At 73.2% G+C, this 54,574-nt stretch carries 58 protein-coding genes and 1 riboswitch (2 of these 59 running past the window's edge); of the genes, 31 read left to right on the top strand and 27 right to left on the bottom strand.

Annotation, left to right across the window (positions count from 1 at the left end; genetic code table 11):
* From GGE06_RS24660 to GGE06_RS24635, 6 genes are all read right to left on the bottom strand, one after another.
* Positions 1-1,218: the 5' portion of an NtaA/DmoA family FMN-dependent monooxygenase gene (locus GGE06_RS24660; RefSeq protein ID WP_184931735.1), read on the bottom strand. Its footprint begins 147 nt before the window's first position; only the first 1,218 of its 1,365 coding nucleotides appear in the window; the start codon lies at positions 1,216-1,218; the stop codon falls past the left edge of the window.
* Positions 1,215-2,336 (bottom strand): LLM class flavin-dependent oxidoreductase, encoded by a 1,122-nt coding sequence (locus GGE06_RS24655; RefSeq protein ID WP_184931734.1) that lies wholly within the window; start codon positions 2,334-2,336, stop codon positions 1,215-1,217. Before GGE06_RS24655 ends, GGE06_RS24660 begins: the two co-directional genes overlap by 4 nt.
* Positions 2,337-2,822: 486 nt before the next feature.
* Positions 2,823-3,410, bottom strand: coding sequence for a nucleosidase (locus GGE06_RS24650; RefSeq protein ID WP_181924785.1), 588 nt, complete (start codon positions 3,408-3,410; stop codon positions 2,823-2,825).
* Between the two features lie 49 nt (positions 3,411-3,459).
* On the bottom strand, positions 3,460-3,669 hold the full coding sequence (locus tag GGE06_RS24645) for a helix-hairpin-helix domain-containing protein (protein WP_116164339.1): 210 nt from the start codon (positions 3,667-3,669) through the stop codon (positions 3,460-3,462).
* 128 nt (positions 3,670-3,797) lie between these two features.
* Entirely contained in the window at positions 3,798-5,147 is a 1,350-nt protein-coding gene (locus GGE06_RS24640) for a VWA domain-containing protein (RefSeq protein ID WP_184931946.1), read from the bottom strand.
* 89 nt (positions 5,148-5,236) lie between these two features.
* Positions 5,237-6,106, bottom strand: a complete 870-nt coding sequence (locus GGE06_RS24635; RefSeq protein ID WP_116164341.1) for an AAA family ATPase — start codon at positions 6,104-6,106, stop codon at positions 5,237-5,239.
* Positions 6,107-6,287: 181 nt separating this feature from the next.
* Between GGE06_RS24635 and GGE06_RS24630 the strand changes: the two genes are divergently transcribed.
* Positions 6,288-7,493: a PP2C family protein-serine/threonine phosphatase gene (locus GGE06_RS24630; RefSeq protein WP_312883275.1), complete on the top strand. Its 1,206-nt coding sequence runs from the start codon at positions 6,288-6,290 to the stop codon at positions 7,491-7,493.
* Between the two features lie 136 nt (positions 7,494-7,629).
* Complete coding sequence (locus GGE06_RS24625; RefSeq protein WP_220378561.1) at positions 7,630-7,995, top strand: luciferase domain-containing protein; 366 nt, start codon at positions 7,630-7,632, stop codon at positions 7,993-7,995.
* Between the two features lie 7 nt (positions 7,996-8,002).
* Here the strand turns inward: GGE06_RS24625 and GGE06_RS24620 are convergent, their stop codons facing one another.
* The gene (locus GGE06_RS24620; RefSeq protein WP_184931732.1) at positions 8,003-8,494 is read right to left on the bottom strand and encodes a PaaI family thioesterase; all 492 of its coding nucleotides are present in this window, start codon (positions 8,492-8,494) and stop codon (positions 8,003-8,005) included.
* Between the two features lie 98 nt (positions 8,495-8,592).
* Here GGE06_RS24620 and GGE06_RS24615 point away from each other — a divergent pair, with 98 nt between their 5' ends.
* Positions 8,593-9,069, top strand: coding sequence for a winged helix-turn-helix transcriptional regulator (locus GGE06_RS24615; RefSeq protein WP_184931731.1), 477 nt, complete (start codon positions 8,593-8,595; stop codon positions 9,067-9,069).
* Between the two features lie 142 nt (positions 9,070-9,211).
* The gene (locus GGE06_RS24610) at positions 9,212-10,069 is read left to right on the top strand and encodes a YhjD/YihY/BrkB family envelope integrity protein (RefSeq protein ID WP_116164351.1); all 858 of its coding nucleotides are present in this window, start codon (positions 9,212-9,214) and stop codon (positions 10,067-10,069) included.
* Positions 10,070-10,072: 3 nt separating this feature from the next.
* Here the strand turns inward: GGE06_RS24610 and GGE06_RS24605 are convergent, their stop codons facing one another.
* Together GGE06_RS24605 and GGE06_RS24600 are read right to left on the bottom strand one after the other, a co-directional pair.
* Positions 10,073-10,915, bottom strand: a complete 843-nt coding sequence (locus tag GGE06_RS24605; RefSeq protein ID WP_116164353.1) for an ABC transporter permease — start codon at positions 10,913-10,915, stop codon at positions 10,073-10,075.
* A complete protein-coding gene (locus GGE06_RS24600; RefSeq protein WP_116164355.1) occupies positions 10,912-11,820 on the bottom strand; it encodes an ABC transporter ATP-binding protein in 909 nt (302 codons plus the stop codon). Before GGE06_RS24600 ends, GGE06_RS24605 begins: the two co-directional genes overlap by 4 nt.
* A gap of 134 nt (positions 11,821-11,954) precedes the next feature.
* Between GGE06_RS24600 and GGE06_RS24595 the strand changes: the two genes are divergently transcribed.
* The 3 genes from GGE06_RS24595 to GGE06_RS24585 all read left to right on the top strand — a co-directional run bounded on the left by GGE06_RS24595 (position 11,955) and on the right by GGE06_RS24585 (position 14,525).
* Positions 11,955-13,232: a sensor histidine kinase gene (locus tag GGE06_RS24595; protein WP_184931730.1), complete on the top strand. Its 1,278-nt coding sequence runs from the start codon at positions 11,955-11,957 to the stop codon at positions 13,230-13,232.
* The gene (locus GGE06_RS24590; protein WP_116164359.1) at positions 13,229-13,909 is read left to right on the top strand and encodes a response regulator; all 681 of its coding nucleotides are present in this window, start codon (positions 13,229-13,231) and stop codon (positions 13,907-13,909) included. Before GGE06_RS24595 ends, GGE06_RS24590 begins: the two co-directional genes overlap by 4 nt.
* 112 nt (positions 13,910-14,021) lie before the next feature.
* Positions 14,022-14,525 carry an NUDIX domain-containing protein gene (locus tag GGE06_RS24585; RefSeq protein WP_184931729.1) on the top strand — a complete coding sequence of 168 codons (504 nt, stop codon included), beginning with the start codon at positions 14,022-14,024 and terminating at the stop codon, positions 14,523-14,525.
* A gap of 42 nt (positions 14,526-14,567) precedes the next feature.
* Here GGE06_RS24585 and GGE06_RS24580 read toward each other — a convergent pair whose 3' ends face one another.
* Entirely contained in the window at positions 14,568-15,092 is a 525-nt protein-coding gene (locus tag GGE06_RS24580; protein WP_184931728.1) for an AMIN-like domain-containing (lipo)protein, read from the bottom strand.
* Between the two features lie 109 nt (positions 15,093-15,201).
* Between GGE06_RS24580 and GGE06_RS24575 the strand changes: the two genes are divergently transcribed.
* The 3 genes from GGE06_RS24575 to GGE06_RS24565 all read left to right on the top strand — a co-directional run bounded on the left by GGE06_RS24575 (position 15,202) and on the right by GGE06_RS24565 (position 16,718).
* On the top strand, positions 15,202-15,849 hold the full coding sequence (locus GGE06_RS24575) for a DUF6629 family protein (RefSeq protein ID WP_184931727.1): 648 nt from the start codon (positions 15,202-15,204) through the stop codon (positions 15,847-15,849).
* A gap of 30 nt (positions 15,850-15,879) precedes the next feature.
* On the top strand, positions 15,880-16,092 hold the full coding sequence (locus GGE06_RS24570; protein WP_246532723.1) for a hypothetical protein: 213 nt from the start codon (positions 15,880-15,882) through the stop codon (positions 16,090-16,092).
* Between the two features lie 125 nt (positions 16,093-16,217).
* Positions 16,218-16,718, top strand: coding sequence for a peptidylprolyl isomerase (locus GGE06_RS24565; RefSeq protein WP_116164365.1), 501 nt, complete (start codon positions 16,218-16,220; stop codon positions 16,716-16,718).
* Between the two features lie 132 nt (positions 16,719-16,850).
* Here the strand turns inward: GGE06_RS24565 and GGE06_RS24560 are convergent, their stop codons facing one another.
* The 3 genes from GGE06_RS24560 to GGE06_RS24550 form a co-directional block, all read right to left on the bottom strand.
* Positions 16,851-17,687, bottom strand: coding sequence for an SDR family oxidoreductase (locus GGE06_RS24560; protein WP_184931726.1), 837 nt, complete (start codon positions 17,685-17,687; stop codon positions 16,851-16,853).
* Positions 17,688-17,807: 120 nt separating this feature from the next.
* Positions 17,808-18,056 (bottom strand): type B 50S ribosomal protein L31, encoded by a 249-nt coding sequence (locus GGE06_RS24555; protein ID WP_116164369.1) that lies wholly within the window; start codon positions 18,054-18,056, stop codon positions 17,808-17,810.
* A 132-nt stretch (positions 18,057-18,188) separates the two neighbouring features.
* A complete protein-coding gene (locus GGE06_RS24550) occupies positions 18,189-20,723 on the bottom strand; it encodes a SpoIIE family protein phosphatase (RefSeq protein ID WP_312883274.1) in 2,535 nt (844 codons plus the stop codon).
* 252 nt (positions 20,724-20,975) lie between these two features.
* Here GGE06_RS24550 and GGE06_RS24545 point away from each other — a divergent pair, with 252 nt between their 5' ends.
* From GGE06_RS24545 to GGE06_RS24535, 3 genes are all read left to right on the top strand, one after another.
* Entirely contained in the window at positions 20,976-21,740 is a 765-nt protein-coding gene (locus GGE06_RS24545; protein ID WP_184931725.1) for an alpha/beta fold hydrolase, read from the top strand.
* A 185-nt stretch (positions 21,741-21,925) separates the two neighbouring features.
* Positions 21,926-22,519, top strand: a complete 594-nt coding sequence (locus GGE06_RS24540) for an LURP-one-related family protein (RefSeq protein WP_116164375.1) — start codon at positions 21,926-21,928, stop codon at positions 22,517-22,519.
* A gap of 208 nt (positions 22,520-22,727) precedes the next feature.
* Entirely contained in the window at positions 22,728-24,032 is a 1,305-nt protein-coding gene (locus GGE06_RS24535) for a phosphoribosyltransferase family protein (RefSeq protein WP_184931724.1), read from the top strand.
* Here GGE06_RS24535 and GGE06_RS24530 read toward each other — a convergent pair.
* Positions 24,016-24,852, bottom strand: a complete 837-nt coding sequence (locus tag GGE06_RS24530; RefSeq protein WP_184931723.1) for a LysM peptidoglycan-binding domain-containing protein — start codon at positions 24,850-24,852, stop codon at positions 24,016-24,018. The two genes, GGE06_RS24535 and GGE06_RS24530, sit on opposite strands and share 17 nt — an antisense overlap.
* A gap of 2 nt (positions 24,853-24,854) precedes the next feature.
* A riboswitch (cyclic di-AMP (ydaO/yuaA leader) is annotated at positions 24,855-25,013 on the bottom strand.
* 403 nt (positions 25,014-25,416) lie between these two features.
* Between GGE06_RS24530 and GGE06_RS24525 the strand changes: the two genes are divergently transcribed.
* Positions 25,417-26,019, top strand: a complete 603-nt coding sequence (locus GGE06_RS24525; RefSeq protein ID WP_116164381.1) for a DUF6197 family protein — start codon at positions 25,417-25,419, stop codon at positions 26,017-26,019.
* Positions 26,020-26,079: 60 nt separating this feature from the next.
* Here the strand turns inward: GGE06_RS24525 and GGE06_RS24520 are convergent, their stop codons facing one another.
* Together GGE06_RS24520 and GGE06_RS24515 are read right to left on the bottom strand one after the other, a co-directional pair.
* Complete coding sequence (locus tag GGE06_RS24520) at positions 26,080-28,104, bottom strand: phosphocholine-specific phospholipase C (RefSeq protein WP_116164383.1); 2,025 nt, start codon at positions 28,102-28,104, stop codon at positions 26,080-26,082.
* A gap of 157 nt (positions 28,105-28,261) precedes the next feature.
* Complete coding sequence (locus tag GGE06_RS24515; RefSeq protein WP_184931722.1) at positions 28,262-29,068, bottom strand: DeoR/GlpR family DNA-binding transcription regulator; 807 nt, start codon at positions 29,066-29,068, stop codon at positions 28,262-28,264.
* Between the two features lie 175 nt (positions 29,069-29,243).
* Here GGE06_RS24515 and GGE06_RS24510 point away from each other — a divergent pair, with 175 nt between their 5' ends.
* Complete coding sequence (locus tag GGE06_RS24510) at positions 29,244-30,167, top strand: SIS domain-containing protein (protein ID WP_116164387.1); 924 nt, start codon at positions 29,244-29,246, stop codon at positions 30,165-30,167.
* Positions 30,168-30,206: 39 nt separating this feature from the next.
* A complete protein-coding gene (locus GGE06_RS24505) occupies positions 30,207-31,040 on the top strand; it encodes a class II fructose-bisphosphate aldolase (protein ID WP_116164389.1) in 834 nt (277 codons plus the stop codon).
* A 20-nt stretch (positions 31,041-31,060) separates the two neighbouring features.
* Here GGE06_RS24505 and GGE06_RS24500 read toward each other — a convergent pair whose 3' ends face one another.
* Positions 31,061-31,798, bottom strand: a complete 738-nt coding sequence (locus GGE06_RS24500) for an SDR family oxidoreductase (protein WP_116164391.1) — start codon at positions 31,796-31,798, stop codon at positions 31,061-31,063.
* Between the two features lie 105 nt (positions 31,799-31,903).
* The gene (locus GGE06_RS24495) at positions 31,904-32,350 is read right to left on the bottom strand and encodes a nitroreductase family deazaflavin-dependent oxidoreductase (RefSeq protein WP_184931721.1); all 447 of its coding nucleotides are present in this window, start codon (positions 32,348-32,350) and stop codon (positions 31,904-31,906) included.
* 375 nt (positions 32,351-32,725) lie between these two features.
* On the opposite strand from GGE06_RS24495, the gene GGE06_RS24490 reads away from it, so the two are divergent.
* Positions 32,726-33,940 carry a S8 family peptidase gene (locus tag GGE06_RS24490; RefSeq protein ID WP_184931720.1) on the top strand — a complete coding sequence of 405 codons (1,215 nt, stop codon included), beginning with the start codon at positions 32,726-32,728 and terminating at the stop codon, positions 33,938-33,940.
* A 91-nt stretch (positions 33,941-34,031) separates the two neighbouring features.
* On the opposite strand, the gene GGE06_RS24485 is transcribed toward GGE06_RS24490, so the two are convergent.
* Positions 34,032-35,459, bottom strand: coding sequence for a tetratricopeptide repeat protein (locus tag GGE06_RS24485; protein WP_184931719.1), 1,428 nt, complete (start codon positions 35,457-35,459; stop codon positions 34,032-34,034).
* A gap of 226 nt (positions 35,460-35,685) precedes the next feature.
* Between GGE06_RS24485 and GGE06_RS24480 the strand changes: the two genes are divergently transcribed.
* Positions 35,686-36,663 (top strand): serine/threonine dehydratase, encoded by a 978-nt coding sequence (locus tag GGE06_RS24480; RefSeq protein WP_221518516.1) that lies wholly within the window; start codon positions 35,686-35,688, stop codon positions 36,661-36,663.
* On the opposite strand, the gene GGE06_RS24475 is transcribed toward GGE06_RS24480, so the two are convergent.
* A complete protein-coding gene (locus GGE06_RS24475; protein WP_116164401.1) occupies positions 36,660-37,121 on the bottom strand; it encodes an Lrp/AsnC family transcriptional regulator in 462 nt (153 codons plus the stop codon). The genes GGE06_RS24480 and GGE06_RS24475 overlap by 4 nt on opposite strands.
* A 94-nt stretch (positions 37,122-37,215) precedes the next feature.
* Here GGE06_RS24475 and GGE06_RS24470 point away from each other — a divergent pair, with 94 nt between their 5' ends.
* The 7 genes from GGE06_RS24470 (at position 37,216) to ligA (ending at position 44,942) form a co-directional block, all read left to right on the top strand.
* On the top strand, positions 37,216-38,067 hold the full coding sequence (locus GGE06_RS24470; RefSeq protein ID WP_116164403.1) for a TIGR03619 family F420-dependent LLM class oxidoreductase: 852 nt from the start codon (positions 37,216-37,218) through the stop codon (positions 38,065-38,067).
* Positions 38,064-38,492, top strand: coding sequence for a nucleoside deaminase (locus GGE06_RS24465; protein WP_116164405.1), 429 nt, complete (start codon positions 38,064-38,066; stop codon positions 38,490-38,492). Before GGE06_RS24470 ends, GGE06_RS24465 begins: the two co-directional genes overlap by 4 nt.
* A 41-nt stretch (positions 38,493-38,533) precedes the next feature.
* Positions 38,534-39,067, top strand: a complete 534-nt coding sequence (locus GGE06_RS24460) for a GNAT family N-acetyltransferase (protein ID WP_116164407.1) — start codon at positions 38,534-38,536, stop codon at positions 39,065-39,067.
* Between the two features lie 193 nt (positions 39,068-39,260).
* Positions 39,261-40,529: an FAD-dependent monooxygenase family protein gene (locus GGE06_RS24455; protein WP_312883272.1), complete on the top strand. Its 1,269-nt coding sequence runs from the start codon at positions 39,261-39,263 to the stop codon at positions 40,527-40,529.
* 80 nt (positions 40,530-40,609) lie between these two features.
* A complete protein-coding gene (locus tag GGE06_RS24450; RefSeq protein WP_116165771.1) occupies positions 40,610-41,566 on the top strand; it encodes a GlxA family transcriptional regulator in 957 nt (318 codons plus the stop codon).
* 152 nt (positions 41,567-41,718) lie between these two features.
* Entirely contained in the window at positions 41,719-42,717 is a 999-nt protein-coding gene (gap, locus tag GGE06_RS24445; RefSeq protein ID WP_116164411.1) for a type I glyceraldehyde-3-phosphate dehydrogenase, read from the top strand.
* Between the two features lie 158 nt (positions 42,718-42,875).
* Entirely contained in the window at positions 42,876-44,942 is a 2,067-nt protein-coding gene (gene ligA / locus GGE06_RS24440) for an NAD-dependent DNA ligase LigA (RefSeq protein WP_184931717.1), read from the top strand.
* Here ligA and GGE06_RS24435 read toward each other — a convergent pair.
* Entirely contained in the window at positions 44,930-45,355 is a 426-nt protein-coding gene (locus tag GGE06_RS24435) for a nuclear transport factor 2 family protein (RefSeq protein ID WP_116164415.1), read from the bottom strand. The genes ligA and GGE06_RS24435 overlap by 13 nt on opposite strands.
* An 88-nt stretch (positions 45,356-45,443) precedes the next feature.
* On the bottom strand, positions 45,444-46,139 hold the full coding sequence (locus GGE06_RS24430) for a type 1 glutamine amidotransferase domain-containing protein (RefSeq protein WP_184931716.1): 696 nt from the start codon (positions 46,137-46,139) through the stop codon (positions 45,444-45,446).
* Between the two features lie 174 nt (positions 46,140-46,313).
* Between GGE06_RS24430 and GGE06_RS24425 the strand changes: the two genes are divergently transcribed.
* The gene (locus GGE06_RS24425) at positions 46,314-46,841 is read left to right on the top strand and encodes a GNAT family N-acetyltransferase (protein ID WP_116164419.1); all 528 of its coding nucleotides are present in this window, start codon (positions 46,314-46,316) and stop codon (positions 46,839-46,841) included.
* A gap of 153 nt (positions 46,842-46,994) precedes the next feature.
* Here the strand turns inward: GGE06_RS24425 and GGE06_RS24420 are convergent, their stop codons facing one another.
* The 3 genes from GGE06_RS24420 to GGE06_RS24410 form a co-directional block, all read right to left on the bottom strand.
* Complete coding sequence (locus GGE06_RS24420) at positions 46,995-47,204, bottom strand: ferredoxin (protein ID WP_116165772.1); 210 nt, start codon at positions 47,202-47,204, stop codon at positions 46,995-46,997.
* Positions 47,205-47,242: 38 nt separating this feature from the next.
* A complete protein-coding gene (locus GGE06_RS24415) occupies positions 47,243-48,433 on the bottom strand; it encodes a cytochrome P450 (RefSeq protein ID WP_376773585.1) in 1,191 nt (396 codons plus the stop codon).
* Between the two features lie 143 nt (positions 48,434-48,576).
* Positions 48,577-49,737: a sensor histidine kinase gene (locus GGE06_RS24410; RefSeq protein WP_184931944.1), complete on the bottom strand. Its 1,161-nt coding sequence runs from the start codon at positions 49,735-49,737 to the stop codon at positions 48,577-48,579.
* 341 nt (positions 49,738-50,078) lie between these two features.
* On the opposite strand from GGE06_RS24410, the gene GGE06_RS24405 reads away from it, so the two are divergent.
* The 3 genes from GGE06_RS24405 to GGE06_RS24395 all read left to right on the top strand — a co-directional run bounded on the left by GGE06_RS24405 (position 50,079) and on the right by GGE06_RS24395 (position 51,761).
* Complete coding sequence (locus tag GGE06_RS24405) at positions 50,079-50,633, top strand: GlcG/HbpS family heme-binding protein (protein ID WP_184931943.1); 555 nt, start codon at positions 50,079-50,081, stop codon at positions 50,631-50,633.
* A gap of 64 nt (positions 50,634-50,697) precedes the next feature.
* A complete protein-coding gene (locus tag GGE06_RS24400) occupies positions 50,698-51,312 on the top strand; it encodes an ankyrin repeat domain-containing protein (RefSeq protein WP_184931942.1) in 615 nt (204 codons plus the stop codon).
* A gap of 11 nt (positions 51,313-51,323) precedes the next feature.
* Complete coding sequence (locus GGE06_RS24395; protein WP_116164423.1) at positions 51,324-51,761, top strand: glutaredoxin domain-containing protein; 438 nt, start codon at positions 51,324-51,326, stop codon at positions 51,759-51,761.
* Here the strand turns inward: GGE06_RS24395 and sigJ are convergent.
* Positions 51,712-52,710: an RNA polymerase sigma factor SigJ gene (sigJ, locus tag GGE06_RS24390; RefSeq protein ID WP_184931715.1), complete on the bottom strand. Its 999-nt coding sequence runs from the start codon at positions 52,708-52,710 to the stop codon at positions 51,712-51,714. The two genes, GGE06_RS24395 and sigJ, sit on opposite strands and share 50 nt — an antisense overlap.
* A 148-nt stretch (positions 52,711-52,858) precedes the next feature.
* Between sigJ and GGE06_RS24385 the strand changes: the two genes are divergently transcribed.
* Positions 52,859-53,275: a hypothetical protein gene (locus tag GGE06_RS24385; RefSeq protein WP_184931714.1), complete on the top strand. Its 417-nt coding sequence runs from the start codon at positions 52,859-52,861 to the stop codon at positions 53,273-53,275.
* Positions 53,276-53,278: 3 nt separating this feature from the next.
* Here the strand turns inward: GGE06_RS24385 and GGE06_RS24380 are convergent, their stop codons facing one another.
* A complete protein-coding gene (locus GGE06_RS24380) occupies positions 53,279-54,289 on the bottom strand; it encodes an MBL fold metallo-hydrolase (RefSeq protein WP_116164429.1) in 1,011 nt (336 codons plus the stop codon).
* Between the two features lie 145 nt (positions 54,290-54,434).
* On the opposite strand from GGE06_RS24380, the gene GGE06_RS24375 reads away from it, so the two are divergent.
* Positions 54,435-54,574: the 5' portion of a GNAT family N-acetyltransferase gene (locus GGE06_RS24375; protein WP_116164431.1), read on the top strand. The gene runs 415 nt beyond the window's last position; only the first 140 of its 555 coding nucleotides appear in the window; it begins with the start codon at positions 54,435-54,437; its stop codon lies beyond the right edge, outside the window.

Below are 54,574 nucleotides of genomic sequence, written 5' to 3'. Positions count from 1 at the left end.
GCCGTCGACGGCGCCGTGCCGGGCGAACCGGGCGAACTCCTCCGCGAGTCCGGCCGGGGTGCCGACGTGACCGCGCTGCGGACCGAGCTCGATGACCGTCTCGCGCAGGGACCAGCCGTTGGCGTCGGCCTTCGCCCGCCACTCGGCCACGGTGTCCAGGGTCTCGCCCAGCTGACGGGTGCCGAACTTCCCGTCGTACTCGGCGACCACCGGGTCCTCGGCCGGCAGCGGCCCGTCCGCGTCCCGCCCGGACAGGTCGAAGCCCCACAGCCGGCTCGCGATGCCCAGCGCGACGGCGGGCGTGACCTGCTCCAGGCGGACCCAGCGGGCCTTCTCCTCCGCCTCCTTCTCGGTGGCCCCGATGACGATCTCCGTGCCCGGCAGGATCCGCAGGGCGTCCTCCGGCCGCCCGGCCGCCCGCAGCCGGCCCCGGACGTCCTCGGCGAAGGCCAGCGCGTCGTCGAAGTCCGTACCGTGCGCGGAGAAGATCACGTCCGCGTTGCGGGCCGCGAAGTCCCGGCCCTCGCCGGAGTCGCCCGCCTGGAAGATCACCGGATGCCCCTGTGCGCTGCGCGGCAGGGTCGGCGCCAGATCGACGTCGAAGTGGTCGGTCCGCGACCGTACGCGTCCCACCGCACCCGGCACCGACCAGGAACGGGCGTCGGCGGAAGCGGCGACGGCGCCCTCCGCCCAGCCGTTCCACACGGCCCGCGCGACCGTGAGGAACTCCTCGGCGCGCCGGTACCGGTCGGCGTGGTCGAGGAAGCCGCCGCGGCGGAAGTTCTCGCCGGTCCAGGCGTTGTGCGTGGTCACCACGTTCCAGCCGGCGCGGCCGCCGGAGAGCAGGTCGAGACCCGCGAGCCGCCGGGCGAGGTCGCCGGGCTCGTTGAAGGTCGTGTTGGACGTCGAGACGAGACCGATCCGCTCGGTCGCGGCGGCGAGCGCGGAGAGCTGGGTGATCGAGTCCGGCCGGCCGGCGACGTCCAGCTCGTGGATGCCGCCCTCCGACTCGCGCAGCCGCAGGCCGTCCCCGAGGAAGAACGCGTCGAAGAGCCCGCGCTCGGCGGTCCTCGCCACCTTCAGGAAGGTCGCCGGATCGATCTGGGAGCCGCTGGAGGGGTCCGACCAGATCGTCCAGTGGTTGACGCCCTGGAAGAACACCCCGAAGTGCAGCCGGGCGTCCGGGCGGGGAACGTCGTTCGCGTCGGTTCGGGTCATCGGGTCTCCTCCCGGACGGGCGTGGCGGCGCCGTCGGTCGTGAAGCGGCTGAGGGGCCGGGGGAGGCCCAGGGAGGTACGCAGGGTGGTGCCCGGCAGCGGGCGGGCGGCGAGGCGGCGGACGAACAGCTCGGGCAGCACGAGACGGGACAGCACCGCCAGGTCCTCGTCGAGGACGAGCGGTCGTAGCCGCACGCCGTCGACCTGTCCGGCGAGCTCCGCCAGGAGGTCCACCAGACCCGCCGCGGGGCCGGTGTACCGCAGCCGGTTCGGGCCGGGCTGCCAGGGGGAGTACCGCTCCAGGTCGGCGATCCGCTCCCGGGCCGACTCACCGGGGGTGTCGAGGGCGACCTCGACCTCGGCGAACGCGAGCGGCGCGCCGGCCGCCCTCGCGGCCTCTCCCGCCTCGGCGGGCGTCGCCCCGCCGACCAGCGCCACGTCGGCGAGACCGGCCGGGACGAGCCCCGGGCGGGCGAGGACCACGGGACGGCCCTGCGGCGGACGCGGCACGATCGACGGGCCCTTCACGGAGTACGTCTCCCCGACGAAGTCGACCGCGTGGAGCCGCGACCGGTCCAGATAGCGACTCGTGGCCACCGACCGGATCACCGCGTCGTCCTCCCACGAGTCCCACAGGTCCCGTACGACACGGAGGCCGTCACGGGCCTCACGGGCGAGCGCGTCCGCGCCCTCGACGACCGGCCGTCCCCAGGCGCGCGCGGCGGCTGGATCCTCCTCGGCCCCCACCACCCAGCCGGCCCGGCCGGCCGAGACGTGGTCGAGCGAGGCGAGCTGCGAGGAGACGTGGAACGGCTCGGCGTACGTGGTCGCCACGACCGGCGCCACGCCGAGGACGCTCGTCGACGCGGCCACGAACGCGGCCCGTTCCACGGCGCCGATCCGTCCCACGGGACCGGAGCCGCCGTCGGCCCCGGGCGGGAGGATCGAGTCCTCCAGGGTGACCAGGGTGAACCCGGCGTTCTCGGCGACGGCCGCCACCCGGGCGAGCCGACGCGGGGTCAGCAGTTCGCCGGGGGAGTGGGCGGCACGGCGCCACGCGGCCGGATGGGCACCGTCGCCGTCGATCTCGACGGCCAGGTGCAGGGCAGGGCGGGGCATGGGAGTCCTTCCGAACGACAGGGACGCGCGACGGCACGGCAGCGGTGCGGGGCACGGCTGCAGGGGGCCGGGCGACGGGACGTCACGGGACGCGCGGACCCACGCGGGGCGGGGTCAGGCGCGAGGGGAAGGACAGATGGCCGAGGAGGTGCGGCAGAAGTCGACGTGCCGGCGGCAGACCAGGCGGGCACGCGAACGGGCGGGGGCGTGCGCGGTGGTGATCACTGCGAGCACGTGAGCCTCCCCCCGGTTCCGGTCCCGTCCGGATGCGGGACGGGGACGCCTCACCTTAGGCAGGCGGCATTCCACGCTGTCAAGGCCGTTCCGGGCGGCGGGACGGCAGGACGGGGGAGGGGAGTCGGGGCGGAGGCCTGCCGAGGACGGTTCGTCCATCGGTGCCGGGCCGGGCCGGGCCGGGCCGGATCGTTTCGGTGTCCCGGCCCGGCGCACGTGAACCCGGGGTCCGCGTTCCGTCTCGCGGAGGGCTCAGGAGCGGTAGTGCGGGGTGTTCGCCTCCGCCCAGTCGGCCAGCGCCCGCGCGCACTCGGCGACCGATTCGCGCCAGGTGCGCGCCGCGCCGTCACCGGCCTCGTCGCTGACGTGCTTCACGATGCGCAGCGGCACCCCGGCGAGCTCGGCCGCCGTGGCCAGCGCGTACCCCTCCATGTCGACGAGCGGCGCGCGCACCGCGAGCCGGGCGCGGGCCGCCTCGTCCGAGACGAACGTGTCCCCGGTGGCCAGGACCACGTCACCGCCGTCGGGCAGCGTCAGCGGGGCCCCGTACGTCTCGCCGGTCAGCGTGGCGAGCAGCTCGCCGTCCAGGTCGTGCTGGACCACGGTGCCGACGACGTGCGTCCCGGTCCAGCCCGGCCGCAGGGCCCCGGCCGTCCCGAGGTTCACGATCCCGGACGGCTTCGGGCCCCGGCCGAGGACGCTCGCCAGGGCGGTCGCCGCGTTGACCTTGCCCATGCCGGTGAGCAGGACGGGCAGCTCCGTGTCGAGGAACTGCGCCTCCTCCTTGACGGCGAGGACGAACAGCGGGCGGTCGGCCGTGATCTCTCCCAAGAGTTCCATGGAGGCCACGCTAGTTCGAGGGCCCGCCCCTCGTACAACCGGCCGGTGCTCAGCCCAGCGAAAGACCCTGCTCCGCGAGCGCCTCGCCGAGCACCCGAAGGGCCTTCGGGCCCACTCCGTGCAGGGCCGCGAGCTCGGCGGCGGGCACGTCGGCGAGCTGGGCGAGTGTGGTGTACCCGGCGGCGACGAGCGCGCGCGTCGCGGGCGCGCCGATCCCGCGCGGGAGGTCGGTCTCGGGTAGGTCGGATCCGTTGGCCATGGACCGATCGTGCCACGCTGGGGAGCCGGGAGCCGGGAGCCGGGAGCCGGGAGCCGGGAGCCGGTCTCCGGTCTCCGGTCGATGGTCAACGGTCGACGGGATGGGGCGGGGGAGCGGAGCCCCGGTGCTCACACCGGGAGCAGCCGGCCGATCAGCGCCCCCAGCTGGCGGGCGTTCCGGCACGGGCGCATCTCCACGAGATCGGCGTACGCCGGCGCCACCGAGTCGCCGGTGCCCCAGAGCGAGGGCTGCTCGGGGTTGAGCCAGTGGACCCGGCGGGCACGGTCCGCGATGAGACGCAGCGCCGAGAGGTTCGGGTCGGCACCGTTCGTACGGGCGTCGCCGAGGACGAAGACCACCGTGCGCGGGCCGACCGCCTCCGCGTACCGCTCGGCGAACTCCCCGAGCGCCGTCCCGTAGTCGCTCTGCCCGTGCCACCCGGTGAGCTCCGCCTCCGCGAGGATGCGGTCGCCCAGCCCCGCGGGGTCCGCCGCGCCCCGCGCGATCAGCCCGGTCACCTCGTCCACCCGGTTGACGAACGCGAAGACCCGTACCCGGCTGAACTGGTCGTGCAAGGCCTGCACGAGCAGCATCGTGAACTGCGCGAAGCCCGCCACCGACCCCGACACGTCGCACAGCAGGACCAGTTCGGGACGGCGGGGGCGACGTCGTCGCAGGACCGGCCGCACCGGCACGCCCCCGGTCGACAGCGAGCCGCGCAGGGTCCGCCGCAGATCGATCTCCCCGCGCGCCGCCCGGCGCCGCCGCGCCGCGAGCCGGGTGGCCAGTTTCCGCGCCAGCGGCCGTACCGTACGCCGCAGCTCGTCCAGCTGCGCCCGCCCGGCCAGCAGGAAGTCCACGCCGTCCGCCGTCCCCGCGACCGCCCGCCGCGCGACCCGGTCACGGCCCTGCCGCTCGGCGACGCGCCGCCGGGCCTCGGTCCGCACCCGTTCGCGGAAGGCCTCGATACGCCGCCGGATCTCGTCGTCGAGGAGCCGCTCGGTGAACTCGGGGTCCTCGGCCGTGGCCGCCGCCCGCAGCCGGTCGCGCACCCGGGCGAGCAGCGTCTCGGGCCGCAGCCGGGAGAGCGTCTGGTACGAGGACCAGCCGTCCGACTCCGGACCGGAGCCGTAGCCGCCGAACCCGCCCACCGCCTCGGCGGCAAGCCGGTCGAGCGCGGCGCCGTCCCCGGCGGTGAGGGCCTCCGCCAGCCGGTCCCGGAGCGCGGCGAGGTCCGTGGCGGTGTTCTCGTACGCCTCGGCCGACTCCGGAGCGGCGCCGAGCGGGAAGTACAGGTCGAAGACCTGGTCGAACACCGTTCGCTGGCCCTCTCCGTGGAGCAGCGTCGCCGCCAGCGCCTCCCGGACGCGCTCCCGGTCGGCGAAGCCGACGGCTTCGAGGGCCAGCCCCGCGTCCACGGTCTCACCGGTCCCGATCCCGAACCCGTGCGCACGCAGCGCCGCGACGAGCCCGGTGATCCGCGCGACGGCCCCGGAGGTGCCGGCCGCGTCCGCCGGGCTTCCCGCAGCCCCGGCCGTACCCACCGGGCCCGCGCCGTCCGCCCGGCTCACACCGCGTCCAGGTCGAGCTTGGCCGCCGCCTTCACGATGTCCTCCCGGTGCTTGAGGAGGACGCCGAGGGTCTCCCGTACGACCCGCTCGTCCAGCCGGTCCGCGCCGAGCGCGAGCAGCGTGCGGGCCCAGTCGATCGTCTCCGACACGGACGGCACCTTCCGCAGGTCCATCGCCCGCAGCGCCCCCACGACCCGGACGACGGACGCGGCGAGGGCGGCGTCGAGGCCGGGGACCTTGAGGGTCACGATCCGGCGTTCCAGCTCCTCCTCGGGGAAGCCGATGTGCAGGAAGAGACAGCGCCGGCGCAGCGCCTCGGACAGCTCGCGGCTCGCGTTCGAGGTGAGCACGGTGAACGGCCGTCGCGTCGCGGTGATCGTGCCGAGTTCGGGCACGGTCACCTGGAAGTCGCCGAGGACCTCCAGGAGCAGCCCCTCCACCTCGACGTCGGCCTTGTCGGTCTCGTCGATGAGCAGCACCGTCGGCTCCTCGGACCGGATGGCGGTGAGCAGCGGCCGGGGGAGCAGGAACTCCTCGCCGAAGATGTCCGTCCGGGTCTCGTCCCAGGTCTCGCCCCGCCCTGCCGTGATGCGCAGCAGCTGCTTGGCGTGGTTCCACTCGTACAGCGCGCGGGACTCGTCGACGCCCTCGTAGCACTGCAGCCGGACCAGGCGCGCGCCCGTGACCGCGGTGACGGCCTTGGCGAGCTCCGTCTTGCCGACGCCGGCCGGGCCCTCGACGAGCAGCGGCTTGCCCAGCCGGTCGGCGAGGAACACGGTGGTGGCCACGGCCGGCGACGCCAGGTAGCCGGTCGTGGCGAGCCGTTCGGCGACGTCGTCGACGGAGGTGAAGAATCCGGTCGTCATGGCTGTCCCCCCGGGAAGCGAAAACTCTTACTGGCCAGTAGCCTCAGGTGTACTTGATCAGATCGGCCACCGGCGCACAACCGTCCCGCGAGAGCCCCGTGCCGCGCGTGTGACGCCGGGCGCTGGTGCAATGGGGGGACCGGGTGTGGCACCCGGATGCCCGCACGGCGGTGGAGGTGTCGTGACGGAACGGGACGAGGCCCTCCTGACCAGGGCACGCGCCCTTGAGCAGGCGATCGGCGAGATCGGCACGACGCTCGACGAGACGACCACGTGCCGCGAACTCGCGTCCCTGCTCGCCCGCCACCTGCACGGCTCCGTCACGGTCGACCTCCTCGACGAACCGGGAGGCCCGATCCGCCGGGTGGCGTTGGCGGGAGCGGCCGGCGCCGGGATCGGCAGCACGGCGCCGACGGCCGCCACCGGCGGCGGCAGGGCCGCCACGCGCAGCGACAAGGCCACCGGCGGCAGCAGGCCTCTCGCACCCGGCGCCGGCGCCGACACGGCCCCCAGCCTCGCCGTACCCCTCGCCGTCCCCGGTGGGCGACCCATGGGCACCGTCATCGTCAGACGGGGCGGGCCCGGGTTCTCCGCCGACGAGGTCGCGGTGCTCCAGCACGTGGCCCGGCTCGCCGCCCGGCACCTCGGTCACGCCCGCCGGCTCGCCGCCACCGAGGACACCGCCCTCCACCTCCAGCGCGCCCTCGTCGCCGAACCGGGCCGGCCGCACCCCAACCTGGAGGTCGCGGGCAGCTACCTTCCGGCAGGCCCGCGCGCGCTCGTCGGCGGCGACTGGTTCGAGACCGTACGCCTTCACTACGGCCGCAGCCTCCTCGTCGTGGGCGACGTGATGGGCCACGGCCTCGACGCGGCCGTCGACATGAACGCCTACCGCGCCGCGCTCCGCGAGGTCGCCTCGACCGATCTGCCGCCGCACCGGGTGCTGCGCCACCTCGACTCGGTGGTCGCCGAGGACGACGCCCGCCGCCCCGCCACCTGTCTGCTCGTCCAGGTCGATCCGTCCCGCGGCACCGCGACCTTCGCCAACGCCGGGCACCTGCCGCCCGCCGTGTTCGGCGCGGACGGCTCCGCGGAGCTCGTCGACCTCCCGGTGGGACCGCCGCTGGGCACCGGCGTCGGAGGCTACGAACCCACCACGCGCCCGCTCACCCCCGACGAGACCCTGCTGATCTTCACCGACGGCCTCGTCGAACGCCGCGGGGAGGACATCGACGTGTCGCTCGCCCGTCTCGCCGCCCTCCGGCTCCCCGGGGACTGCGGCCCCGAGCGGGTCGTCGAGGAGGTGCTCCGGCGCCTCGACGCGCACCACGCGGAGGACGACGTCGCCGTCCTCGCGGCCCGCGTCCGTGCCCGCCCCGGACCGTGACACCGAGTCACATCCTTCCCGCGCGCTGCCGTGACGCACGGTCACACCACCCCCGCCGACGACCTGTTTTGCGCCGCGGCGGGATTGTTGCGGCAGGACGCTTGTGCACGGCCCCCGCGCCCGGCACGCTCCTCGTATGAACACGGCCAGGCATGCCAGTGAACGTCTGATGAGCTGGCCCTCGCTGACCCCCGGCCGCGCCCATTGCGGCGCCGAGCTCGGACTGGGCACCGGGACGCAGGAGATCGTCCACTTCCACGGCGAGCACGAGGCGGACGTCCACCTCACCCGCGCCATGGTCGCGAAGCTGCGCCCGGCGCTCCTCGGGTCGAGCGCGGTCCGGCTGCGGGCCGGATCCGGCTGGGTGACGGTCCGTCTGGACATGGGCTCGGACATCGACCTGCTCGCCACCTTGGTGAGTGCCGCCCTCCAGGCCAGCGGTGTCCCGGATGTGGCTCCGGACGGCTGCACCCGCACCCGCCCGGCCCCCGGCAGCCGCTGAAAGACGGCTACGAAGGAACCGGGAAGAGCATGCAGGTGCTCGTCGCGTGAGCGAGGAGCCGGTCCTCCGCGTCGTACAGGCCCGCCTCCGCGAGGGCCGTGCGGCGCCCCTGTGAGAGGACCGTGCCCACGGCCCGGATCTTGCCCGTGTCCATCGTGACCGGGCGGAGGAACCGGGTCGACAGGTCGAGCGAGGTGTACGCCATGCCGCGCGGGAGCGTGCTGTGCACCGCGCAGCCGGCGGCCGAGTCGAGCAGCGTCGCGTAGACCCCGCCGTGCACGCTCCCGATCGGGTTGTAGTGCTCCTCGCCCGGTTCCATCGCGAACACGGCGCGCCCCGGCTCGACCTCCTCCAGGGTGAAGCCGAGCAGGGCGGCTATCGGCGGCCCGGGCAGCCGTCCCGCCACCATCTCCCGCAGGAAGTCGATGCCCTCCATCGACATCGCGGCCCGCGCGGTGGCCCCGGCGTCCTCCCACTCGACCGTGCGTGACCGCCCCATCACCACTCCACTCCGCTCACCAGCTGACTCTGTACAGCGAAGCTAGCTTCCGTGTCGGCTGACTGTCAACGGCAGAGCCAGGTGGCTACAGTGGGCGGATGAACTGGCTGGAGACGGATACGGAGAACTGCCCGGTCCGCCGCGCACTGGACGTCGTGGGCGAGAAATGGAGCCTGCTCATCCTGCGCGAGGCCTTCAACGGCGTCCGCCGGTACGACGAGTTCCGCCAGCACCTCGGCCTCTCGGAGGCCGTCCTCGCCGACCGGCTCCGCAAACTCGTCGCCGCCGGCGTCCTGCGCAGCGAGCCCTACCGCGAACCCGGCGCCCGCACCCGCCACGAGTACCGGCTCACCCGCAAGGGCGTCGACCTCTGGCCCGTGCTCCTCGCCCTCAAGCAGTGGGGCGACACCCACGCCGCCGAGCCCGAGGGCCCGGTCCTCGACATCCGGCACACCGACTGCGGCGCCCCCGTCCGCGTCGTCGTCCAGTGCGAGGGCGAGGAGCGGGCCGTCCTCTCACCCCGCGACGTCACCGTCCGCCCGGGCCCGGCCGCCCGCCCGCGCCACGCCGGCTGACGGTCCACCACACACCCACCCGCGCCGGCCGACGCCCCACCACAGACCCGCCCGCTCCCCTCCCATCGCCGCGCCTGCTCACGTCATCCGTTCGGCCGCATCCCTGCGATGCGCCGGCGCCCGGCCGGGTACTTCACCAGGCATGCCCTCCACACCCGGTCCGCCGCGCGACGGTGCCCCCGACGAACACGGCCACTGGTTCGCGCGGCTCCACGCGCGCGTGCTCGCCTCCTCCGTCGGCCTCGCCTGGAGCCGCGGCCGGGCCATGGAACTCATGCACCGCGCCATGGGCTTCGCGGCGCTCAGCCTGCTCACCCTCGTCCCGCTGCTCATCGTCGTCGCCGCGGCCGACCTCGCCAGCGGCAAGGGCTTCGCCCGCTGGCTCGTGCAGGGCCTCGGCGTGTCCGACGTCTCCGAGGAGCAGGTCGAGCGGCTCTTCGGCCAGCCGGGACAGGCCCTGCAACGCACCACCGCCTTCGGCCTCGCCGCCCTCGCCGCCTTCGGCGTCACCTTCGGATCCGCCGTACAGACCGGGTACGAGCGGGTCTGGGACCTCCCCACCGCCCGCTGGCACACCATGTGGCGGCACGTCGTCTGGCTCGCGGTCCTCGTCGCGGCCCTGCTGCTCTTCGTCGCCTTCCCCGCACCCGACCGGGCGCCCGCCGGCGTCACCGTCGTCGTCGCCCTCGGCGACGTCCTCGGCACCTTCGTCTTCTTCTGGTGGTCGCAGCGCTTCCTGCTCTGCGGCCGCATCCGCTGGCGCGCCCTCGCCCCCGGCGCCGTCCTCACCGCGCTCGGCCTGCTCGGGCTGCGGATCTTCTCGCAGCTCGTCTTCTCCCCGCTGATCGCCTCGAACGCCGTGACGTACGGCCAGTTCGGCACGGTCCTCGTCCTGCAGTCCTGGCTCGTCGGCGTCGGCTTCGTCGTGTACGGAGGCGCCCTCGCCGGGCGCCTCGTCCACGAGCACCTCGTCCGCCGCCGGCTGCGGCGCTCCCTGTGACCGCTACTGGTCCCGGCGCCGCACCGCGAGGACCGTCACCACGGCCCCGCCCAGCGCCCACAGCGCGAACACCAGCCACGCGCCGCCCGTCGACCACGGGAACGGCTCCTGGACGGCCGGTCCCGCGTCCCCGAGCCGCTGCCAGGCGTGCAGCGGTGTCGCGTGCGCGAGGACCGCGCTCAGATGACGCCGTTCCGTGAGCACCGCGGGCAGCAGCAGGAGCAGGACGAACGCGCCGACGATCGAGACCGCGCTCTTGCGCAGCAGAGCGCCGACCGCCATCCCCGCCACGGCGCACACCGGGGCGAGAAGGGCCGAGGCCACGACGATGCGCAGCGCGCCCGGGTGGGTGATCGGCAGCCCGATGTCCCGGGCCGACAGCATCGCCTGCGTCGACCAGAACGACGCGCCCGAGGCCACCGCCCCGAAGAGGGTCTGCACCACCGTCACGACCAGCACCTTCGCGGCCATGAGCGAGCCCCGGTCCGGTACCGCCGTGAACGTCGTGCGGATCAGTCCGCTGCCGTACTCGCCGACGACCGCGACCGCCCCCATGGCGGCCGAGGCGAGGATCAGGACCAGCGCCGCGTTGTACGTGAAGGCGTCCCACAGCGCCATGCCGTTCGCCACGAACCCGGCCCGGCTCGCCTCGTCGTACTGGAGCCAGTAGCGGTAGTGGTCCCAGGCGGTGCCGAAGTTGAAGGCGACCACGGCGAGCGCGCCGAGCAGCAGCGACCAGCCCGTCGAGCGCAGCGACCACAGCTTCAGCCACTCCGACCCCACCAGGTCACGGAAACGGGCACGGGGCTCCACCACGGAGGCCACGCGAACATCGAGGGTCGTCATCGGGCGTCTCCTGCCAGGTACTCGACGCTGTCGGCGGTCAGTTCCATGAACGCCTCCTCCAGGGAGGCCGTACGGGTGGTGAGCTGGTCGAGCAGCACCCGGTGCTCCAGGGCCAGTTCGCCGATGCGGGCCGCCGGAAGACCGGTCACCGTCAGCAGACCGGCCTCCTCCTCGACCTCCGCGCCCTCCCCGAGCAGCAGCGCCGTCAGGCGCGCCCGGTCCGGAGTGCCGACCGTCACGCTCAGGCGCCTGCCCCGCGCGGCGAACTCGGACAGGCTCTCCGCCGCGATGAGCGCGCCCCGGCCGATGACCACCAGCTCGTCCGCCGTGTGCTCCATCTCCGTCATCAGATGACTCGACACGAAGACGGTGCGGCCCTCTGAGGCCAGCCGCCGGAAGAGTCCCCGTACCCACTTCACGCCCTCCGGATCGAGGCCGTTCAGCGGCTCGTCGAACAGCAGCACCGGCGGGTCGCCCAGCAGCGCGCCGGCGATGCCGAGCCGCTGCCGCATGCCCAGCGAGTACCCGCCGATCCGGCGCCTGGCCGCCGCCACGAGCCCGACCTCCTCCAGGACCTCGTCGACCCGGGAGAGCGGGATGCGGTTGCTGCGGGCCAGGACCGCCAGATGGGACCGTGCGGTCCGGCCCCCGTGCACGTCCCCGGCGTCGAGGAGCGCGCCGACGTGCCGCAGGCCGCGCGGCCTGTCCGTGAACGGCCGGCCGTCGACCGTCACCGAACCGCTGGTCGGCGCGTGCAGGCCCAGGATCATCCGCAACGTGGTGCTCTTGCCCGAGCCGTTGGGGCCGAGGAATCCGGTGACCCGGCCCGGTCGGACGGTGAAGGTGAGCGCGTCGACGGCGGTCGTGGCGCCGTAGCGCTTGGTGAGTTCCCTGACTTCGATCATGGGAACCACCGTGCCGCCCGGGACCCGCGCCGGGCATCGGACCAGCACGGACAATCGCCCGGGGGTCCTGTCACCCCAGGTCGTACACCCCCGGTCCGATGTCCGGGCCGGTGACCGCCCTCTACGATCACCGCATGTCCGCCACCCCGTCAGCACAGTTCTTCAAAAGGGTCACGCCGGGCGGGTGGGCCGCCGTCGCCTGGGGTGCGGGCATCGCCTTCACCGCCCTCCTCCGGATCCGCGTGCCCGGCCAGGACGAGCCGGACGTCTTCCCCGGCTTCATCATCCTGCGCTGGGACGGCCTCACCATGCTGGCCGTCGCCACCCTTGTCACCCTGCGCGGCGGCGCACTCCTCGCCCGGCGTCCGACCGCCGCCCTCAACCACTTCCTCGTCGCCTCGGTCATCGCCGCCACCCCCCTCGGCGTCGACGCCATCCCCTTCGCCCAGTACCTCGCGGTCGACGTCGCGCTGTACGCCATCGCCGCCGCCCGCCCCCGCGGCGAAGCCTGGCGGGCGCTCCTGCTCGCTCAAGGCCTGCTGGTCGTCTACGTGGCCGTCCGTCTGCTCGCCGGCTGGGAAGCCGGCACCACGAGCACCCTGGCCGTCGCCCTGACCGCCCTCGTGGCCTGGCTCCTCGGCCGCTCGGAAGGGCAGGCCCGGGAGTACGCGGAACGGAGCCGCGCACAGGCCACAGAGCAGGCCGTCACCAGCGAACGCCTCCGGATAGCCCGAGAGATGCACGACACGGTCGCCCACAGCATCGGCATCGTCGCCCTCCAGGCCGGCGCCGCCCGGCGCGTGATCGCGACGCAGCCCGAGGCGGCCCGCCAGGCCCTCACCGAGATCGAGACGGCGAGCCGCGAGACCCTCGCCGGCCTGCGCCGCCTGGTCGGCGCCCTGCGCACGGCGGACCCGGAGACGGTGGCCGGACCAGAGCCGGATCCGGCGGCCGTCGGCTGCCCCGCGGCTCCCGTCGAACTGCCAGGACTGCCCGAGATGCCCGGTCTCGCCGCCCTCGACCGGCTCGTCGAACTCACCGGCAACGCCGGCGTCCGGGTCGCCGTCCGCAGGGCCGGCGCCCCGTGCCCGATCCCCCCGGACATCGACCTCTCCGCCTTCCGGATCGTCCAGGAGTCCGTCACCAACGTCGTACGGCACTCGGGTGCCGACTCCTGCACCGTCACCGTGGACCAGCGCGACCCCGAGACCCTCGCCGTCACCGTCGAGGACCGCGGCCCCGTCCCCGGCCACGCGCGCGTGAGCCCCGGAACCGGCTCCGGGTACGGACTGACCGGGATGCGGGAGCGCGTCGCCGTGCTGCACGGAGAGTTCAGCGCGGAACCCCGCCCCGGCGGCGGCTTCCGCGTCACCGCCCGCCTTCCCCTGCCCACAGGAGTCACCCCCCGATGAGCCAGACCACCGCCGAGCAGCCGGTCCGCGTCGTCCTCGCCGACGACCAGCCCCTGGTGCGCACCGCGCTCCGGATGGTCATCACCGACACGACGGACCTCGTCGTGGTCGGCGAGGCCGCGAACGGCGCCGAGGCCGTCCGTCTCGTCGAGGAGACCGGCGCCGACGTCGCCGTCATGGACCTGAGGATGCCCGGCACGGACGGCATCGAGGCCACCCGCGTCATCACCGAGGGCCCCACCGGCGCCCGCGTCGTCGTCCTCACCACCTTCGACGACGACGACCACGTGTACGCGGCGCTCCACGCGGGCGCGTCCGGATTCCTCGTCAAGGACATGGCCCTGGACGACATCCTGGCCGCCGTCCGCGTCGTCGCCTCCGGCGACGCCCTCATCGCGCCCAGTGTCACGCGGCGCCTCATCAAGCAGTTCACCGACCGCCCCAGGACCGCGCCCGCCGCACCGCGCCGCCGCGCCGAGGGCATCACCGACCGCGAGCGCGAGGTCCTCACCCTCGTCGGGCGCGGCCTCTCCAACACCGAGATCGCCGGCACGCTCCACATCAGCATCGCCACCGCGAAGACCTACGTGACCAGGCTGCTCGCCAAGCTGGACGCCCGCGACCGCGTACAGCTCGTGATCATCGCGTACGAGGCGGGACTGGTCTCCGCCGTCTGACCGTCCGGCGGCTCTCACACGATCCGGTGATCCACTCGCGAGCCGCCGGCCGGCCCGCTCAGGACCGCTTGGATGGAAGCGACCCATCCGGTCCGTCGAGAGAGAGCCGCCCATGGCGAACACCTGGCTGCCGCCCGCCGAGTACGTCGACACGCTGCCGAGAGCGACGGCGTACGCCTGCCTCTACTTCACCGACACCGCCGGCCGCCCCTTCCAGCTGCGGGCCACCTACACGATGGAGTCGTGGCAGTGGCCCGGCGGCAACATGGACCCGGGGGAGACCCCTTGGGAGACCGCCGTGCGCGAGTGCCACGAGGAGACCGGGCTCGTCTTCACCGGCGAGCCGCGCCTCCTCGCCGCCGACTTCGTCACGCACCGGGGCGAGGACTGGCCGGCCAACCACATCGGCTTCATCTTCGACGGGGGCGAGCTGACGGACGAGCAGATCGCCTCCGTCGTCCTCGACCCGGAGGAGCACAGCGAGTACCGCCTGCGGACCCTGGACGAATGGGAGCGGGAGATGCACCCGCGCGAGTTCGCCCGCCTCGTCGAGATCGACCGGGCGCGAAGGACCGGCTCCACCGTGTACGTGGAGAGCGGCCCCACCGGAACGTGACGGTGGGGCCCGTCCACCGGGACGGGCCCCACCCGTGCGCGCTCAGGCGCCGCAGCCCGCCATCGGGTGGGCGATGTCGACGACGAAGCGCTCCGGCGAGTGCAGCCGGAAGGTCTTGAAGTCGGGCTTGGTGTCGAAGGCGGCTCCGATGGTGACCACGCCCTCGAAGTCGCCGGTCAGAGCGACCCCCTTGAGCGCGGGCAGAGAGATCTTCAGCAGCCGGGGGCCGTGATAGACGGACCGGCCGGCATCGTCGTGGGCGGTCGCGGGGGAGAGCTTGATCTCCAGGAAGTGCTTCCCCGCGAGCGGGACCCTGTTTCCCGATCCGTCGTAGTGCAGCGAGCGGACCTGATGGACGGTGACCGGGGGCAAGGCCCCCCGGACGTCGATCACGAGCCGGTCGAAGGTGGCGTGGCCGCCCCAGCGGACGTTGACGACCTGGGCCGTGGCCGGGGTCGAGGCGTTCAGGGCAGGGGCATCGGCGGCGCCTGCCGGGATCGTGGCGCCGATCCCGGCGGTCAGCAGGATTCCCGCGGCGACGGCCGCGAGGGTGTGGCGGTGAAGCATGACGTCCCCCAATTTCTGCTGCTCCGGGGACAGTGGTGTCACTGGAAGAGACAACCACCACCACGATACGGTTCCACCCGTTCTGCGGTATATAGGGTAAAAAGTTCCCATGTGCTGGAGTGCGACCGCCGACCTCTGGGCGGGCCTCGGGATCGCCGCCGTCGGCGTCGCCTCCCTCGCCTCCGTACGCCGCCCCGGGGACGCACCGCTCGCCGCCCTGCCCCTCCTCCTCGGCGCCCACCAGGTCGTGGAGGCCGCCGTCTGGCACGCGGGCGGCGGCACCGGACCCGCCACCCTCGCCTGGGCCGCGATCGCGCTTCCCCTGCTGCCCCTCTGGGTGCCGCTGGGCGTCCTGACCGCCGCCCGCCCCGCCGACCGTCCCCGCCTGCTCGTACCGCTCGCCGCCGGCCTCGTGACCGCCGTCGTCCTCGCGTACCGCCTCGCCGTCCATCCCGTCGCGGCCGAGATCCGCGGCCGCACCCTCGGCTACGCCGTCGACCTGCCGTACGCCCCGCTCGTCCTCGCCGGATACCTGCTCGCGACCGTCGGAGCGCTGCTCCTCGCCCGCGACCGGCTCCTACGGATTCTGGGACTCGTCACCGGCGTCGGAGCGGTCGTCTGCGCCCTCCTATGGCGCACCGCGTTCGTCTCGACCTGGTGCGCGCTCGCTGCGGCCGCCTCGCTGCTGCTGTTCGCCTGGGTGCGCGGGCGGCGGCCGGTGGCGGCCGCGTACGGATCCGAGGCCGGCCGGCCGTAACCCGACGGCCTCTCAGTAGTTGACCAGGGCATGAAGAAGCGCAGCATGCTCGCCATCGCCTCCCTCGCCGCAGGCGTCGTCACCGCCATCATCACGCCGCCGCCGCAGGCCAGCGCCACGGAGAGCCCCCTGGCCGGCACCACGGGCCTCCTCCAGGACGACCAGACCGCGACCGTCCTCCACGAGACCGTCCAGGGCGCCGAGGGCGCCCTCCAGAACCAGCAGGCCGGCGGGCTGCTCTGACCTCGCGTCCCAGGTGGCGGCCGGTGCCCCGCGCTCCCGGGCGGAACGCGGGGCACCGGCACGCCATGCCCCGGGAGGAGGCGGCCCGTGCGCGCGCCGTACGTGAGTAATGACAGGATGTCCCCATGAGCAACGAGAACGTTTACTTCGACATCACCATCAACGACGAGCCCGCGGGCCGCATCACCTTCAAGCTGTTCGACGACGTCGTCCCGAAGACGGCCAAGAACTTCCGCGAGCTCTGCACCGGTGAGCACGGCTTCGGCTACGCCGGTTCCCCGTTCCACCGCGTCATCCCGGCGTTCATGCTGCAGGGCGGCGACTTCACCCGCGGCAACGGCACCGGCGGCAAGAGCATCTACGGCGAGAAGTTCGCCGACGAGAACTTCACGCTGAAGCACGACCGCCCGTTCCTGCTCTCGATGGCCAACGCCGGCAAGAACACCAACGGCTCGCAGTTCTTCATCACCACGATCGTCACCGACTGGCTCGACGGCAAGCACGTCGTCTTCGGCGAGGTCGTCGAGGGCCAGGACCTGGTCAAGAAGATCGAGTCCCTCGGCTCCGCCTCCGGCGCCACCAAGGCCTCCATCAAGGTCGCCGAGTCCGGCATCGTGAAGGTCTGATCGCCTTCCTGAGCTGAGCGGAGGGCCCGGAGCCCCTTGCTCGCACCCGGACGGGGCGGGGAACGCGGTCCACCGGACGCGCGTCCCCGCCTCGGCGGTGAACTCCCGCCCGGTCCCGAGGCCCTCGGGGCTTCAGGCGAAGGCCGGCGCGTTGCGTTCCGCCCACGCCGAGAAGGGCCGGGGCGCCCGCCCGAGCACCCGCTCCACGTCGGGACTCACCCGCTGCTCGTCCGCGCGGGGCTCGCCCATCACCGACAGCATCCCGTCGACGGCCTCCTCCGGCAGGAACCGCACCAGCTGCGCCCGGGCCTCGCTCGCGCTCTGCGCCACGAACTCCACCGGAGCGCCCAGCGCCTCGGCCAGCGCCCGCACCTGATCACGCGGCGAGACCGCGGCCGGCCCGGTCAGGACGTACGTACGGCCGGAATGCACCGGGTCGCGCAGCGCGGCGGCCGCGACCCCCGCGATGTCCGCCGGGTCCACCACCGGCAGCGCCACATCGGCGAACGGAGCCGCGACGGTACGGGCCGAGCGCACCTGCTCGGCCCAGAGGAAGGCGTTGGACGTGAAGCCGCCGGGCCGCAGCACCGTCCACTCGACGCCCGACTCCCGTACCGCCGTCTCGAACGCGCGCAGGATCTCGTGCGACACCGAATCGGTCCGCGTCCCCACCAGTTGCGAGGACTGGAACACGATCCGCCGCACTCCGCAGGCCACCGCCGCCGCCACGATCTCGCGCGGACGCAGCTCGTCCCCGAGACCCGCGACGAGCAGATAGACGGCCTCGGCACCCTCGAACACCCCCTTGAGGCCGTCGACATCGGCCAGGTCGCCCTGCCGGTGCGTCACACCGGCGGGCAGGTCCCCGGCCGGACGGCGGCTCACCGCCGTGACCTCCTCGCCGGCCGCGGCCAGCATCTCCACCAGCGGTCGTCCGACGTTTCCGGTCGCTCCGGTCACCACGATCACAGCTGTTCCCCTCCAGGGAGTCCGTGGCGGAGCGCGAGCGCCCCGCCGTCTTCGTGACCTCATCCTGGAAGGCGAACTGGCCATCTCCTGGCCAGTTTCACGGACGGATTTCGGGAGACCTCACTCCTTCTCGCCGAACCGGCGCTCGAACTTGGCGATCCGGCCCTCGGAGTCCACGGTCCGCGCCGTGCCCGTGTAGAACGGGTGGCTCTCGGAGGAGATCTCGACGTCGATCACGGGGTACGTGTTGCCGTCGTCCCACTCGATGGTCCGGTCGCTGGTCGCGGTGGACCGGGTCAGAAACGCGTACCCCGCCGAGCGGTCACGGAACACCACGGGGCCGTACTCGGGCTGCTTGTCCTGCTGCACGTGTCCTCCTCGGGCTGCCGCCCTGACTCGTCCGGCCTGATCGGCACGGCACTCCCAGCCTCCCCGGGCAGGCGCCCCCCGACCAGCGCCACGGGCCCGACCGGGTGAAACCCTCCGGTCCGCGGGGAGGGCTCAGCCGCCGTCCGCCCACCGCGCCGCGAGCAGCAGCGCGATGTCGTCCGGCCGGGACGTGGCCGCCCGGGCCTCCCGGATCAGCCGGTCGGCCGTGTCCGCGAGCGCCAGCGAACCCGTCGCGGCGAAGGCCCGGCTCAGCCGCCCGATCCCCTCGTCGATGTCCTGGCCCGGCCGCTCCACCAGACCGTCCGTGAACAGCGCGAGGACCGCCCCCGGAGCCAGCCGTAGCCGTGTCACCGGGTACGAGGCCCGGACGTCGACCCCGAGGACCATCCCGCCCGCCAGCTCCACCTGCTCCGTCGTCCCGTCCGGCCGCCGCAGCAACGGCTGCGGATGTCCCGCCCGTACCGCCCGCGCGTCACCCGTCTCGGGGTCGAGGAGCACGTAGCAGCAGCTCGCGAACTGCCCCGGGTCCAGATCGATCAGGAGCCGGTTGGTGCCGCGCATCACGTCCTGCGGCCGATGGCCCCCCAGCGCGAACGCCCGGACGGCGCTGCGCAGCTGCCCCATGGTGGCCGCGGCCGCCACACCGTGCCCCTGCACGTCGCCGATCACCAGGGCGAGCCGCCCGTGGCCGGTCTCGATCACGTCGTACCAGTCGCCGCCCACGTCCATGCCCTGGGTGCCCGGCAGATAGCGGCCCACCGTCTCCACCCCCTCCCGCACCGGCAGCCGGTGCGGGAGCAGCGCGTCCTGCAGCCCGCGCGCGACCGCGGACTCCGTGTCGTACCGCTGCGCCCGCTCCAGGGCCTGTGCGATCAGCCCCGCGAGCGCCGTGAGGACGGTCCGTTCCTCCGGACTGAACCCGCGCGGCGAGTCGAAGCCGAGGATGCAGGAGCCCACCGGCCGGCCGGAGGCGATCAGGGGAAGGAAGGCCCGCGCGCCCGAGTGCGCGTCCATCGGGAGGTCCGGATACGCCCGCCCCAGCTGCTCCATGGACTCGAAGAAGAGCGGCCTGCCGGTCGTCAGGGTCTCCACGCCCGGCACCTGGGCGTCCAGGGCCACCCCGTCGAACGGTTCGAGGAACCCGGGCGGGAAGCCCGTCTCCCAGGCCAGATAGAGCCGCCGGTCGCTCAGCAGGTAGATCGCCAGCTGCCGGCCGCCGAACGCGGGCAGCAGCTCCTCCGTCACCACCGCCGACACCTGGCGCGCCGTCACCGCCTCGGAGAGCGCGATCGCCAGGGCCACCGGCCGGTACAGCGCCGCCGCCCGGTCGCCGGGCTCCGTCAGGACGTCGTCCGTCCGCCGGCGGCCGCGCGCGGCTCCGCGGGCGACCGGCACCGGTTCCTCCTCCGGGACCATCACCATCGTCACGCCGTCCCGGCCCGGGTAGAGCGAGACCGACAGCCACCGGCCACGCTCCGGGCGGGCGAGGAAGCGCACCGGTTCACCGGAGAGCAGCGCGGCGCGCAGCTGCTCCTCGTGGAAGGGGTGACCGAACCAGGGCAGCGCGTCCCACAGCGGCCGCCCCGCCAGCGCCCGGCGCGGCCGGCCCAGCAGGTGCTCCGTCTGCTCGTTGACGTAGGTGACGCGGGCCAGCCGGTCGGTGGCCAGAATGGCCCGCGGCAGCCGGTCCGTGGCGTCCGAGCCGACCAGACCCGTACCGAGGTCCACGAGCGTGCCCTCCAGCCGGCCGCCGCCCGCGGGCCCCGTCCCCGGTGCGGCCCGGCGTGCCCGCGTGGACACCTCGAGGAGGTGGAGGCCGCCGTCCGGCCCTCGCAGACGGATCCTGCGGACCGACGGCCGTCCGTCCGCCCCGGTCGCCTGCCGGGCCGCCGCCCACAGCGCGTACCCGTCCTCGGGGTCGAGGAGCGACGTCAGCGCCTCGATCGAGCAGGGCGAGGAGACCTCCGCCCCCAGGATGGCCAGGAGCCCGTCGTCCAGCGTGACCGTGCCCGTCTCCAGGTCCCAGGCGAACGAGCCGAAGCGGACCGCCGGACCCGAGCCGGTCGGCAGCTGTACGCAGACCGGGTCCCCGGGCCACTCGACCTCCGTCCCCTGCCGTGCCAGATCGGCCAGGGTCTCCCCGAGGCGGAGCGCGCCCCGGGTCATCCGGTTCCGGTCCCGCGCGTCGACCGGAACCCCTGGGGTCGGCGCCCGCAGCGCCACGAGCACGCCGAAGCGCTCACGGCCCGCGACCACCGGGGCGTACAGCGAGGCGAAGGGGAACGGCAGGCTCGCCACCAGCTGGGGGAACCGCCGCATGGCCTCCTCGACGTTGGCGAGGTGGACGGACTGCCCGGAGCGGTGCACCTCCGCGACGGGGAACGGCCGGTTCGCGTGCATCCGCCACCACGGACGGAACAGCGGCCCCGGCAGTCCCACCAGGACCGCGAGCCGCAGCAGCCCCGGGGTGCCGGAGCGCAGGTAGATCCCGCCCGCGTAACCGCCGACCTCCTCCACCGCCGCGAGGGCCGCCTCCGCGAGTGCCCAGGTCAGCGCGCCGGATACAGGCCCGATGGCGGCTTCGCTCCCGGGCGGAATCCCGGTGCCGCCCACCGGGTCGGGGCCGGGCGCGCCGTGCGAGGTCACACAGCCAGGATGCCCCCGAGGCGAAAGCACCCGCATCCCGGGCCGGAGACGCCTCGACGCCGGGGCCCGACGTGCGGCCGGTCCGGGGGCGCGTACCGCTGTCCCGGGCCCGGGACGCCCAGGTGCCGAGGCCCGACGCGCTCCCACGCGCCCCTCCCGACGGTGTTGACCCCACGCGTCCACGCCGTCACACTCGGTCGTCGACCGTCGCCATCGGCGTGCGGCGGCACCACCTCGCGAGCAGGGGGCACGATGACGGGCCAGGTTCTTCCGTACGACGTACACGGCGAAGGCCCCGGGAGGGCCCTCGTGCTGCACAACTGGTTCGGCGACCGCACCAGCTTCTCCCCGCTGCGCGCCCACCTGGACGGCTCCGTCGGCACGTACGCCTTCGTCGACTGCCGGGGCTACGGAGACGCCCTCGACCACGCGGGCGCGTACACGATGGAGGAGGTCGCGGCCGACGCCCTCGCGGTCGCCGACGACCTCGGCTGGGACTCCTTCTCCGTCATCGGCCACTCGATGGGCGGCAAGGCGGCCCAGCTGATGCTCCTCGACGCCCCCGACCGGGTCCGCTCGATCGTCGGCATCTCACCCGTCTCCGCGGCCGGGTTCCCGCTCGACGGCGAGACCTGGGAGCTCTTCGCCGGGGCCGCCGACGAACCGGCCAGCCGGCGCGCGATCATCGACAACACCACCGGCGGACGCTACGACGACGCCTGGCTGAGCGCACTCGTCGACCGCTCCGTCACCCGCTCCTCCGCGACGGCCTTCCGCGCCTACCTGGACTCCTGGTCCCGCACCGACTTCCACGAGCGCGTCCGTGACAACCCCACGCCCGTCCTGCTCGTCGTCGGCGCCCACGACCCCGCGCTGGGCACCGAGGCGATGGAGGCCACGTGGCTGCGCTGGTACCCCAACGCCCGCCTCGAAGTCCTCAAGGACGCCGGTCACTACGCCCCCGAGGAGACCCCGCAGGCCCTCGCCGAGGCCATCGAGGCCTTCCTCGGCGCCTGAGGCCGTCGGCCTCGGTCTCCGACCCCGTCGATCCGGGGTCCGGTCCCGTCGAAGATCATCCGAAGGTCAACGGGACCGACGACTTTCGAGGACAGCGGTGAGGCCCCTCGGCAGCCGATCATCGTGCTCACGACCTCAGGGGGCGGTCTTCCAGGGACCGTCCACGACCGGCAGGAGCACGACCGATGGGCCTCGCACAGTCGCAGCAGCGCTTTCTCGTCCGGCAGAAGGTGACGCTCCTGGCCAACCGGTACCTGGTGCACACCATCGGCCCGGACGGCAAGGAGGGTGAACTCGTCGCCTTCGCCCACCAGAAGAGGATGGCGCTCAAGGAGCACGTCACCTTCTACACCGACGAGTCCCGGCGCCAGGTCCTCTTCACCTTCAAGGCCCGACAGGTCATCGACCTCGGCGCGACGTACGACGTGGTGGGCGCCTCCGGCACCCGACTGGGCGGCTTCCGGAAGGACTTCGGCGCGTCCCTGCTGCGGAGCACCTGGCACCTGAGCCGGGAGGGCGAGGTGGGCGAGACCACCGGGCAGGAGCGGAACGAGGTGGTGGCGCTGCTGCGGCGCGCCTGGGAGTTCCTGCCCCTGGACCTCGTTCCGTTCGTCGTGCCGTACCACTTCGACTTCACCGCGGACGGGCGCTCGGTCATGTCGGTCGACAAGCTGTTCGGGTTCCGGGACCGGTACGTGCTCGAGATAGCCGACCCGGAGCTCGACCGGCGGCTGGCGATAGCCCAGACCGTGGCCCTCGACGCCCTGCAGTCCCGCTGACGGAGGAGGTCCACCGACGACGGGGCGTGCTGACCGCACTGACCGCACTGACCGCACTGACCGCGCCGACCCGCTGACCGCACCGGCCCGCCGATCGAGCCCGCCCGTCGACCCGGGTGACGCGTCTACCCTGGAGGGACGGGCAGGGGACGGGGCACTCCGTTCCTCCCCGCGCCCGAGCCGCGCACCAGCGGAAGGGCGGCGGACCATGTTCTTCAGCGATCGTACGGACGCGGGGCGCCAGCTCGCCGCCCGGCTCGACCACCTCAAGGGCCGTGACGTCGTGGTCCTCGGGCTCCCGAGGGGCGGCGTGCCGGTGGCGGCGGAGGTCGCGGACGCCCTCGACGCGCCGCTCGACATCTGTCTCGTGCGGAAGCTGGGCGTGCCGCACCAGCCGGAGCTCGCGATGGGGGCGCTCGGGGAGGGCGGCGTGCGGGTGCTCAACGAGCGGGTGCTGCGGGAGGCCCGGGTGAGCGAGCGCGACCTCGCCGCGGTGGAGGAGCGGGAGCACGCCGAGCTCGACCAGCGCGGCCTCCGCTACCGGGGCAGCCGGCCCACCGTGCCTCTCGACGGGCGGACGGTCGTCGTGGTGGACGACGGGCTGGCCACGGGGGCCACGGCGCTGGCGGCCTGCCGGGTGGTGCGGGCCAGGGGCGCCGCCCGGATCGTGCTCGCGGTGCCGGTGGCGCCGAAGGGCTGGACGGCCCGTGTCGGCGGCGAGGCCGACGAGACCGTCAGCGTGCACGCCCCGGAGCTCTTCTTCGCGATCGGGCAGTTCTACCGGGACTTCTCGCAGACCCCGGACGCCGAGGTCATCGACTGCCTGGAGCGGAACAGGGCCGGGCGGGACCCCGTCGTGCAGGACACGGACGTACGGATCCCGGTCGACGGCGTCAGCCTCGGCGGGCGGCTCGCGGTGCCCGAGGGCGCGGGCGGCATCGTCCTGTTCGCGCACGGCAGCGGCAGCAGTCGCCACAGCCCCCGGAACCGGGCCGTGGCCGCCGAGCTCAACCGGGCGGGACTCGGGACGCTGCTCTTCGACCTGCTGACCGAGTCGGAGGCGGTGGACCGGGCGCATGTCTTCGACACCCCGCTCCTCGCCGGGCGGCTCGCCGGGGCCACGGAGTGGCTGGCCGGGCGGCCCGAGAGCGCGGGGCTGCCGCTCGGGTACTTCGGTGCGAGCACGGGTGCGGCCGCCGCGCTGTGGGCGGCCGCCGCACCCGAGTCCCCGGTGAGCGCCGTCGTCTCGCGCGGCGGCCGGCCGGACCTCGCGGCCGAGCACCTGGCGCGGGTGCGTGCCCCGACGCTCCTGGTGGTGGGCGGCGCGGACGCGATGGTCCTGGACCTCAACCGGCGGGCCCTGGCGCTGCTGCGCTGCGAGAACCGGCTCGCCGTGGTGGGCGGCGCCGGCCACCTCTTCGAGGAGCCGGGCGCCCTGGAGGAGGTGGCGGACCTCGCCACCTCCTGGTTCGCCGAGCACTTCCGGCGTGAGGGGATCAGTACGCCGAGTTGACGTTGTCGATGGAGCCATAGCGGTCGGCCGCGTAGTTGCAGGCGGCGGTGATGTTGGCGACCGGGTCGAACAGGTCCAGGGACGTGCCGGGCACGTGGTAGGCGAGGAAGGTCGGCTCGATGACCTGGAGCAGGCCCTTCGAGGGGGTGCCGGCGACCGCGTTGGAGTCCCAGAGGTTGATCGCCTGGGGGTTGCCGGACGACTCGCGCATGACGTTGCGGAAGATGCCGTCGTAGGAGCCGGGGATGCCGTGCTGGCCCATGATGGCCAGCGACTCACGGATCCAGCCGTCGAGGTTGTCGGCGTAGTTCGTCGCGGCGACCGTGGCCGCCTTGACGGCAGCGGGGGCGGCGACGGCCGGAGCGGCCGCGGCGGCGGAGGAGCCCGTTCCGGCGGCGACGGCGGGGGTGGCCGGCTTCGTCTTCGCCTGCGGGGGGGCGGCCTTCGCGGAATCCCGACGAATCGTCAGTTCGAGACCGGGGTGAATGAGTGACGGATTGTCACCCACGACGCTCTTGTTGGCGTGGTAAAGGCTCTTCCAGCCCCCCTGAATTCCCTTCTTGTGGGCGATCAGGGAAAGCGAGTCACCACTCGCGACGGTGTACGTGTGCGCGGCGGCCGGGGCGGCGGGAGCCTTGGCCGCGACCGGAGCGGCGATGCTCTGGACGGCGATCTCCGGGGCGCCGGACACGGGCGCGGCGTCGGCGACGGCCGGGGCGATGAGCGGCAGGGCGAGTGCGGCGCCACCCGTGCCGACCAGGGCGAGGCCGCGGGAGACGGGGCCGCGGCGGTGACGGCGGTGCTTACCGTGAGCAGGCATGACGGTTTCCTCTCCGGCGCCTGCGGGGTGAGCTGTCGGGTTCGGACGGGAGATGTCCGGCCGCGCACACGCGGCTGCACCCCGAGCCGTTCCGGAATCCGGACCGGCGTATTCGTGGGTCCCCCGCTCCTGCCGTCGGGTGAAAAGGGAGTTTTACCGAGCGGCGGCAGGATTGGGCGTTCCGCTCGAATGGAGGTGACCGTAGGCCAGTAATGCGACGGAGAACAAGGGGAGTGGTCACAGGCATCGGGAAATGGATCACGGAATTCGGGGAATTCAAGATCGATGCCGTCCGGGAGGCATGGAACTTCCTTGCCCGGTACGGGGTGGGGGAGGGGGCGGCCGGCCCGCCGGGTCGTATGAGTGAGTCGCGTCACCAGGACCGCAATGTCCCAAATGGTACGTAATTCCGTTCATGAGTAAATGAGGGGAAATTGCATTAGATGAGGTGCTCGTCGAGGGGGTGCGGTGGCGCGGATGTGAGCTACACCCCTTGGGGGAGTAAAAGTCGCAAAACAGACATTTATCGTGAAAGGTGGAGGCAGTCGACCCAGGAGACGCCCCATGCCGCCCTCCACCGCCCTGCTCAGCCCCGACACCCTCGACCGCGAGGCGGCCGCCCTCTTCGAGAGCGCCACCTGGCAGAGGATCGTCACGGACTGGACCGCCCCCGAGGAGTCGCCGCCCGCTGAGGACGGCTGGCGGAAGCTGCTCAGCGTGCCGGTGGACCGGCTCGTGGCCGACGCCCTGGCCGCCCTCCCACCGGAGATTCCCGCCGAGCGCCGGATCCCGGGACGGCTCGGAGCCGTGGTCCCGGACCGGCTGCACACCTGGCGCCGCATCGGCCAGGCCGACCTCCGCCCCTCGGTGCACCTCGGCTACGCGCGCCTCGTGCTGACCGAGTGGGGCTGGCAGAACGCCCCGTACAAGCTGCGCGACGCACGCGGTGCCCGGTGCGTCTGCGGTGCCCTCCTCGCCGCCCACCGCCTCGGCTACGGCAGCGCGGACACCATGAACGAGGCGGCCGCCTGGATCATGACCGAACTCCGGTCGCGCGGCTGGCGGGAGCTGATCGGGCCGTGGAACCGGGCCCCCGGTCGTACCGCCGCCGACGCGGTGGCCCTCCTCGACGCCACGGTCCGGCGCGCCGCCGAAGCGGGCCGCTGACGCCGTACCGGAGTCCGGTCGGCGGCGGCATGGTCGCCGCCGCCCGGCCCCGTGGGGGGATCAGCCGCTGATGCTCGGGGCTCCGGTCTCGATGTGGCCGGTGTACCGGCGCGACCAGGTCCCGTCGATGTCGGCGAGGATCGTGAAGTCGTACCAGCCGTCGGTGTACGCCACCGCGTTGAAGAAGTCCTCGCGGCTGGAGTTCGCCGGCACCGTGTACGTCCACGGGCCGTCCGAGCGGTAGGCGTTCGAGCGGATCGTGAAGGTGACGGGCCCGGCCGAGGTGTTGGTCATCTTGAACCACAGGGCCGTCTTGCCCGTACCCGCCTCCGGCGCGTACCTGGCGGCCACCTCGATGGCCTTGCCCGCCTTCGAGGCGTCCCCGATGAAGCGGCGCAGGAAGCGGTTGGGGCCCATCATCGAGATGTCGTACTTCCCCGAGCCCGAGCCGAGGCCGATGTTGAAGTAGTCGGTGGCCGTGTCGCCGGGGTCGACGGTGTACTGCCAGGCGGCGGTGTCCCGGTACTGGTGGGGGTGGATCGAGAAGTGCGCCGACCGCTTGGCCTCCGTGCCCTGGTTCGTCATCGAGAACCAGGCGAGGATCTTGCCCGCGGCGCCGAACTCGAAGCGGTCGAGGTTGCCGTTCACCTGGTACGGCAGGGCGCGCGCCGGGCGGGTGCCGGACTCCTGTACGGGCAGCGCGTTGTTCTGCGGGGCCGGGTTCGGCAGCGGGCCGCAGGTGGCCTGCCCGATCACCTTCGCCGTGGAGGGAAGGTTGGCCGGCACTCCGTACACCGGGTTGGCGAAGTCGAAGACCCCGGTCAGGTCGCCGGTGACCTTCCGGCGCCAGGCGCTGATGTTGGGGCAGGTCGCCGGTGTGCCGAGCGCCGCGGTCCAGCTCTCCATGAAGCGCAGCACCGAGGTGTGGTCGAAGACCTCGGAGCTCACCCAGCCACCGCGGGTCCACGGGGACATGACAATCATCGGGACGCGGAAGCCCAGGCCGATCGGCACGCCGTCGATGTACTCGCCCGCGGTGCCGGGAGGGGCGACCGGCGGGGGCACGTGGTCGAAGAAGCCGTCGTTCTCGTCGTAGTTGAGGAACAGCACCGTGGAGTCGAACACCTCGGCGTTCGCGGCCAGCGCGCGGTAGACGAGGTCGACGAAGTGGGCGCCGTCGCCCGGCGGGGCGTACGGGTGCTCCGAGAAGGCCTCGCTCGCGACCACCCACGACACCTGCGGCAGGGTCCCCGCGACGACGTCGGCGCGGATCGCCGCGGCGATGTCGTCCGGCGTCGAGCCCGTCACCTTCGGGACCGAGCCCATGCCCCGGTCGTACAGCGGGTCCCCGGGACGGGCGTCGGTGAACTTCTTGAAGTACGCGAGGCCGTTGTCGCCGTAGTTGTCCTGGGCGTTCTGGTAGACCTTCCAGCTCACCCCGGCGCGCTGGAGCGCCTCGGCGTACGACTCCCAGGTGAGGCCCGACTCGTCGCCCCCGTCCTTGCTGGTGCCGTCGACCTTCCCGCTCCACAGGAAGGTGCGGTTGGGGCCCGTCGCGCTCAGCGTCGAGCAGAAGTACGCGTCGCAGATCGTGTAGTTGTCGGCGAGCGCGTAGTGGAAGGGGATGTCCCCGCGGTCGAGGTGGCCGAGCGTCCGGGTGTTGCCCACGCCCGTGACCCAGTTGTCGAGGCGGCCCTTGTTCCAGGCGGCGTGCTGCGAGGTCCAGCTGTGCGGCAGGTCGCCGTTGCACTGCGCGAGGGTCTCGCCGTCGACGCCGCCGGCGGCCGGGGTGTCGCTGAGCTTCCAGGGGTACTGGCGGCCGCCCCAGTTGGGCTGGTTGAACATGCCCCAGCCGCCGGGGATGTTGCCGGCGGCGCGGTCGCCGAAGCCCCGGACGCCCTTCAGGGTGCCGAAGTAGTGGTCGAAGCTGCGGTTCTCCTGCATGAGGATCACCACGTGCTTGACGTCCGCGAGGGTGCCGGTCGCGCCGCTCGCGGCGGCGGACGCCCGCAGTGGCGGCAGCGCGGCCCCCGCCACGAGCCCCGCGCCGATCCCGACGAATCCCCTGCGGCTGATGGGAATCATGCCCCGCCCTTCCTGTCACGGTGTGCCCCAGCGGCACGTCGGAGACATGATGGGGGAGGGCGGCTTAAAGGTATACACACGCGCGGTAATTAGTGCGTGAATACGTGGAAGACCGTAGACGCCAAGGTATGGATTGGTTCACCGTCAGACCAATGAGTCAGACGGTGAGGACCTCCACCCCGGCTTCGGTGAGCTGCAGGGCCGTCTCCGGGGCGATGCCGGTGTCGGTCACGAGCAGGTCGATCCGGTCCAGACCACAGATCCGCGCGAACGCCCTGCGGCCCATCTTCGAGGAGTCGGTCACCACGACGACCCGGCTCGCCCGCTCGGCGAAGAGCCGGCTGATGCTCGCCTCGTCCTCCTGGTGCGCCATCACGCCGAGCTCGGCGTCGACCCCGTCGACCCCGAGGACCACCACGTCGAGCACGACCTCGTTGAGCACCCCGACCGTCAGCGGACCCACCAGCTCGTAGGTCTGCGGGCGGGCGACCCCTCCCGTGGTGACGATCTTGATCTGTGGACGCACCGCCAGCTCGCCCGCGATGTTGAGCGCGTTGGTGACCACGGTCAGCGCGGGCCCGGCCGGCACCGCCGCGCCCGGGGCTTCGGTGCGACCGCTCGCGAACCGCAGCGCGAGCGCGCGTGCGACCTCCGTCGTCGTCGTGCCCCCGTTGAGCCCGACGACCTCGCCGGGTGCGACCAGATCCGCCACCGCCTCCGCGATCCGCCGCTTCTCCGGCGCGTGCCGCGTCGACTTGTACCGCAGCGGCAGCTCGTACGACACGCCGTGCACGACCGCCCCGCCCCGCGTGCGGACGAGCAGCTGCTGCTCCGCCAGCTCGTCGAGGTCCCGGCGGATCGTGGCGGCGGAGACGTCCAGCGCGGTCGCCGCCTCCTCCACCTCCAGCTTCCCCGAGGCGGCAAGCAGCTCCAGGAGCGTGTTCCACCGCTCGTGCTTGGACATGGGTCCCTCCCTCCACCGGGGCCGTGCCCGCATGACCACCCCGCTCGTGCGCGCGTCCGATTCTAGCCGCCGAAGGGTGCGGGATCTGGAAAGAGGATGCTTGTTTCTGCTTGAATAGAGGCGTCTTCAAGCATCTTCCATCAATATCGCGCACTCTTCTTGCAAGGAGATCGGCATGACCACCACCCGCACCGCCGTGGAGATCGCCTCCCAGCCGGCGACCTGGCGCCAGGCGGCCCGCACCCTGTCCCAGCACGTCGCGGCCCTGCCCCGCCGCGGCGAGCGGGTCGCGGTGATCGGCTGCGGCACCTCCTGGTTCATGGCCCTCGCCTACGCCGAGCTGCGCGAGTCCGGCGGCCACGGCGAGACCGACGCCTTCGCCGCCTCCGAGTTCCCCTACGGCCGGCGCTACGACCGTGTCGTCGCCATCACGCGCTCCGGCACCACCAGCGAGGTCCTCGCCGTCCTGTCCAGGCTCCGCGGCACCGTCCCCACCGGCGCGATCACGGCCGACCCCACCACCCCGGTGATGGACCTCGCCGACGAGGTCGCCGTCCTCGACTTCGCCGACGAGGAGTCCGTCGTACAGACCCGCTTCGCGACCACCGTCCTCGCCCTGTTCCGCGCACACCTGGAGGCCGAGGACGCCCTCCCCGAGGGCCTGGGCACCGTCGAGGACGCGGCCCGCGACGCCGAGCAGGCCCTCGGCTCCCCGCTCGACGAGAGCGTGCGCACGGCCGAGCAGTTCACCTTCCTCGGCACCGGCTGGACCTATGGACTCGCCCTGGAGGCAGGCCTGAAGATGCGCGAGGCGGCCGGCGCCTGGACCGAGGCGTACCCGGCCATGGAGTACCGCCACGGCCCGATCAGCATCACCGGCCCCGGCCGCGTGACCTGGGGCTTCGGCGCCCTGCCCGCCGGGCTCGCGGACGACGTGCGCAAGGTCGGCGGCACCCTCGCCGAGAGCGACCTCGACCCGCTCGCCGACCTCGTCCGCGCCCAGCGGCTCGCCGTCGCCGTCGCCGAGGCGCAGGGGCTCAACCCGGACACCCCCCGGAACCTGACCCGTTCCGTCGTCCTCTCCGACGTCCATGCCTGACCGCCGCCCCACGCCCGCCCACCACCCGGGAGAAGCACCGTGCCGCTGACGCCCACCGACGAGATCGTCCGCCGCGCCCGCGCCGCGGGCACCGGAGTGGGGGCCTTCAACGTCCTCCAGCTCGAACACGCCCAGGCCATCGTGGCCGGCGCGGAGAACGCCGACCGTCCGGTCGTCCTCCAGATCAGCGAGAACACCGTCCGCTACCACGGAGCCCTGGAGCCGGTCGCGCTCGCCTCCCTGGCCGTCGCCCGCGCCGCCAAGACCCCCGTCGCCGTCCACCTCGACCACGCCGAGAACCCCGACCTCGTCCGCGAGGCCGTCGCCCTCGGCCTCGGCTCGGTCATGTTCGACGCCTCGAAGCTGCCGTACGCGGAGAACGTCGCCGCGACCCGCGAGGTCGTGGAGTACTGCCACAGCCACGGCGTCTGGGTCGAGGCCGAACTCGGCGAGGTCGGCGGCAAGGGCGGCGCCCACACACCGGGCGTGCGCACGGACCCCGAGGAGGCCCGTGCCTTCGTCGACGCCACCGGCGTCGACGCCCTCGCGGTCGCGGTCGGCAGCGCCCACCAGATGGTGACCAGGGACGCCGTCCTCGACCTCGAACTGATCGCCCGGCTGCGCGCGGCGGTCGACACCCCGCTCGTCCTGCACGGCTCGTCGGGCGTCTCGGACCCGCACCTCACCGAGGCGGTCGCGGCGGGCATGACCAAGGTGAACGTCTCCACCCACCTGAACAAGGCGTTCACCGAGGCCGTCCGCACCCACCTCGCGGAGCACCCCGGCACGGTCGACCCGCGCCACTACCTGACCCCGGCCCGCGAGGCCGTGGCCCGCGAGGTCGCCCACCTCCTGGCGGTCCTCTCGCCGTGACCGGTCGGCCCGCCCCACCGTCAGCCGTTCCTGCCGCGCAGCCAGCGGTCGAACTCGACGGCGACGACGCGCTCGTCGTGCACGCCGGCCGCGTCGTCGGACGCCAGCCAGACGATGGGCGGGCCCATGACCGAGGGCTCCAGGAACCGCCGGTCCTCGGGCACGGTGTCGAGGGGCAGCATTCCGGTGACGGTCGGGCCCCCGGGGAGCAGCAGGTTGACGGTGACGCCCGTGTCCCGCAGATCGGCGGCCATGATCCGGGACAGTGACTCGCTGCCCGCCCGGGACGGCCCGTAGGGGACGAACCCGGCCCGGTGCGTGGTCGACTCGCTCACCGCGATGTTGACGATGCGGCCGCCGCCGGCGGCCAGCATCCGGGGCGTGACCTCGCGCGCCACCAGGAAGTACCCCGTCAGATTGGTCTCGATCACCGCGCGGAAGCCCGCGACCGGCACCTCCCAGAAGCCCTGCGGGTGCGTCATGAAACGCGGGTTGACCGTGCGCATGCCGATCCCGGCGTTGTTCACCAGCATGTCGACGCCGCCGAGCCGGGACCACGCCTCTTCGACGGCCCCGGCCACGGACGACTCGTCCCGTACGTCCATCTCCACCCCGACCGCCCCCGGCAGTCCGGCGGCGACCGCCCTCGCGCGCCGCCCGGACCGGCCGGTCAGCGCGACCGTCGCGCCCGCCGCGGCCAGGGCGGAGGCCATGGCGAGACCCAGCCCGCTCGTCCCGCCGGTCACCAGCACCTTCATCGGATCACTCCCGTCTCGAGCACGGCCCGCCAGGGCGGAGGCCTTCACGACCGGGACGCTAGGACCTGGAGCGCACGCGAAGGCAAGGGCGATGCCGGCGCGCGCCTACGCGTCCTGGACGACCGGCTCGGCGACGAAGACGGGGATCTCCCGGTCGGTCTTGCGCTGGTAGTCGGCGTAGTCGGGGAACGCGGCGACGGCCCGCTCCCACCAGGTCTGGCGTTCCTCGCCGGTGACCAGACGGGTCTTCATGTCCCACACCTGCGTGCCGTCGCGCAGTTCGACCAGGGGCGTGGCCACCAGGTTGTGGTACCAGACGGGGTGGTCGACCGAACCGCCCTTGGACGCGACGAGCGCGTACGCGCCCTCGTGCTCGACCCGCATGAGCGGGGTCTTGCGGAGCTTGCCGCTCCGGGCGCCGAGGTTCGTGACCAGGATGACGGGGAGGCCCCGCATCGTCGTGCCCTGGGTGCCGCCGGACGATTCGTACAGCTCGACCTGCTCGCGTACCCACGACGTCGGGCTGGGCTCGTACTCGCCTTCGAGGGGCATGGGGGTGCGTCCTTTCGGATGGCGTCCGGTGTCACCGGCCTGCTTCCTCCCGACGCTAGCCGACGCGTCGTCACCCGCGGGGGAGGAGCGGGCGCACGCGGCGAGCAGGGTGCCGAGCCCTCGGGATTCCGGCCACCGGAGCGTCCGATTCAGCCAGGCGCTCCGGCTTCCCCGGGGGTTCCGTTGCAAGCGTATGGCGGATGCATGACAAGACCCCAACTCCCTTGAGTCACGCCCGTGGAGCGGACAGGCTGCTGATCACGCCGGGACCGGACACACGGTCCCGACCGTGCGCGTGACCCCACGCGCACCACCCCCACAGTCGCGCCGCCCCCACCCGTCGGGCGCGACGCCCATGAGGAGGACTCCCTCGCAATGGCACTCCCCCGGAGCAACAAGACGCGCCTCGCCGTGACGGCCTCCGCCGCGACCGCCGCCGCCCTGCTCGGCACCTTCGCCGCCGTCCCCGCCCAGGCGACCCCCGCCGAAGGCACCGTCCTCGCGGCCGACTCGGCCGACGCGGTCCCCGGCAGCTACATCGTCACCCTCAAGCAGGGCGCCGGCTTCAAGGCCGCCTCCGCCAAGGGGCGGAACCTGATAGCCGGTTACGGCGGCACGGTCCGCAAGACCTTCGGCTCCGCCCTCGACGGCTACACGGCCACCCTCGGCGCGACCGAGGCCCGCCGCCTCGCCGCCGACCCGGCCGTCGCCTCCGTCGAGCAGAACCAGGTCGTCCGCGCCGACGCGACCCAGTCCAACGCGCCCTGGGGCCTTGACCGCATCGACCAGGCCGATCTGCCGCTGTCCGGCACGTACACGTACCCCGACAGCGCCGGCAGCGGGGTCACCGCCTACGTCATCGACACCGGCGTGCGGATCACCCACTCCGAGCTCGCCGGACGCGCCGTCAACGGCTACGACGCCGTCGACGGGGACACGGTCGCCCAGGACGGCAACGGGCACGGCACCCACGTCGCCACGACCATCGCCGGCTCCACCTACGGCGTGGCCAAGGCGGCGAAGATCGTCGCCGTCCGCGTCCTCGACAACAACGGCTCCGGCACCACCGCCGGCGTCATCGCGGGCATCGACTGGGTCACCGCCAACCACGCCACCGGCGCCCCCGCCGTGGCCAACCTCTCCCTCGGCGGCGGCGCCTCCACCGCCCTCGACAACGCGGTGAAGAACTCCATCGCCGACGGCGTCACCTACGCGGTCGCCGCCGGCAACTCCGGCACCAACGCCTCCTCCTCGTCGCCCGCCCGCGTCGCCGCCGCCCTCACGGTCGGCGCCACGAACAACACCGACGCCAAGGCCAGCTGGTCCAACTACGGTTCGGTCCTCGACCTCTTCGCCCCCGGCGTCTCCATCACCGCCGGCTGGAACACCAGCGACACCGCCACCAACACCATCTCCGGCACCTCGATGGCGACCCCGCACGTGGCGGGCGCCGCCGCGATCTACCTGGCGGGCCACCCCTCCGCCACCCCGGCCCAGGTCGCCACCGCGCTGGTCAACGGCGCCACGCCCAACAAGGTGACCAGCCCGGGCAGCGGCTCCCCGAACCGCCTCCTGAAGATCGTCCCGTAAGACCCGAGAGCGGGAAGGCGGGAACGGGACCGCCCCGGAGGCAGCCGGCGCCTCCGGGGCGGTCCCGTGCCGTCAGGATCCGGAGAGGACGTCAGGAATCCGACGAGGCGGGGAGCAGCACGGTCTGCCGTGTCGTACGGGCGAGCCCCTCGACGTCGGCGTGCGACATGTCCGAGGCCTTGAACGAGACCGACCCCATGCTGCCCTTGTCCGCCCAGAAGCAGATCGCCTTGTGCTCGCCGGTGATGTACTCGACGTACCGCGAGCACTGCATCCAGCCGCCGTAGGCGCCCGCGTCCGCCCTCCAGCTGTCGTCGAGCGAGCCCACACCGGGCGTGCTCGACAGGAGCGTGTCGCTCTCGTACACCATGGCGGCGGTGGCGTCGTGGAAGTCGCCGGTGGACGCGGTGACGGCGAGCTCGGACCCGTCGCCCGAACCGCCCGTGTAGAAGTACGTGAACGCCGCCGCGACCCGACCGCTCGGGTCGCTCGCCGCGGTGGTGTCCAGCTCGTCGCCCGTGTCCGTCCGCGTCATCCCCCGGAAGGTGTACGGGGCGGCCGCCTCGTACCGCGGATACGCGATGTCCTCCAGGTGCGTCAGGACGGTCGTCGTCACGAAGGCGCTGAAGGCGAGCGCGGCACCGGCGCCGATGAGAACCAGTTGACGCCGTGTGTACGGCCGCACGGCGGGCAACGGCGGCTCCGCCGGGGCGGGCCCCGCTGCACTCGCTCCCGAGGCCCGCGCCCCACCACGCGCGCGGGCGCCGCGCAGCAGCAGCCGCAGCGCCAGGAGGGGGAGCTGGAGGAGGACGACGACCGCGCACGTGACCCAGAGCGGGAACGGCCCGAGCACATGACGCGCAAGCAGCAGTACGGCCACCGTCAGCTGGGCGAGGAACAGATACTCCGGCCTGCGGCGCACGAGCAGGCGCAGCGGGGCCCGGCCGGGACGGGCGAGCGCGGTGAGCGTCGCGTCGAGGACGGCGAGCCGCCGGTCGTACGGCGCGAGGGCCGCCCGCCGCCGCGCGTCCTTCTCCGCGGCCTCCGGCGAGGCGGCGGTGGTGAGCGCCTGGAGGAGGTCGAGACTCTGCACGAGGGCGGCCGACGGTCCCTTGGCCACGGCCGTGGCGAGGACCGAGGTCGAGGCGGTGGCCCGCAGCAGCTGCGGGGAGTCGGGCGCCAGTTCCCGGAGCCGTTCGAGCAGGACGGGGCCGCGCGCGTGGCGGCCCGGTCGGTCCAGGGCGTCGGACCGCAGACAGAGCTCGGCGTACCCGGCGAGGAGGTCGACGTGGTCGGGGAAGAGGTCGAGGGCCCGGCGGAAGACCCGCTCGGCGTCGTCGTCGTGGTCGTCCTCGTCCTCCGCCATGTGCGCGCGGGCCACGACGAGGAGGAGCGTCGGCTCGGGACCGTCCGTTTCCAGGGCCGTCTCCGCGACCTCCCGCGCCTCCGCGAGCCGGCCCGCCGCGATCAGCGCGGTCGCGTGAGCGCAGGCGGACGCGGCGTCTTCTTCGCTGTGCAAGAGTCCCCACCCCTGAGATTCCGGCCGACTGTTCCCGGCCAAGAGGCGTCACTATCGCCTGCGACGGAATGCCTGGTCAACCGCGTTCCCGGAGGCGCGGCGGCCCTGAGGTCCCGAGGCGCGAGGAAGGCCCTCGGAAGCCTCCGGACCGCGCGGCCTTCCCGCGCCCGCCGGACGCTGAGAAGATCGTCCGCACGACCGCCCGGTCCCGGCCCTTCAGGAGCATCTGGTGCCCACCCTCGCGTACGCCGACGTCAAGACCGCCGCCGACCGGATCGGCGGCCACGTCCGCCCCGTCACGGTCACCCCCGCCGAACCCGCAGACGAGACGTACGAGCTCCACCTCGCCCTTGAACTCCTGCAGCACACCGGCTCCTTCAAGGCCCGCGGTGCGCAGAACTTCCTCCTCGCCCACCGGGAGGAGGGCACCCTCCCGGCCGCCGGCGTCACCATCGCCTCCGGCGGCAACGCGGGCCTCGCCTGCGCCTGGGCGGCCCGTCGGCAGGGCGTCCGCGCCACCGTCTTCCTGCCGGTGACCGCACCCCAGGTGAAGATCGACAAGCTGCGCGGCTACGGCGCCGACGTGCGGCTCGTCGGGACCGAGTACGCCGAGGCGCTCGCCGCCTGCGAGGCGTTCGCGGCCGACAGCGGCGCCCTCGCCTCCCACGCGTACGACCACCCCCTGATCGCCGCCGGCGCCGGCACCCTCCTCGACGAGATCCACCGGCGGATCCCGGACCTCGACACCGTCGTCGTCTCCGTCGGCGGCGGCGGGCTCCTCGCCGGCGTCGCCACGGCCGCCCGGCACCACGGCATCCGTACCGTCGCCGTCGAACCCGAGAACTCCCGCGCCCTCGACGCCGCCCTCCGGGCCGGACACCCCGTCGACGTCACGGTCGACTCCGTCGCCGCCGACGCCCTCGGCGCCCGCCGCGCCACCTCCCTCGCCGTGGCCGCCGCCCAGGAGTCCGACGTCCACACCGTCCTCGTCACGGACACCGACATCGTCCGCGCCCGCCGCGCCCTCTGGGACGACCGCCGCCTCGCCGTCGAACACGCCGCCGCCACCGCCCTGGCGGCCCTCACCACCCCGTCCGACGCCCCTGCCGGCTACCGCCCGTCGCCGGGCGAGAAGATCTGCGTCGTCCTCTGCGGCGCCAACACCGACCCGGCCGACCTCACACAGGGGCAGGCCGACCGTTAGGGCCTGTCCGGCGGCGGTCCGCTCGGGCCGCGCGGTGGCAGGGGGCGGCTGAAGACGAGGTTGGTGGTCGTGCTGCCGAACTCCGCCAGCGCGTCCACGATCTCCTCCAGATGCGCCATCGACGCGGCTGCCACCTTCAGGACGTAGCAGTCGTCCCCGGTCGTACGGAGGCACTCCAGGATCTCCCCGCGCTCGTCGAGCAGCCGGCGCAGCGGTGCGTGACGCGTCCCCGGGTACTTGAGGCGTACGACCGCGAGGACCGCGTACCCGATCCGCTCCAGGTCCACCTCCGCCCGGTAGCCGGTGACCACCCCGGACTCCTCCAGGCGCCGCACCCGCTCCTTCGTCGCCGAGGCGCTCAGGTTCACCCGCCGTGCCAGCTCCGTGTAGGCGATCCGGGCATCGCGCTGAAGCTCCGTCAGAATCGCCCAGTCGGTTCCGTCGAGACTCTCGGTCATCCGATCAGATTACCGGCGAATCCACGGCCGAACGGCCCCTGAACAGGCGGGAATCACTTCTGATCGCCCCGCGTGCCTGGCTAGCCTGTGCCGCGTGAAGATCGGAGTGAACATCCTCAACTTCGGCCCCGGCGCCGACCCCGGAATCCTGCGCAGCTGGGCCCAGACCGTGGAGGGCCTGGGCTTCGACCTGCTGATGGTCTCGGACCACATCGCCATCACCCCCGATGTCGCCGAGCGCTATCCGGCCCCCTTCTACGAGCCGTTCACCACCCTGTCGTGGCTCGCCGGCGTCACCACCCGCGTCCGGCTCGGCACCACCGTCCTCATCGCCCCGTACCGGCACCCGCTGCTCACTGCCCGCATGGCGGCCAACCTCGACGCGCTCAGCGGAGGCCGGCTCGTCCTCGGGGTGGGAGCGGGCTGGGCGCGGCAGGAGTTCGAAGCCCTCGGGATCCCGTTCGCGCGCCGGGGACGGCTCACCGACGAACACCTCCACGCCCTGCGCGAGGCCTGGGCCGACTCCGCCGCGTACGGAGACCGCCGGATCCCGGTCTGGATCGGCGGCCACAGCGACGCCGGCCTGCGTCGCGCCGTACGGTTCGGGGATGCCTGGCATCCACTCCGCCGCACCTTGCCGCAGCTGCGAGAAGGAGCCGCACGGCTGAAGGAGTACGCGGACGAGCAGCGGCTCCCCGTACCCGCGACGGCCCCTCGTATCGCCCTCAAGCTCACCGCCGCACCCGTCGGCGGACCCGACCGCGTCGCGGGGGAGGGGACCATCGAGCAGGTCATGGACGACCTGGACCAGCTGCGGCGGATGGGGGCCGACACCGTCGTCCTCGACCCGTACGGCGGCGATCCCCACGAGACGACCCACCCGCAGACGGCCTGGCAGGCACTCGCCACCGTGGCCGCCCACCTCTCCGGAACGGATGCGTCATGACGACAGCCGACGACCACACCCTGCTCCGCCGCGCCATCGCCCTCGCCGCCACGGCACGGGACGGCGGCGATCCGCCCTTCGGTTCGCTCCTCGCCGCACCGGACGGGACGGTCCTCGCCGAGGAGCACAACACCACCCTCACCGACCGGGACATCACGGCGCACCCCGAACTGAAGCTCGCGCGATGGGCAGCCCGGGAACTGGACCCGGCCACCGCGGCCGAGACCACGATGTACACCAGCTGCCAGCCGTGCGACATGTGCGCGGCGGTCATCCGGCAGGCGGGCCTCCGCCGCGTCGTGTACGCCCTCTCCGGCGCACAGCTCCTCGACATCCGCCCGGGCGACGGCCGCCCGCCCGTACCGCAGGACGGCCCCGCGCTGCTCGGCGAGGTACGGGCCGTGGTCGAGGCGTACTACCGCTGACCCGGACACCCATGGGGCCCCGCATGCGTCAGGATGGGTTCATGACCGAGATCCTCACCCCCCGACTCCTGCTCCGCCGCTGGACCGACGACGACCTCGTCCCCATGGCCGAGATCAACGCCGACCCCGAGGTCATGCGCTGGATCGGCGACGGCTCGGTCCGGGACCTGGAGCAGACCGCGGAGGGCATCGAGCGGTGCGAGGAGGAGTGGGACGAGGAGGGCTTCGGGCTCTTCGCCGTCGAACTCCTCGGTTCCGGCGAACTGATCGGCTTCGCGGGCCTCTCCGTGCCGGAGTTCCTCCCCGAGGTGCTCCCCGACGTGGAGATCGGCTGGCGGCTCGGCCGGCAGTTCTGGGGCCAGGGGTACGCCTCCGAGGCCGCCCACGCCGTCCTGGAGTTCGCCCTCCAGGACCGCGGCCTCGACCGGGTCGTCGCCATCACCCACGCCGCCAACAAGGCCTCCGAGAACGTCATGCGCAAGCTCGGCATGGTGCCGGAGCGGGAGACGAGCCACCCGGTCTTCGGCGTGCCCCTGCGGGTCTACGCCATCGACCTCACCGAGTACCAGGCCTGACCACCGCGACCTCGCCGGAGTGCCCTCGGCGGTGCTCCGGCACGGTAGGGTCCCGGCCGTCGCGATGATCTTCGCGGCGACCCGATGACGGACCCGGTACGGAGGGGGAGCACGTGAAGCGCGCCGTTGTTCTGGGGGGAGCTTCGCCGGGCTGCTGGCCGCCCGGGTCCTGAGCGACTTCGCCGAGGAGGTCGTGGTCGTCGAACCCGACCTCCTCGAAGGCGGGGACGGCACGGGGCCCGGCGCGCCGCACCGGCGGCAGCTGCACGCCCTGCTCGCCATGGGCCACACCCAGATCGAGCGCTTCTTCCCGGGCATCACCGGGGAGATGGTGAGCGGCGGCGCCCGCCTCGGCCGGGGCGACGAGGTCCGGTTCTACGTCGACGGCGTGCTCAAGGCACCGGTCGCCGACGCACGGATGCTCGGCGCGACCCGTCCGTTCGTCGAGACGCACGTACGGCGCCGCGTCACGGCCCTCGACAACGTCCGCCTGGAGCCCGCCACCGGCAAGGGACTGCTCCTCCGGGGCGGACGGGTCGTCGGGGCCCGCCTCGCGGCGGCGGGCGCGCCGCGGGCCGGGGACGCCGAAGCGGCCGGGAAGGGCGACGAGTACGACGTGCGGGCGGATCTGGTCGTCGACGCCATGGGCCGCTCCAGCCGGCTCGGCAACTGGCTCGCCGCCGAGGGCTGGGGCCAGGCCCCGGCGGACCGCATGCGCGTCGACCTCGGCTACGCCACGGCCCGCTTCGCCCGGGGGAGCGAGCTCCCGGACACGGTGATCGCCCACTCCACACCGGGCCCGGCCAGCGACTACCAGCCGGCGGTGTGCGAACCCGGGGCCCTGGCCGCCGTCGAGGGCGACGCCTGGTCCGTCGTCCTCGCCGGATACGCCGGCCACCGCCCGGGGCGGGACCGCGCGGAGTTCCTCGCCCGGATGAGGCGCTGCGTCGCCCCCCTCCGCGAGATAGCGGACCGGTGCGAGATGATCGGCGCGGTGGAGCCCTTCCACTTCCGCGAGAGCCGCCGGCGCCGGTTCACCGACCTGACGAAGTTCCCCGGCGGGCTCGTCGTCGTGGGGGACGCCATGGCGACCGTGAACCCCGTCTACGGCCAGGGGCTGACCCTCGCCGCGCTCCAGGCCTCCTCGCTCCACGTCCACCTCAGGAGCGGCGCCTCGCCGCACGACCCGGCCCGGGACTACTTCCGGCGGGCCGCCGTGGTCGTCGACGCCGCCTGGCAGCTCTCGACGACCGCCGACCTCGCACAGCCGCACGTCACGGGCCCGTACCCCCGTGGCTACCGGTTCCTGCGCTGGGCGGGCGACCACATCACGACCGCGTCGGTCAGGGACGCGCGGGTGAACCAGACGTACATGGACGTCGTCCACATGCGCAGGCACCCGAAGGCCCTCACCGGCCCCCGCGTCCTCGCCCGCACGGCCCGCGTCCTCTGGCGCGGCTGAGGGCGCTCCCGAGCGGCGGCCGGGAACGTCCGTGACCGCCGCTGACCAGCGAGGACGCTCGGCCGCGTACCCTCGTGGACGTGTCTGCATCCCGTCTCCACCGCGTCGCCGTCCTCGTCCTCGAAGGCGCCAAACCCCTCGACGTCGGAATCCCCGCGCAGGTGTTCACGACCCGGGCGAGCATGCCGTACGAGGTACGGGTCTGCGGCGCGGTGCCCGGCGTCGTGGCCGGCGGCGACGGGCTGGCGTACCAGGTCGCCCACGGCCTGGAGGCGCTCGACTGGGCCGACATCGTCTTCGTCCCCGGCTACCGGCACCCGGACCGCGAGGACCCGCCGCGCGCCGTCGTCGACGCGCTGATCGCCGCCCACCAGCGCGGGGCGCGGCTGGCCGCCATCTCGACGGGCGCCTTCGCCCTCGCCGCCACGGGCCTCCTCGACGGCAAACGGGCCACGACGCACTGGCACTACGCGCGGGCGCTCGCGGCCAAGCGGCCCCTGATCCGGGTCGACGAGAACGTCCTCTTCGTCGACGAGGGCAGCATCCTCACGTCCGCCGGCGCCGCCTCCGGCATCGACCTCTGCCTCCACATCCTGCGCCGGGACCTCGGGATGGGCGCCTCGAACCACGCCGCCCGGCGGCTCGTCGCCGCCCCGTACCGCAGCGGCGGCCAGGCGCAGTACGTGCCGCGCAGCGTGCCGGAGCCGCTCGGCGAGCGGTTCGCCGCCACCCGCGAATGGGCGCTGCACCGGCTCGGCGAGCCCCTCACCCTGGAGATACTCGCCCGGAACGCGGCGGTGTCGCCGCGCACCTTCTCGCGGCGGTTCGCCGAGGACACCGGCTACACGCCGATGCAGTGGGTCATGCGCGCCCGCGTCGACATGGCCCGCGAACTGCTCGAACGGTCCGAGCGGGGCGTCGAGCAGATCGCCGCCGACGTCGGCCTGGGCACCGGAGCCAATCTGCGGCTGCACTTCCAGCGCATCCTCGGCACGACCCCGAGCGACTACCGGCGCACCTTCGCACAAGGGGAATAACCCCACGCCAGACCCCTCGGCGGACCCCCTTTCGGCACCGTGGCGGGATCTTGGCGCGATACTTGCGGACCGTGGCGATCACGCCGCTGGTTGAGACCAGTGATCCGCGCGAACCTGGGTGGCGAATCGGAAGGTCGGAAGGGACACCACTCATGACTCGCATCGCCATCAATGGTTTCGGCCGCATCGGACGCAACGTGCTCCGCGCGCTGCTCGAGCGCGACACCGAGCTCGAGGTCGTCGCCGTCAACGACCTGACGGAGCCCACCGCCCTCGCGCGGCTCCTCGCCTTCGACTCGACCTCGGGCCGCCTGGGCCGCCCGGTCACCGTCGACGGCGACACCCTCGTCGTCGACGGCCGCCGCATCAAGGTCCTCGCCGAGCGCGAGCCGGCGGACCTGCCGTGGGCCGAACTCGGCGTCGACATCGTCCTGGAGTCCACCGGCCGCTTCACCTCGGCCAAGGCCGCCCGCGCGCACCTCGACGCCGGTGCGAAGAAGGTCCTCGTCAGCGCGCCCGCGGACGGCGCCGACGTCACCCTCGCGTACGGCGTGAACACCGACGCGTACGACGCCGAACTGCACACGATCGTCTCGAACGCCTCCTGCACGACCAACGCGCTGGCGCCCCTCGCGAAGGTCCTCGACGACCTCGCCGGCATCGAGCACGGCTTCATGACGACGGTTCACGCCTACACGCAGGAGCAGAACCTGCAGGACGGCCCGCACCGCGACCCGCGCCGCGCCCGCGCCGCCGGCGTCAACATCGTGCCGACCTCCACGGGCGCCGCGAAGGCCATCGGCCTGGTGCTGCCGAACCTGGACGGCAAGCTGTCCGGCGACTCGATCCGCGTGCCGGTCCCGGTGGGCTCGATCGTCGAGCTCAACACGACCGTCGCCCGCGACGTCACCGTCGAGGACGTCCTCGCGGCCTACCGCACCGCCGCCGAGGGCCCGCTGGCCGGCGTCCTCGAGTACTCGGAGGACCCGCTGGTCTCCGCCGACATCGTGGGCAACCCGCACTCGTCGATCTTCGACTCGGCCCTCACCCGCGTCGAGGGACGCCACGTCAAGGTCGTCGCCTGGTACGACAACGAGTGGGGCTTCTCGAACCGCGTCATCGACACCCTGACGCTCCTCGCCACGCGCTGACGGCGCGACACCCGACCGGCTCCCTCCCCGCACGGGGGGAGCCGGCATCCGCCGCACGCCGGCTCCGACCCCACGGAGCCGGCGTGCGGTGCGTTGCGCGTCCTGTCGGCGGACGCGCCGAGGGGGCGTTGTCAGTGCCCTCCGACAGGATGGTGGACATGACGACAACTCCCGCCGTTGAGGCGCACTTCAGCCTGTCCAGCCGTGCCGCGTACGAGGCCGCCGTCGAGCGGCTGCGTGAGGCTTCCCGCACGTACTACGGCGCGGGCTACAGCGTCATGGACGACGCCACGTACGACCGGCTGCGGCTCGACGTGAAGGCCTGGGAGGCCGAGCACCCCGAGGACGTCCCCGCGGACTCGCCCGTCGATCAGGTCGCCGACGGTGCCGCCCCCGTGGGCGACGTCGTGCACACCACGCGGCTGCTCAGTCTCGACAACGTCTTCGCGCCCGAGGGGCTCGTCACCTGGGGTGCGTCGCTTCAGCGGCGCCTGGGGCAGGAACCGGTGGGAGGGTTCACCGTCGAGCCGAAGATGGACGGTGCGGCCGTCGCCGCCCGTTACCGTGACGGACGGCTGGTGCAGATCATCACGCGCGGCGACGGTACGCAGGGCGAGGACGTCAGCCACGTCATCGGGACGATCGACGGACTCCCCGAGCAGCTGCCGGTCCCCGCGACCTTCGAGGCGCGCGGTGAAGTCCTCTTTACCCACGAGCAGTTCGAGGCCGCGAACGAGATACGGATCGCGCACGGCGGCGACGTCTTCGCCAATCCGCGCAACGGCGCCGCCGGCACGCTGAGGGCGAAGGACCGGCCCTACCGCCTGGCCATGACCTTCTGGGCGTACGGCGCCGTCGACCTGGACGAGCAGTCCTTCCTGCCCGCCGGGGGCGGGCACGCCGAGACCCTTGCCGCGGTGGCGGAGGCGGGGGTGCGGACCACGGCGGAGACGCCGGCCGGACTCCATGTGGTCGCCACCCTCGCCGAGGCCCAGGAGAGGGTCGACGCGATCGCCGCGATGCGCGCGGGCCTGCCGTTCGGCATCGACGGCGTCGTCATCAAGGCGGACAGCGCAGCGGAGCAGGCGACGGCGGGCTTCGGCAGCCGCTTCCCGTACTGGGCGATCGCCTACAAGCTTCCGGCGGTCGAGCGCCAGACCGTCCTCGAGGACGTGTTCTGGGAAGTGGGCCGTACGGGTGTGCTCGCCCCGACCGCCGTGCTCACGGCCGTGGAACTGGACGGGTCCACCGTCACCCGCGCCACCCTCCACAACCCGGCCGACATCCTGCGGCGTGACCTCCACATCGGCGACACCGTGACCGTCCACAAGGCCGGCGACATCATCCCGCGCGTTCAGGCCGCCGTCGTCGAACTCCGCCCGCAGGGCGCCGTCCCGGTGCCGCTGCCCGAGGAGTGCCCCCACTGCGGCGGGGAGATCGACAAGAGCCAGGAGCGGTGGCGCTGCGCGAAGGGCACCGCCTGTGCGCTCGCGCCGCTGATCGAGTACGTCGCCGGGCGCGACATCCTCGACATCGACGGGCTCGGCAGGAAGTACGTCGACGCCCTGATCGCCGCCGGTGTCGTCGGCGACGTCGCCGATCTTTTCACGCTCACCGAGGAGCAGCTCACCGCCGCCTCCGGTAGCGCCAAGCGCGGCGCGAAGCTGGCCGAGCAGATCCGACTGGCCAAGTCCCGCCCCCTCAGCCGCGTCTTCTGCGCGCTCGGCGTGCCGGGTACGGGCCGCAGCATGTCCCGGCGGATCGCCGCGTACTTCGGCACGATGGACGCCATCCGGGCGGCCGACGCCGCCGCCCTCCAGGAGGTCGAGGGCATAGGCCCGGAGAAGGCACCGGTCATCGTGGAACAGGTCGCCGCGCTCGCCCCGGTGATCGACAAGCTGATCGCGGCGGGCGTCGCCATGACCGAGCCGCGGCAGGAGGAGGCCGAGGACGCGGTGGACGGGCCGCTCAGCGGGAGGACCGTCGTCGTGACCGGGAAGATGACCGGCCCGCTGGACGGCTGGGGGCGCTCCGAGATGGGCGCGCTCATAGAGAAGGCCGGCGGGCGCGCGGGCAGCAGCGTCAACTCCCGGACCACCTACCTGGTCGCGGCGCCTTCCGCGAACGGCAAGCCCAGCTCGAAGGCCGTCAAGGCCCAGGAACTGGGCGTCGAGGTCCTCACCCCGGAGGCCTTCGCCGAGCTGGTCGCCGCCTACCTGGACTGAGCCGGCGACTCGCCGGCCGGGGCGGTGCCGGCCGCCTCGGCCGCGATGCGGTCGAACTGCGCCCCCATCGCCTCGGCCAGCGCGTGTGCGGCGGACAGCGGCCGGACCATGACCATGAAGTCGTCGATGAGGCCCTGCTCGTTCAGGTGGAGGAAGTCGCAGCCGGTGATGGCGCGGTCGCCGACCCGGGCCTCGAAGACGAGGGCGTGGTCGCGGCCGTCCTCGCCGGTGATCTCCCGGACGTAGCGGAAGTCGCTGAAGACGCGGGAGACTCCGCGCAGGATGGCCGCGGTGATCGCCTTGCCCGGGTAGGGCTTGAAGGCCACGGGGCTGGTGAAGACGACGTCCTCGGCGAGGAGCGCCTCGATCGCCGCGTGGTCGTTCGCCTCGACGGCCCGACGGAAGGACTTCATGCACATCTCCGCAACTAGTCAATTAGTTGATTAGGCGAGGAGGAGGCTAGTGAGGCGACCCCGGATCTGTCCAGGCCCGCAGCGGGCGTCAGGCCAGCTTCTTCAGGAGCTCCACGGCGAGCGGGGCGGAGGAGGACGGGTTCTGACCGGTGACCAGGTTGCCGTCGACGACCACGTGCGGCGCCCACGGCTCGCCCACCTGGACGTCCACGCCCGCCTCGACGAGCCGGGTCTCCAGGAGCCACTTCGCCTTGCCGCCGAGACCCGCCTGCATCTCCTCGGCGTTGGTGAATGCGGCGACCTTGCGGCCGGCGAAGGCGTTCGAGCCGTCGGCGTCGGTCGCGGCGAGAAGCGCGGCCGGGCCGTGGCAGACGACGGCCAGGGGCTTGCCCGAGCGCAGGGTGTCGGCCAGCAGCCTGCCGGAGACGGCGTTCACGGCGAGATCCTCCATGGGGCCGTGGCCGCCGGGGTAGAAGACGGCGTCGTATTCGGCCGGACGGGCGTCCTCCAGCTTGATCGGGTTCTGGATCTCGCTGATCGAGGCGAGCGCCGCGGCGGCCTTGTCGGCGCCGTCCTGGCCACCGTTGACCTCGGGGGAGAGGCTGCCCGCGTCGACGGTCGGGACGACACCACCCGGGGTGGCGACGACGACCTCGTGCCCGGCGGCCTTGAGCGCCTCGTACGGCGCGATGACCTCCTCGGCCCAGAAACCGGTGGGGTGCTTGGTGCCGTCGGCCAGCGTCCAGTAGTCGACACCGGTCATCACGAAAAGAATCTTCGACATGGGGAAGCTCCAGGGGTGGCGGGCCCGACCGGGCCCGGAGAGGGTGACGCCCTCGACAGTAGGACGACGGCCTATAGGTATCCAATGAAGAACCCAATGCCACCTATAGGCATCCCAATGGCCTGACGGGGAATACGAGCGCGCGGCGACAGCACTCGGCGGCAGAATCGACGGATGCGTGAAGTGAGTCTGTCCGACGGGGTCATCGCACTGTCGCCGCTGCGCCTGGGTGATGTGGAGGCGCATCTCGCGGGGGAGGACGAGGCGCTGGTTCGCTGGCTCAACGGCGGCCCCGGTACGCGCGAGGGCGTGGAGGCGTACGTCCGGCACTGCCGGGAACAGTGGGACGCCGCCGGGCCGTTGCGCGCTTTCGGCATCCGGGTGGGCGCGGTCGAGGCGCTCGCGGGGACGATCGACCTGCGGTGGGCGGGAGAGGGGTTGGCGCCCGGTCAGGTGAACGTCGCCTACGGCCTCTACCCGTCCTGGAGGGGCCGCGGCCTGGCCACCCGGGCGGTTCTCCTGGCATGCCGGTACGCGGCCGGGGAGGGCGCGAGGCAGGCGGTGATCCAGGTCGATCCGCGGAATCCCGCATCCGCCGCCGTCGCACATCGAGCAGGGTTCATCCCCGGCGAGCCGCCGCGCGGCGGCCGAGGCGCGACGTTCGACCGGTACGTCCGGGACGTGCGCGACGCCGCGCACTGACGACCGGCCGTCGCGGAGATGCACACGCGGGCGGGGCCGTAAGACGGGAAGCATCCGCGAGGCCCCCTGAGCGGGCCGCTCGGAGCGAGCGGCCTGTCAGGGGTCGTTCCTCCACGACGCCTGACCGCGCCCTCGATGCCTTCCCGGCCGCCGTCAGGCGCGCGATTCCTCGGTGGCCTCATGGAGCGTGATCGCTTGTACGGGGCAGGCCCTGACCGCCTCGCGGACCAGCGGCCCGGTGCCGTCCTCGCGGCCCGGGACGACCGTCCCGAATCCGTCGTCGTCCTGCGTGAAGACGTCCGGGGACGTCAGGGCGCACTGTCCCGCGCCGATGCAGACGTCCGAGTCGATCGAGACGCGCATCGGCACCGCTTCCTTCGCCATGTTCCGCACCGCTCCTTTCACCACGTGACGGGGAGTTCGAGCATCCCCTGGATCGTGTCGCCCGGTTTGAACGGGATCTCCTCGGCCGGGACGGCCAGCCGAAGCCCCGGCAGGCGGCGCAGGAGCGTCCCGAGAGCGATCTCCAGTTCCGCGCGGGCCAGGTTCTGCCCGAGGCACTGGTGGATGCCGAAACCGAACGCCACGTGGTGGCGGGCGGACCGCGCCCAGTCGAGCGAGTCCGGGTCGCTGTAGGCGGCGGCGTCCCTGTTGATGACCGAGGTCGAGAAGACCACCCCCTCGCCCGCCCGGATCACCGTCCCCTCGACGTCGATGTCCTCCCGCGCGACCCGGAGCAGTCCGTCGGCGATCGACAGGAAGCGCAGCAACTCCTCGACGGCGGCGGGCACGAGCGTGGGATCCGCCCGCAGCTCCGCCAGCCGCTCCGGGTGCCGCAGCAGGGTGTACGTCCCCAGGGAGATCATGTTCGCCGTGGTCTCGTGCCCGGCCACCAGCAGGATCGTGGCGAGCTGCACGAGTTCACGGCGTTCGGGACCGCCGTCTCCGGACCCCCGCGCCACCAGGTCGTCCAGGACGCCCTCGCCGGGCTTCAGTCGCTTCTGGTCGATCAGGTCGCCGAGGTAGTCCTCGAGACGGGCCAGGGCGTCCTCGGTGTCCGCTGCCGTCGGGCCACGCAGCAGCCGCCGCGACTGCTCCTCGAAGAAGTCGTGGTCCGCGTACGGCACACCGAGCAGGTCGCAGATGACGATCGACGGCACCGGCAGCGCGAACGCGCTCACCAGCTCGGCCGTCGGCCCCTGCGCCACCATCGCGTCGAGGAGCCGGTCCACGGTCTCCTGGATGCGGGGCCGCAGGGTCTCGGCCCGCTTGAGGGTGAAGCTGGGGATCAGCATCCGCCGCTGGGCGTTGTGCTCGGGGTCGTCCCAGCCGAGCAGCGCCGCCCGTCGGCGCCTGCGCACGGCCGAGGCGCGTTCCGTCGGCAGAGGGAAGTCGTCACGGGTGGAGTCGGTGGACAGCCGCTGGTCCGCGAGGAGCGCGCGGGCGGCCGCGTGTCCGGTCACGAGCCACACCGACCTCCCGTCCCACAGGGTGACCCGTGACAGCGGGCGCTCCTCCTCGGTGCGGGGGTAGCCGGTGGGCGGGTGGTAGGGGCAGGTCCGGTTCTGGGGGAACGCCACGGTTTTCGTCACGGGGGCCTCGCTGGGGCGTGTCGGTGGCAGGGACTGTGGTGCCGTCTCCACTACATGCCTCAGGCACCTATCTGGTCTACGCACAGTTCGGCCATTCCACCGGAACGGGCGCGGACCGTACGGGGAAGGGGCCGAGTCCGCCGTCAGGGCCGGGGCGACAGGGGGATGACGGCGGTCAGCACCGTTCCCTCGCCCGGCGTCGATTCGATCGTGAGCGCGCCCCCGAGCTGCCGGACACGCGCGCGCATCGCGGGCAGCCCGTGGCCGCGCACGGCCTGCTCGCGCGAGAGCGCCGGGTCGAAGCCGCGCCCGTCGTCGGCGATGTCCAGGACGACCTGGTCGTCCAGGTGGCTGAGGGTCACGGCCGCCGTGCCGGCGTCGGCGTGCTCGCGGATGTTGGCCAGCGCGCCCTGGGCGATGCGCAGCAGCGCCGCCTGTACGCGGTCGGGCAGGGCGGTGGCGGGCGTGCCGTCCTGGTGGAAGAGGACCCGGAGGGTGTCGGAGGACTCCCGCTCGGCGAGGGTGCGCAGCGCGTCGGCGAGATCGCCGCCCCCGGCGAGGTCGGCGGGGGCGAGGTCGTGCACGAAGCGGCGGGCCTCGGCCAGATTGTGCTCGGCGATGGACTCCGCCGTACGGATGTGGCGGCGGGCCGCGACCGGGTCGGTGTCCCAGAGCCGGTCGGCGGCCTGGAGCAGCATCTGCTGGCTGGACAGGCCCTGCGCGAGGGTGTCGTGGATCTCCATGGACAGCCGCTGGCGCTCGGCCAGGGTGCCCTCCCGGCGCTCGGTCGCGGCCAGTTCCCGACGGGTGCGGACGAGGTCCAGGATGACCGTCCGCAGCCGGTCGGCCTGCCGCTGGGAGTAGAGGAAGACGGCGGTGGCGACGGCCGCGCCGGCGAACGGGGCGAACATCAGGTTCGGGTCGAAGCCGAAGCGCAGCCGCAGCTTCAGCTGGGCGGCCACCACGCACAGGGTGATCAGGCCGACGAGGACGATCGCGGACCGGGTGCGCAGCGAGCGCAGGCTGGTGTACAAGAGTGGCACCACGCACCACCCGAAGCTGGGCGCGAGGACCACGAGGGTGAACCACACCCCGATGACGGCCGCCAGCCAGAACCTCGAGGCGGTGCTGGGCGGAGCCCCGCGTCCGTCGGCCTGCTGAGGGCCGAGGACCGGACCGAGCACGTACAGCAGGGCGAGCACGATGGCGAGGATGATCACCCACGGGGTCGTACGGGCGCCGGGATGGACGATCAGGTAGCGGGTCAGCGACGAGCAGAGCAGGACGAAGAACGCCACGTGCATCACGGTCGCGAGCCAGCCGGCGTCCGGGTCGGCAGCCTCTGTGTCGAACGCCTCCGCGCCGAATGCCTTCGTGTCGAACGCCTTCGTGTCGATCGGCGACCGCCTGTCCGTCCGCACCGTCCGCTCCTCGCCGCCGACCGTTCCCCCGAGCCCAGGCTATCCGGACGGACTCATTCCGCATCGATCGATCGGTTGACCCCCGTGTCGTCCGCCGGGTGCGCCGACCGGAGCCTGTAGGTCGACCGGGCAGGGCCGTGACCGGCACCAGGATGGATGTCAGAGCGGGAACGCCGAGCTTCCCGAGCCCCCCGAGGGGGTCGATGCCCAAGGAGCTGATGATCGTGAAGAAGATGACCCTGCGCACCCGTGTCCTGACCGGTACCGTCGCCGCCGGCGCGCTCGCCGCGGGCCTCTTCGGCACCGTCTCCGCGAACGCCGCCGCCCCGGCCGCCGCTCCCGCCGCCGTCATGGCCGACGCGGTGAACAAGAACACGACCGAGTCGACGCACCTGACGATCGAGGCCGCGACGAAGGCGGCGCAGGCGACCCTCGACGCCGCGGAGAAGGAGAACCAGCGGGTCTCCGTCGCGGTCGTGGACCGCAACGGCGACACCGTCGTCACCCTGCGCGGCGACGGCGCCGGCCCGCAGTCCTACGAGTCGGCCGTGAAGAAGGCGTACACCGCCGTCTCCTGGAACGCCCCGACCTCCGAGCTGGCCAAGCGCCTGACGAACGCGCCGACCCTGAAGGACATCCCCGGCACCCTCTTCCTCGCCGGTGGCGCCCCCGTCACCGCCAAGGGCGCCCCGATCGCGGGCATCGGCGTCGCCGGCGCCCCCTCCGGCGACCTGGACGAGAAGTTCGCGCAGGCCGGCGTCGCCTCCCTGGCGAAGTAACACCCCCGCAGACCCCGGCGGCACCCGGCCCCCCGTCCGGGTGCCGCCGGTCTTCTCGTGACTCATCTGGAGGACCGCGGCGGACGACCACGACAGCCGACTCCTCGCAGCCGCCCGCCGGGGCGACGCCGACGCCGTCCGGGCGGCTCTGGAGGCGGGCGCCGCGGTGGAGACCCGCGACGAGGAACTGCGCTCCCCGCTGCTCCTCGCCTCGCTCGGCAACCACGTGGCGGCCGCCCGGGTCCTCGTCGAGGCCGGCGCCGACCCGAACGCCCAGGACCGCCGGCACGACAGCGCGTGGCTGGTCACCGGCGTCACCGGCAGCGTCGACATGATGCGCACGCTGCTGCCGGCCGGCCCGGACACGACCCTGCGCAACCGCTTCGGCGGGATCTCGCTGATCCCCGCGAGCGAACACGGCCATGTCGCGTACGTACGAGCGGTGCTGCGCGAGACCGACATCCACGTCGACCACGTCAACGACCTCGGTTGGACGGCTCTCCTGGAGGCCGTGATCCTCGGTGACGGCGGCCGCCCGCACCAGGAGGTCGTGGAGCTCCTCCTCGCCGCCGGCGCCGACCCGGACCTCGCCGACGCGGACGGCGTCGCGCCCCTGCGGCACGCGGAGCGCCGCGGCTTCGACGCGATCGCGGCCCTGCTCAAGGCGAAGGCTCGGTAGCCTGCTTCACCATGATGCGTGCTTGGTTGCTGCCGTTGTCGTTCGTGCTCTGCGGATCGCTCGTCGCGGCGGGGATGTTCTCCGACGGGAACCCCCTGGGAGCCTCGGCGCTCCTGCTGTTGTTCGTCGTGCTCGCCGCCGCGCACTCGCCCCTGGTCTTCCCGAGGCCGACGGGTGCGCTGGAGGCGCAGCGTCTCAGCGAGGCCGACGGCCGCCCGATCGTCTACTGGCGGGCGGGCTGCAAGTTCTGTCTGCGCCTGCGCCTCCGACTGGGCCGTCGCGCCGGTCAGTTGTACTGGGTCGACATCTGGCGGGACCCGGCCGGGGCGGCGGTGGTGAGGGCGGCGAACGACGGCAACGAGACCGTGCCGACGGTCTTCGTCGCGGGCAGTGCGTTCGTCAATCCCGACCCCGCATGGGTGCGTGAACAGCTGTCGCCCTCCGAGTGAGCGGACCGGCGTCCGTCCACGCACGGAGCTTCTCCGGGTTCCGGACCGCCCAGATGCGGCTGATGCGGCCGTCGACGAGTTCGAAGGCCGCCACCGTCACGGTGACGCCGTCCTTCCGGGCGACCAGACCCGGCATGCCGTTCACCGTGCGCTCCAGGAGCGTGAGCCCGGGGGCCTTGTCGGCGATGTGGACGATGTACTGGGCGATGAGCGCACTGCCCTCGACGGGCCGGAGGGCGGCGCCGACCAGGCCGCCGCCGTCGGCCGTCATCGTGGCGTCGGGGGCGAGGAGGCCGACGAGGGCCTTGATGTCCTTGGCCTCCCACGCCTCCTTGAAGTCCCGTACCAGGGCGGCCTGTCCGGACGGCTGCGCCGCCGGCCTGCCCTCGGAGCGGATCCGTCGACGGGCCGAGGAGGCCAGCTGCCGGCAGGCCGCGGGGGACCGGCCGACGATCTCGGCGACCTCGGCGAAGGGGTACTTGAAGACGTCGTGCAGGATGAACGCCACGCGCTCGGCCGGCGTCATCGACTCCAGTACGACGAGGAACGCCATGTTCACCGACTCGTCCAGGGCGATCCGGTCGGCGGGGTCGGCCGCCCCGGACAGCCCGTCGTCCGCGCCCGGTCCGGCCCACTCCGTACGGTCGGGCAGCGGCTCCGGTATCCACGCCCCGACATAGCGCTCGCGGCGGGCCCGCGCCGAGCCCAGCATGTCCAGACAGATCCGGCCGGACACCGTCGTCAGCCAGGCCCCCGGCGACTCGACGGCCTCCCGCTGCCGGGGCGTCAGGGCGTACCAGCGGGCGTACGCCTCCTGGACCGCGTCCTCCGCCTCGGCGAGCGAACCGAGCATCCGGTAGCCGAGGTTGATCAGCCGGCGCCGCTCACCGACGACGACGCCGAGCTCCGGTTCGGTCCTGTCGTGGCCCGGCTCGTCGGAGGTGCTCATGATCGTGCCGGCTCCCTGCTTCAGCGGTTCTCGTCGGTGTGATGTGGATCTCGTTCCTCCGACGCCTCACATTTCGCGGGCCTGCGTCGTCGGACTGTTCGAGAGAGTACCGAGCCACCGCCGCGAGGCAGAAGAAGAGGACCGAGTGATGGCCACCACCGCACAGACCACGGCAGTTCGGGGCACGAGCAGCCGCACCTTCCTGCAGGTCTCGATCGCCCTCCAGACCCTGACCCTCTTCTTCCAGGCCTCCACCGCAGGACTCCTCCTGACCTCGTCGCAGGGCGAGGTGCTGCACGGCGTCGGGGCACGCGTGATGTACGGAGCCACCATGCTGTACGTGCTGGCGGCGATCCTCGCCTGGAAGCCGGGCGGCGGCTCGCCGCGCCCCATCCTGTACTCGACCGGCTTCCTCGTCCTCGCCTCGGTGCAGGTGGTGCTGGGCGTCACCCACAAGCCCGCCCTGCACGTCCCCCTGGGCGTCCTGATGTTCGGCCTGAGCGTGCTGGCGCTGGGTCAGATCCTCAACGCCCGGCGGCAGGAGCGGTCCCGCACGGCCGGATGAGGGTCAGCGTGGCTCGGCGGCCGGCCACGCACGCGGGTAGGGCACGCGCAGCGAGTCGGCCGCGACGGGGGTGTGGCCGGCCGCCGCGCGCAGCCGCCCGTCGCGCAGGACGATCCCGCCGCCGGAGAGCATGGACGTCACCAGCTCGGCCGCGAGCGCCTCGGGCGTGAGGCGCAGCAGCCGTGCCGCGTCGGTCAGCCACGCGCGCGCGTGGAGGTACGGCTCGACCTCATCGGCCGGGATCCCGTCTCGGATCATCAGCGCGAACGCGAAGATCCGGCGGACGCCGTACCAGACGGCCCCGTCCGGGTCGTCGACGAGCCGCCGTCCCCGGCGCAGGGCGGCGGCGAAGGCGGCCCCGGTGTCGGCCGGGACCGGACCGTGGGAGGGGAGGACCAGACGCGGTTCGAGGTCGGCCATCCGCTGGAGGGAGGCGAGCGCGGTGGCCGCCGCGCCGGGCCCGTCGAGGGCGAGGTTGACCCAGCCGACGTCGTAGTCCGACAGTGCGTCGCCGACCACGAGCAGCCGCTCCTCCGGCTGCCACAGAGCCAGGTGCCCAGGCGTGTGACCGGGGGTGCGGACGACCTCCCAGTCGGTGTCGCCGAGTCGGAGGACCTGCCCGTCGTCGAGCGGCATGTCCACGGTGTACGGGGCGACGGGCTGGTCCAGGTACTCGGCCGCGCAACACCCCGGGTCACGACGGGAGATCGCCTCGGCCTCCGGGGCACCGGCGGCGACGACCGCGCCGCCGGCCTGGAGGAGCGCGTTCCCGCCGACGTGGTCGGAGTGCCAGTGGGTGTTGACGACCAGGTCGATCCTCCCGGCCTGGGCACGGGCCCATGCGGCGGTCTCCTCGGCGTGGCCGACGAACCCGGTGTCGACCAGGGCCGGTTGCCCGCCGTGGAGCAGAAGCGTGTTGGCGTCGGGGAACGGCCGCTGCCACCAGGTCGCCCAGGACGGCAGCGACGCCGGGGAGGACGCGCGCGGGCTCGCCGCCCGGGCCTGCGGGCTCACTGCGCGGGTCCGTTCACGCGGATCAGGGTCTGCTGCCGGATCGGGTCTTCCACGTGCGCTCCTTGGACGGCGGGTACGGCGAGAAGTACATCAGCAGCCGCATAATCCATCGACACCCCGACCCCGATCGGGTTGGGTCGGCGGCATGCCAGAGCTGCGAACCGATCGACTGCTGCTGCGCCGGTGGCGGGAGTCCGATCTCGAACCCTGGGCGGCGATGAACGCCGATCCCGAAATCCGGGAGTACCTCGGAGACTTGCTGACACGGGAGGAGAGCGACGCCAC

The sequence above is a fragment of the Streptomyces nymphaeiformis genome (assembly GCF_014203895.1).
Classification (GTDB): domain Bacteria; phylum Actinomycetota; class Actinomycetes; order Streptomycetales; family Streptomycetaceae; genus Streptomyces; species Streptomyces nymphaeiformis.
This window is presented reverse-complemented; position numbering and strand designations above follow the sequence as displayed.

Bases quoted from the DNA above. Each gene is read 5' to 3' on its own strand.
- GGE06_RS24655 (WP_184931734.1), bottom strand. From the start codon at position 2,336: ATGCCCCGCCCTGCCCTGCACCTGGCCGTCGAGATCGACGGCGACGGT.
- GGE06_RS24650 (WP_181924785.1), bottom strand. From the start codon at position 3,410: ATGGAACTCTTGGGAGAGATCACGGCCGACCGCCCGCTGTTCGTCCTC.
- GGE06_RS24645 (WP_116164339.1), bottom strand. From the start codon at position 3,669: ATGGCCAACGGATCCGACCTACCCGAGACCGACCTCCCGCGCGGGATC.
- GGE06_RS24635 (WP_116164341.1), bottom strand. From the start codon at position 6,106: ATGACGACCGGATTCTTCACCTCCGTCGACGACGTCGCCGAACGGCTC.
- GGE06_RS24625 (WP_220378561.1), top strand. From the start codon at position 7,630: ATGAACACGGCCAGGCATGCCAGTGAACGTCTGATGAGCTGGCCCTCG.
- GGE06_RS24620 (WP_184931732.1), bottom strand. From the start codon at position 8,494: ATGGGGCGGTCACGCACGGTCGAGTGGGAGGACGCCGGGGCCACCGCG.
- GGE06_RS24615 (WP_184931731.1), top strand. From the start codon at position 8,593: ATGAACTGGCTGGAGACGGATACGGAGAACTGCCCGGTCCGCCGCGCA.
- GGE06_RS24610 (WP_116164351.1), top strand. From the start codon at position 9,212: ATGCCCTCCACACCCGGTCCGCCGCGCGACGGTGCCCCCGACGAACAC.
- GGE06_RS24605 (WP_116164353.1), bottom strand. From the start codon at position 10,915: ATGACGACCCTCGATGTTCGCGTGGCCTCCGTGGTGGAGCCCCGTGCC.
- GGE06_RS24600 (WP_116164355.1), bottom strand. From the start codon at position 11,820: ATGATCGAAGTCAGGGAACTCACCAAGCGCTACGGCGCCACGACCGCC.
- GGE06_RS24595 (WP_184931730.1), top strand. From the start codon at position 11,955: ATGTCCGCCACCCCGTCAGCACAGTTCTTCAAAAGGGTCACGCCGGGC.
- GGE06_RS24590 (WP_116164359.1), top strand. From the start codon at position 13,229: ATGAGCCAGACCACCGCCGAGCAGCCGGTCCGCGTCGTCCTCGCCGAC.
- GGE06_RS24585 (WP_184931729.1), top strand. From the start codon at position 14,022: ATGGCGAACACCTGGCTGCCGCCCGCCGAGTACGTCGACACGCTGCCG.
- GGE06_RS24580 (WP_184931728.1), bottom strand. From the start codon at position 15,092: ATGCTTCACCGCCACACCCTCGCGGCCGTCGCCGCGGGAATCCTGCTG.
- GGE06_RS24575 (WP_184931727.1), top strand. From the start codon at position 15,202: ATGTGCTGGAGTGCGACCGCCGACCTCTGGGCGGGCCTCGGGATCGCC.
- GGE06_RS24570 (WP_246532723.1), top strand. From the start codon at position 15,880: ATGAAGAAGCGCAGCATGCTCGCCATCGCCTCCCTCGCCGCAGGCGTC.
- GGE06_RS24565 (WP_116164365.1), top strand. From the start codon at position 16,218: ATGAGCAACGAGAACGTTTACTTCGACATCACCATCAACGACGAGCCC.
- GGE06_RS24545 (WP_184931725.1), top strand. From the start codon at position 20,976: ATGACGGGCCAGGTTCTTCCGTACGACGTACACGGCGAAGGCCCCGGG.
- GGE06_RS24540 (WP_116164375.1), top strand. From the start codon at position 21,926: ATGGGCCTCGCACAGTCGCAGCAGCGCTTTCTCGTCCGGCAGAAGGTG.
- GGE06_RS24535 (WP_184931724.1), top strand. From the start codon at position 22,728: ATGTTCTTCAGCGATCGTACGGACGCGGGGCGCCAGCTCGCCGCCCGG.
- GGE06_RS24530 (WP_184931723.1), bottom strand. From the start codon at position 24,852: ATGCCTGCTCACGGTAAGCACCGCCGTCACCGCCGCGGCCCCGTCTCC.
- GGE06_RS24525 (WP_116164381.1), top strand. From the start codon at position 25,417: ATGCCGCCCTCCACCGCCCTGCTCAGCCCCGACACCCTCGACCGCGAG.
- GGE06_RS24520 (WP_116164383.1), bottom strand. From the start codon at position 28,104: ATGATTCCCATCAGCCGCAGGGGATTCGTCGGGATCGGCGCGGGGCTC.
- GGE06_RS24515 (WP_184931722.1), bottom strand. From the start codon at position 29,068: ATGTCCAAGCACGAGCGGTGGAACACGCTCCTGGAGCTGCTTGCCGCC.
- GGE06_RS24510 (WP_116164387.1), top strand. From the start codon at position 29,244: ATGACCACCACCCGCACCGCCGTGGAGATCGCCTCCCAGCCGGCGACC.
- GGE06_RS24500 (WP_116164391.1), bottom strand. From the start codon at position 31,798: ATGAAGGTGCTGGTGACCGGCGGGACGAGCGGGCTGGGTCTCGCCATG.
- GGE06_RS24495 (WP_184931721.1), bottom strand. From the start codon at position 32,350: ATGCCCCTCGAAGGCGAGTACGAGCCCAGCCCGACGTCGTGGGTACGC.
- GGE06_RS24490 (WP_184931720.1), top strand. From the start codon at position 32,726: ATGGCACTCCCCCGGAGCAACAAGACGCGCCTCGCCGTGACGGCCTCC.
- GGE06_RS24475 (WP_116164401.1), bottom strand. From the start codon at position 37,121: ATGACCGAGAGTCTCGACGGAACCGACTGGGCGATTCTGACGGAGCTT.
- GGE06_RS24465 (WP_116164405.1), top strand. From the start codon at position 38,064: ATGACGACAGCCGACGACCACACCCTGCTCCGCCGCGCCATCGCCCTC.
- GGE06_RS24460 (WP_116164407.1), top strand. From the start codon at position 38,534: ATGACCGAGATCCTCACCCCCCGACTCCTGCTCCGCCGCTGGACCGAC.
- gap (WP_116164411.1), top strand. From the start codon at position 41,719: ATGACTCGCATCGCCATCAATGGTTTCGGCCGCATCGGACGCAACGTG.
- ligA (WP_184931717.1), top strand. From the start codon at position 42,876: ATGACGACAACTCCCGCCGTTGAGGCGCACTTCAGCCTGTCCAGCCGT.
- GGE06_RS24435 (WP_116164415.1), bottom strand. From the start codon at position 45,355: ATGAAGTCCTTCCGTCGGGCCGTCGAGGCGAACGACCACGCGGCGATC.
- GGE06_RS24430 (WP_184931716.1), bottom strand. From the start codon at position 46,139: ATGTCGAAGATTCTTTTCGTGATGACCGGTGTCGACTACTGGACGCTG.
- GGE06_RS24425 (WP_116164419.1), top strand. From the start codon at position 46,314: ATGCGTGAAGTGAGTCTGTCCGACGGGGTCATCGCACTGTCGCCGCTG.
- GGE06_RS24420 (WP_116165772.1), bottom strand. From the start codon at position 47,204: ATGCGCGTCTCGATCGACTCGGACGTCTGCATCGGCGCGGGACAGTGC.
- GGE06_RS24410 (WP_184931944.1), bottom strand. From the start codon at position 49,737: ATGCACGTGGCGTTCTTCGTCCTGCTCTGCTCGTCGCTGACCCGCTAC.
- GGE06_RS24395 (WP_116164423.1), top strand. From the start codon at position 51,324: ATGATGCGTGCTTGGTTGCTGCCGTTGTCGTTCGTGCTCTGCGGATCG.
- sigJ (WP_184931715.1), bottom strand. From the start codon at position 52,710: ATGAGCACCTCCGACGAGCCGGGCCACGACAGGACCGAACCGGAGCTC.
- GGE06_RS24385 (WP_184931714.1), top strand. From the start codon at position 52,859: ATGGCCACCACCGCACAGACCACGGCAGTTCGGGGCACGAGCAGCCGC.